The sequence below is a fragment of the Amnibacterium setariae genome (assembly GCF_003581425.1).
In the GTDB taxonomy this organism is placed as follows: Bacteria; Actinomycetota; Actinomycetes; order Actinomycetales; family Microbacteriaceae; genus Amnibacterium; species Amnibacterium setariae.
The window spans coordinates 1-55059 of sequence record NZ_QXTG01000001.1 but is presented as its reverse complement, the minus strand read 5'-3'; the positions used below and the strand labels follow the sequence as shown (position 1 = coordinate 55059).

The following is a 55059-nucleotide window of genomic DNA, read 5'->3' as shown; positions in this document are numbered from 1 at the left end:
CGCTCCGTCGACCTCATCGAGGTCGAGCTCACACCAAAGCGAGCCCCGCGCTACGCGTCGATCTTCAGTGCGTACCGGCGGCGGCTTGCCCTCGGCAGCGAGGACAGCGTCGTCTACCTGTGCACCGAAAGTGCGGCGCGAGCGGTACGGCGGGCACTGTCTGACTTTCGAGTGGGCGACGACATCGCCGACCGCGTTCGCGTGCGCGTGATGTTCGACGACCGCGGCGGCTTGCTCGCGTGATCCTCCACAGGCGCGTGCTGGAGGCATCTGACTTCGGACGTGCCGAGATGGAAGCCGGCGTTGTCAACCAGGAAAGGCTCGTGGTTCGTCACCACTGGCGGTCACGACCGGGGAGAGGGGACGGGGTTGGCTGACATCTATCGACGGTGCGGGTGCCGCCACGACGGTCAGCTCTATCCGGCTCTACCTGCGGGCGCAACGGACGCGCAGCGCGCAACAACCTGTCCGACGCTGCTGACCGACCCGAAGCACGGATCATGGGGCTTCGCCCTGTCCGCCGGGAAGGACCTCGCAACTGGACGCCGGATCCAGATACGACGGATGGGGTACCCGACCAAGCGTGCAGCGCAGGAGGAGCGGGCACGACTGCTCACGCAGGTGGCGTCGGGTCGCTTCACGCACAATCGGGCGCTGACGGTCCGCCAGTGGCTTACTGAGTGGCTCGACCGCCGGGTGCAGGACGGACTACGACCATCGACGGCCGTCATGTACCGCCGATACGTCGAGCAGGACCTCCAACCCGGCCTAGGGCATCTCCGACTGCATGAGCTCCGCCGACATCACGTGGACCGGTTCCTGCAGGCACAGCTCACAGGAGGCCGTGGGCTCGTCACAGTCCGGCGCATGCATGCCGTCCTCTCCAGCGCCCTCGCAGCGGCCCAGCGCCTCGACCTCGTCGAGGCGAATGCGGCCTCGAGCATCCGCCTGCCGCCCGAACGGCCACAACGAGCGCAGGTCTGGGAACCGGCGCAAGTCGGCCGCTTCCTCGACGAGGCAGCGGACGATCGGCTAGGGCCGCTGTTCGAGGTCGCCGTGTTCACGGGACTCCGCCGCGGCGAGCTGCTCGGCCTGCAGTGGCAGGACGTCGACCTGTCTGACGGCGAACTCATCGTGCGGCGGCAGCGCACGGACGCGGGCGGCCGCACGGTCGAAGGCGAGGCGAAGACTGCAGCGGGCCAGAACCGTCGGGTGGGACTCGGGCCGGCAGCGATCGCGGCGTTCGAGCGCTGGCGAAGGACGCAGGACGCCGACCGCGAGCTCTGGCAGAACCAGTGGGCCGGCGGCTCCTGGATCTTCACGCGCGAGGACGGCGAGCCGCTTGTACCGCAGTACGTGACGAAGCGGTTCGAGCGCGTTGTCCGGCAAGCAGGGCTGCCGGTCATGACCTTCCACGGCCTGCGCCATCAGCACGCATCGCTGCTGATCGCGCAGGGCGTCGAGCTCGCGATCGTGTCGAAACGGCTCGGCCACTCTTCGATCGCCATCACCAACGATTTGTACAGCCACCTTTTGAAGGACGCGAACCGGCAAGCCGGGGAGGCGGCGGAGGCCCTCGTGCCTCGCGCGTCGAAAGGGCTGTCGCAACGATCTGAGCACACAACGCACACACATCACGGCCGGAAGGGGAAGAAGCAGGAAGCCCCGGCCGAAGAGTTCCTCTTCTGACCGGGGCTTCTGTTCTGCGCGCCCGGAGGGACTCGAACCCCCAACCTTCTGATCCGTAGTCAGATGCTCTATCCGTTGAGCTACGGGCGCATGCCGCCGAAGCGACCGGACGATGCTACCAGGGACGAGAGGGCGGTCCTGACGGCCGCCCGTGCCGACCGATCACGACCGGCGGGCGTGCGTCCAGGTCAGCAGGTCCTCGACCGGCCACGTGGTGACGATCCGCTCGGGCGGCACGCCCGCCGCCGCGGCGCGCTCGGCGCCGAGCCCGAGGAAGTCGAGGTGCCCGGGCGCGTGCGCGTCCGTGTCGATGCTGAACAGGCAGCCGGCGGCGAGCGCCTCGGCCAGCAGGTCGTCGGGCGGGTCCTGCCGTTCGGGCCGGGAGTTGATCTCGATCGCCACCCCGGCGCCGGCCGCGGCGGCGAAGACGCGGGCCGAGTCGAACGTCGACTGCGGACGGGTGCCGCGCCGCCCCTCCACGAGCCGGCCGGTGATGTGGCCGACGACGTTCGTGTGCGGGTCCGCGATCGCGCCGAGCAGCCGGGCGGTGATCTCAGACGAGTCGGCGCGGAGGTGCGAGTGGAGGCTCGCCACCACGACGTCGAGCCGGTCGAGCAGTGCCGGGTCCTGGTCGAGCGTGCCGTCCTCCAGCACGTCCACCTCGATGCCCGGCAGCAGTCGGACGCCCGGCTCGTCGATGCCGGCCACGACCGCGAGCTGCTCCGCGAGCCGCTCCTCCGACAGGCCGTTCGCGACCTTCAGCCCGCGCGAGTGGTCCGTGAGGGCGAGGTACTCGCGGCCGAGCAGGCGCGCGGCCTCGACCATGTCGCCGATCGGCGTCGTGCCGTCCGACCACTCGCTGTGCGCGTGCAGGTCGCCGCGCAGCGCCGCCAGCAGCGCGCGGCCCTCGGGCGACGCCGGCGCGACGGCCTCGTCGCGGAGGTGCTGCAGGTACTCGGGCACGGTGCCGTCGAGGGCCTGCGCGATCACCTCGAGGCTGCGGCCGCCGATCCCCTTCGTGCGCGCCAGCCGCCCGTCGCGCAGCCGCGCGCGGAGGTCGTCCTCCGACGCGGGCGCGATCGCGGCGGCCGCGTGGCGGAACGCCTGGATCCGGAACGGCTCGGCCCGGTCGCGCTCGAGCCGGAATGCGATCTCGGCGAGCGCCTCGTGCGGAGTCATGCCCGCAGTCTGCCGCCGAACTCCTCGATGCCGAGGGCGAGCCGGCCCCGATGCGGGCGAGGGAATAGATGATGCGTCAACCGACTTAGCGAGAACGTGGGCGACGGGATTGACGAGACCGCGGCGCGATCCGCCACCGTCGTCGTGATCGGAGCGGGACAGGCCGGGCTCTCCACCGCGTACCACCTGCAGAGGAACGGCTTCGTCTCCGCGCTCGACGAGCCGACCGCCGGGCGGACCTTCGTGGTGCTCGACGCCGAGCGCGCAGCGGGCGGAGCCTGGCAGCACCGCTGGCCGTCCCTGGTGATGAGCACCGTGAACGGGATCTTCGACCTGCCGGGGATGCATCAGGACCCGCCCGACCCGCTCGAACCGAGCAGGGACGCCGTGCCCCGGTACTTCGCCCGGTACGAGCAGGTGTTCGCGCTGCCGATCCTCCGACCGGTCCGCGTCCGGACGGTGCACCGGGTCGACGACCGACCGGACGGCGCGCTCGACGTCGAGACCGACGCCGGCCGCTGGCGGGCGCGTGTCGTGCTGAACGCGACCGGCACCTGGGGCGCCCCGCGCCTCCCGCGGTACCCCGGCGCGGAGCGGTTCCGCGGACGGCAGCTGCACACCCGCGACTACCGGAGCGCGGACGAGTTCGCCGGGCTGCGCGTCGGGGTCGTCGGCGGCGGCATCTCCGCCGTGCAGCTGCTCGACGAGCTCTCGAGGGTCGCGACGACGTCCTGGTACACCCGGCGCGAGCCGGTGATCCTCGACGGGGAGTTCGATCGCGAGACGGTCGGGCGGGCGACGATCGCCCGCGTCGCCGCCGACGCCGAGGCGGGAAGGCCGATGGGCAGCGTCGTGTCGTACACCGGCCTGTTCCGCACGGAGGCCGTGCGCGCCGCCGAGGAGCGGGGCGTGCTCCGCCGGCGTCCGATGTTCACGGCGATGGAGCCGGACGGCGTGCGGGAGGCGGACGGCTCGTTCACCCCGCTCGACGCAGTGCTCTGGGCGACCGGATTCGCGGCCGACATCGACCACCTCGCGCCGCTCGGGCTGCGCGGCCCGCTCGGCGGGATCCCGACGGCGGGTACGCGCGTCGTCGCGGATCCGCGCATCCATCTGGTCGGGATCGGGCCGTCGCAGTCGACGATCGGGGCGAACCGGGCGGGTCGGGACGCCGTGCGCGACGTGCTGCGACTGCTCGACCGCACCCCGGCGAGCACGACCGCCTGACGTCTGGACGCCCGGTGGTCGGGTGCGGCGGACGGCGAGACTCGGATCCACGGGCTTCTTCGGGCCTCCTGCGTCACCATGCCACCCGCTGTTCGCGCTCGAGCGTGAGCAGGATGTGGGCACGGAGCGGTGGTTCTGACGCTGATCCGCGGTCGCAGCAGCCGGTGTCCGGCGTGCGAGCCGAGAGAGCCGGGGTGTGGACTCGATCGGCAGTGCGTCAGCACCTCTCAGAAGCCGGCGGGAGCGGGGAGGAAACCGTCCTCGATCGCACGCTTGTACAGGTCGACCTTCGTCGCGGCATGTCTTCCGACGCGGGCGTGCAGCGTTCGGCCAGGAGCGTGCGTACCGCGCTGCGACTGCCGCTTCCACGCGCAGAGCCGCTGCGGCCCATCAAGCAGCGAGCCACGCCCGTTCACCGCGATGAGCTGACGCTCCTCTGATCGAGCCCGCGCCGAGCCTGGTGGTGACGGCACCGCGGCCCGCGACCGCGTCGCGCAGCCCGTGACCGCGGGCTCAGCGGCGAGCAGCCTCCCGAACGCGTCCGCGGGGGCGACGAACGGTGATCGCTGCGATCGTGGTGGCGGCCACGGCGGCGATCGTGGCGTCGATCACCCCGCCGATGAACCAGAACTCGAGCGCTGACCAGTAGCCCGCCGCGACCGAGGAGGCCACGCCGACCAGCAGCGCGACGAGCGCGACGCCGCTTGCGGCGCCGAGGGCGATGGGCCCGAGCGCGGGCAGGGATCGCGAGTCGGCGGATCGTCTGGAGTCGAGCGCGACCGCGCCTGCAGCGCCGAGCGCGGCGACGACGGCGGTGACCACGCCGACTCCTGCGCCCAGCGCGACGGTGTAGCCGAACCAGCCGAGGGTCTGCGTGTCGGCGTCGCTGCTCGCGAAGAGCGCGAGGCCGATGATCGCTCCCAGCGTCAGACCTGCTGGGAGCGCCCACGCGAGCGGCAGACGGTAGCCGCGCAACAACGCCATGCCCGCAGTCTGGGCACCGCGTCCGGTGTTCTCAACCGCGCCGATGGGCGACGCGGCATAACGAGGCCCGGTCCGGGCTCTCGGCGCGGCCGTGCAGGCGACGCCCCCGAGACGGGATGCGCGCCGCTGCCGCCAGTGCGTCAGGTCCGGGTCAGGTCTCCTCCGTGAGGGGGAGCTCTGCGTCCTCCGGCCAGAGCCAGTGCGCGTTCGCGGCGGCTTCGAGGACCGAGGTGGTGTCGATCGTCCGTCGCGAGTCGTCGATGCCGAAGCGAGGCCATGCGCAGATCAGGTCCATGGTCGGGGCCGGCGGCAACGGGTGGAGCCAGCGCTGCGCGGTGCCGTGGATGCGTTCCGTGCTGCCGCTGCCGCCGCTGCCGCCGCTGCCGCCGGAGTTGACCAGGCGGGGGCCGGGGCCGGGCTCGCGCCAGTCGAAGCGGTCGTTGGTGCGGGCCGTCGTCCCATCGCTGAGGGCGACGCCGAGCAGGAGCGAGTCGGAGTCGTCGCGGCCTGCGGGGGCGTGGCGGAAGGCGATCTCGTGCATCTGCTGCCACTGGCTGGCGGTCTCGTCCGTTCGGCGGATCGTCCACGCGATCTCGAACAGGCACCCCGTGCTGTAGGCACGGATCGCCTGCACAGCGACCGCCGCTGCGTCCGAGCGGGCGAGGACGAACGACGTCGGGATCGGTCTGCCCACCTCGTCCGGCGACGGGCCCCAGAGCGGAGGTTGCCGACGGTAGGGCTCGCGCGCTTCCTCCGGTTCCGGGAGCTCGGGACCACCAAAGGTGAAGAAGGACACGACCGCGAGCCTGACGGGTGGTCGGATCCGAGCGCAACGAGCGGATCGCCAGAACCCAGGGCCGTGCAGGCACTCATCCCGGGACGCGCTGGGAGCCGTCGAACCCGCAGTGGCCGTCCTCAGCGGCGCGGACGTCACAGCACCCCGAACAGAGCAGTAGCCCCGGAATCACGAGGATCGCGGGGCTACGACAGGAGCGGAGACGGTGGGATTTGAACTCTCGCCGAGACCTCGCCAAGCCTCCTTCAATGCGCGAGAACCGCGGAAACACGGGCTTTTCTGCTCACCGCGATCAAGTTGAACTGGCGTAGTTCTTGCTCGAGTGTGGGCAAAATGTGGGCACGACCGACGCCAGCGTCGAACGATGCGGAGCCTTCGCACCGCTAGAGGGACCCCTGTGGCTCCGCCCCGGACGCATCTCGGACTGCGTCCCCGTGCGCACGCACCCAGTCGCTCAGAGCGAGAACGGGCTCGGTCAGTGTGACGCCGAGCGATGTGAGCGAGTAGTCGACGCGAGGTGGCGCCTCAGCGTGCCTCTGATGCTGGACAAACCCGCGGGACTCCAACTGGCGCAACGTCCGGGAAAGGACCTTGCCCGAGATGCCGCCGATCGACTCGAGTAGATCGCGTGGTCGTCTCGGACCGAGGCTGAGCGCGGATAGGACCGGGACTGTCCACTTGTCGGCCAACAGCTCGATCGCGAATCGGGCGGGGCAGTCCGCGAAGAATTCTCCTCCCCGGCCGTAGTCGCTCATGTCTGAAAGGTACCTCGCGGTCTCAATCGGCTTCCTAGCGTTGAGTCGACCCCGATAAGGCAGGAGCACCATGCGCAGCATCATTCAGACCGAGTTCGGCGACCCCAGCGTCCTGCACGTAGTCGACGTCGCCGCGCCGGAACCCCTGCCAACCGAGGTGCTCGTTCGCGTGCACGCGGTGGGTATCAACCCGCTGGAGGCCAGACTCCGCGCAGGCGAGGGGGGCGACGCTCTACCCCTTCCAGTGACGCTGGGGTGGGATCTGAGCGGAGTGGTGGAGAGGGCGGTAACCGCACGATTCAGCGCAGGTGACGAGGTGTTCGGCATGCCACTGTTTCCCCGCTCGGCGCACACCTACGCCGAGTACGTGGCTGCACCTGCACTGCACTTCGCTCTCAAGCCCTCTTCCATGACGCATGTTGAGGCCGCTGCGCTACCTACGGTCGGGCTCACCGCGTGGCAGGGGCTCGTCGACCTGGCTCAGATCCGCCGGGGTGACCGTGTGCTGATCCATGCTGGCGGGGGAGGCGTCGGGCACATCGCGATACAGATCGCCGCTGCCGCCGGCGCTCACGTCATCACGACGGTCAGCGGGGCCAAGCGTGCGTTCGTCGAGAGTCTCGGTGCGAACGAGCTGATCGATTACCAAAGCCATGACTTCGCCGAGGTGATCGGTGATGTCGACGTAGTGCTCGACACCGTCGGCGGAGCCGTCGCCGAACGTTCGCTCGCCGTTCTTCGCCGCGGCGGCCACTTCGTCACGGCCGTTGCCGATGACGATACGAAGCTGCGCGACCGTTACGAGCGAGCAGGAATGCGGTTCAGTGGTGTCGCGGTGGACCCAGATCCTGCCGGGCTTGCCGGGCTGATCGCGCTGATCGAAGCAGGCAAGCTGCACGTGCAGGTTGAGGAGACCTTCCCATTCAGTCGAGTCGCCGACGCCCATCGTCGGCTTGAGAGCGGGCACGTCCTAGGCAAGCTCGTACTCGTGCCTTGACCGGACGCGTCGGCGGAGTCGCGACTGCCCAGAACTGAGAGATCCCCAACGAGCAAGCCCCCAAGGCCGCTGAGACCTCGGGTGCACGGAGGCGCCGCACGAAGAGCGCGCTGCTCATGGGCGCCGTTCTCAAGAGGGGCGTCGGCGGGTGCGGCAGCATGGCGGCTTCTGCCGGCTCGAGAGGGCGACGCGGGCAGCTCATCGACTTCGGGCTCGCTGCAGCGGCCGGCCAAGGCCCGCTGACTGCCGCACCTGCAGCGCGTACTCAGCGATACGCCACCTTCAGCACGACCTTGCCCGCGACGCCGCGCGCGACGTGCTCGTGAGCAGTAGCGGCCAAATCGAGCGGCAGCACCTCGGCGATCATCGGAGCAATCGCTGACCCCTGAAGCAGCCGCAGGAGTTCGACAAGATCCTCTCTAAACCAGTCGGGGTGCGCTGGCACGAAGGTCGACGAGTTGTATCCGACCAGACCGCGGCCCAGTCGGAACGCGGTGAGTGCGCCCATCCGCGGTCCCAGCGCCGCCGCAGCGACCAGTTGCGGCACGTCGCGCCGCCCCTCACGCAACGCGCTCGAGGCCCCGTAGGCGACGAGCGTGCCGCCCGGCCCGAGTAGGACGAGCGACTTTCTGCCCGTCCTCCCCCCGACGCCGTCGAACACTGCGTCGAACCCGCCCGGCGTTCCCGCGCGTGCACCAGCCCACCAGTCGGCGGTGCGATCGAGGGGGACCACCCCGCGATCCGTCAGCTGCGAGCGGCGGGAGGGCGACGCGGTGCCCATGACGTGCAGTCCGCGCAGCAGCGCGAGTTCGGCTAGTGCGCTGCCGACGCCGCCGGCCGCCCCGTGCACGAGGACCGATCCGCCGTGCCCGACAGGAGCTACGCGCGTGAGCATCTGCCACGCGGTGACGTAGTTCAGCACCAGGGCGACCGCACTTACGCTGTCGACACCTTCCGGAACCGGCACCGCGAACTGCTGAGACGAGATCACATGCGTGGCGTAGCCGCCTCGCCCCGCAGTCCGCACAGCTACTCGCGCTCCAATCTCGATGCCCGATACATGCGGACCGACGGCATCCACGATCCCGACGATGTCGTAGCCCGGGGTCACTCGGCCGCCCCTGACGGACCCCGTCAGGCCCTCGCGGACTAGGAGGTCGCCGAATGCGACGCCGGCAGTCTCCACGAGGACGCGGACCTCGTCCGCGACCGGGTCTGGGAACCTTGCAGGGGCGATCCGGAGCACATCGGGTCCTCCCTGGCGATCGATCACCACCGCCTTCCCCTCGACCTCCGACATGTGGACCTCCCTCTGTGATACTTGACGCATTCAAGTATCAAGATACTTGAAAGAGTCAAGGAACGGAGCAGGCTCATGGACGTACTCGCTCTCGCAGCGCAGATCGACCGATTGGCGCAGCTCCATCGCGGCGCCGCGGAGAAGGCCCTGCAAGCCACGGGCGTCGGTGCACCCGCCGCGGGGATGTTGTGGCGGCTAGCGCAGTTGCCTGACGCTCGAGGGGGGATGTCGGAACTCGCGCATCTGCTCGGGTGCGACCCCTCGTACGTGACCCTGCTGGCGAGAGAGTTGGAGCGTGCCGGCCTCGTGTCGCGCGACGCGGACGAGCAGGATCGGCGTCGCCGAGTCCTGCGACTCTCAACCGCTGGGGAAGCAGCGGCGCGGGAGGTCGGAATCGCAGTTCGCGCGGCCTCTCCGCTCTCGTCGCTCTCAGTGGTTGACGCGGCCGATCTCGGACGCCGACTCGCGGCCCTCGTGGTGACAGCCGAGCCCTAGGCGCTGCTGGGACGAGGGGTACGAGGTCGTTCGTCTCACATCCCCATCTACTTCCACACCAGCTCGTTCTGCCGCGTCGCGACCTCACGGTGCAGTGCTTCACGCACGAGTCGGACCTCTGGCCGGTCCAAGACCTCCGGTCGAGCGACGAGGGTCAGCGGGACCCGTTGTGGAGGGAGGTCTGCGTCGATGCGGCGGAGCCCTGCTGTCGTGGTCGCCATGAACTTTGGGAGCAAGCAGATGCCGGCTCCGGCCCGCGTCGCCTCGAGCAGGGCAAAGATGTTCGGCGACGCGAATTGCACGGTGTGGCGCGGAACATAGCTCTCGAGGTCGAGCTCACGGACCCGCTGCATCGCGTCGACGAAGAAGACGAAGCGGTGTGCCTGCAACTCGTCGAGCGTCGCCGGATTGCCGTACGTGTCCAGGTACGACTCGCTGGCGTACAGCGCGGCGTCGTACTCGCTCAACCGTTCGCTGAACAGGCGCGTTCGCGGGGGAGGGCCGGGGACGAGCGTGAGGTCGAAGTTCGTGCCTCGGAGCCCGAGGTGGCTCGCGCCGGTCACGAGGTCAGCCTTCAGCCGCGGGTGGGCGGATTGCACGCGCGCGAGGGCCGGGACGACGAAGCGGGTACCGAAGCCCTCCGCTGCGGCGATTCGCACCGTCCCCGTGAGCTCGTCGTCCTGCACGCCTGCGACAGCCCGGATTGCGCGCTTCACCGCATCGCTGATCGCTCTCCCCTGTCCGACAACCGCTCGTCCAGCATCGGTCAGCTCCCAGCCGTCGTTCTCGAGACGGACGAGTTGCGCACCGAGTCGCTTCTCCAGCGCTCGGACTCGACGGGCAACCGTCGTGTGGTCGACGCCGAGAACCTCTGCGGTCGCGACGAGCCGTCCGGTGTCTGCCAGCGCTGCGAGATACCGCAGATCGTCTGCACGGATCCCGAATTCGGCAACCTCTTCAGGCACTGGACCTCCCTGTGCAGAAACGCACACTAGTGGGCTCGACTGGTTCTTCCGAACGCGGTGAGCGCGCTTCTACGGTCCTCATGTCGCCGGTGACGAGGAAGCTCACCGGAGCCGCCGTCCCGAGACGTGGCCCCCGCTTCCGACCGAGCGACGTCGATGTGGAGCACCCGCACGACGGCGCGCGACGTCTCCGCCCCTGCGACGCACCAACCGAGGGAAGAAGTCGATGAAGAAGGTTTTGATCACGGGCGCCGGCAGCGGCTTCGGTCACGAGGCGGCTCTGCGGCTTGCCGAGAAGGGCTTCGACGTGATCGCGTCGGTGCAGATCTGGGCTCAGAAGGAGCTCGTTGAGCGCGACGCGAAGGCCCGCGGCGTGAAGCTCCAGGTCGAGAAGCTCGACGTCACGGAGGAGGGTGACCGCAAGCAGGCGCTCGATTGGGGCGTGGAGATCCTCGTCAACAACGCCGGCGTCCTCGAGGGCGGGTCGGTGCTGGACATCCCCGGCGCGAACATCCGCAACGAGTTCGAGGTCAACGTGACCGGTCCGCTGCTGCTGACTCAGGGCATCGTCAAGCAGATGATCAAGCGCGGCGAGGGTCGTGTTGTGTGGGTCTCGTCGCGCGAAGGGCTCAACGTCAACCCCTTCACCGGCGTCTACTCGGCCTCCAAGCACGCGGTCGAGGCGATTGCCCAGACGATGAAGATGGAGACCCAGGAGTTCGGGATCGAGGTCGCGACCGTCAATCCCGGGCCGTTCCTCACCGGCTTCAACGACCGCGGCTTCGAGTCCTGGAAGGGCTGGGTGGACGACCCGGCCCAGCGTGTCTTCGACTACACGAACCTCGCATTCCCGCGGGCGCAGTTCGACCCGGAGCCCGTCTACGCGACCCTGACCGCGGTCGCCGCGGGCGAGATCGACTCGTTCCGCAACCTCGAGCCGAAGTCGATGATCGACGAGACCAAGCAGCTGATCGATGCGCCGTGGTCCATGAAGACGACGGATGGGCTGAAGAGCCGGCACGACAACGTGCAGAAGTCCTACGACATGGACCCCGAGACGCCGGTCTCCGAGTAGTCCGGCAGGCGTGGCCGAGTCCACCCAGGATCACCGGCGACCAGCAGAGCGAAGCGAATGTGACCGGGGTGTTCCTCACCGGGGTGACCGGAAAGCTCGGTCGACGCCTGTCTGACGTGCTCGTACGAGACGGCGTCGAGGTCGTCGGTCTGCACCGAGAGGAGGGGCAGGCCGACGACCTCGAGCAGCGAGGCGTCACACCAGTCCGCGGAGACCTCGCCGTCATGACGGAAGCGGAGCTCGCGCATGTGATGCGGGGCACAACCGCTGTCGCCTTCACGGCCGGTTCGGATGGTGACGACGAATCGATCAACGCGATCGACCGAGACGCGCCTGCACGAGTTGCGCGCGCAGCGCAACGGGCCGGGATCCATCGGTTCGTGCTGGTGTCGGTCTTCCCGGAGGCGTGGGTCAACCACGAGCTCACGTCGTCGTTCGAGCACTGGCTGCGCGCGAAGCGCGAAGCCGAGATCCAGCTCGCCGAGACAGATCTCGACTGGGTGATCGTCCGGCCCGGAGCCCTGACGTCCGAGTCCGGTTCGCACACCGTCCACGTCGGTGGAGCAATCCGCTACGACGAGGTGTCGCGCGACGACGTCGCACGTGTGCTCGCGCACCTCCTCGAGCACACGGACATCCATCGCGAGATCGTCGAACTCACCGAGGGACACGACCGGATCCCGGCCGCGCTGCAGGCCTACGCGAACTTCGTGCGATCCCGGCACGCGCTCTGAGCGCCCCTGGGCTCTCCGGCTTCATGGCTCTGCGGCCCCGTCCGCCCACCCTCGTCCGCGTGATCAACGACCGCCTGCGTTCGCAGAACGGTCTGTGACCGCCATCCGCTACCCCGCATCACAACCACAGGAAGAAGGGCTCCATGCCGATCCACGAGACGGTCCTGCAGGACCGCACCGCCAACAAAGGGACCGCGTTCACGCACGAGGAGCGCTCCGCCGCCGGAATCACCGGTCGGCTGCCCGCCGCAGTCGAGACCCTCGACCAGCAGGCGACGCGCGCGTACCGCCAGCTGCAGCAGCAGCCGAGTGCCCTTCACAAGTACATCTATCTGAACGAGGTCCACGACCGGAACCAGGTGCTCTACTTCCGACTGCTCGCCGATCACCTCGCCGAGCTGCTCCCGGTCGTCTACGACCCCACTGTCGGCGAAGCGATCCAGCAGTGGAGCACCGACTTCCGCGACTCGCGCGCCGTGTTCCTCTCCATCGACCGCCCGCAGGACGTCCGCGCCTCGTTTCAGATGCTCGGTCTGGGCGCGGACGACGTGGACCTGATCGTCGTCTCCGACGCGCAGGAGATCCTCGGCATCGGCGACTGGGGAGTGAACGGCACGGACATCTCCATCGGCAAGCTGGCGGTGTACACCGCCGCCGCTGGCATCGACCCGAACCGAGTCATCGCGGTCAACCTCGACGTCGGCACCGACAACGAGACGCTGCTGAACGACCCCGCGTACCTCGGCAACCGGCACGCCCGCATCACCGGGCAGCGATACGACGACTTCATCGACCTCTATCTGAAGACCGCCGCGGAGCTGTACCCAAAGGCGCTGCTGCACTTCGAGGACTTCGGGCCGTCCAACGCCCGCCGGATCCTCGTCGACAACGCGAAGAAGTACCGCATCTTCAACGACGACATGCAGGGCACCGGCGCGATCGTCATGGCCGCATGCTTCTCGGCCTTGAAGGTGACGGGCGAGGCGTGGCGCGACCAGCGCCTGGTCGTCTTCGGGGCCGGCACTGCCGGCACCGGTATGGCCGACCAAATCCGCGCCGCGATGGTGAGGGACGGGCTCTCTGACGGCGAGGCCACACGTCAGATCTGGCTCGTGGACCGCGACGGTCTCGTCACCGACGACATGAACGGCCTTCCCGACTACCAGCAAGTCTACGCGCGGCCCGCGAAGGACGTGGCGGAGTGGCACCGGAACGACGACGCGATCGACCTGCTGACCGTAATCCAGCAGGTGAAGCCCACCATCCTGATCGGTACATCGACGGCAGCCGGGACTTTCACCGAGGACGTCGTGAAGGCCCTGACCGACGGCGTCGAGCGGCCCATCCTGTTGCCGCTGTCCAACCCGACCAGCCGCATCGAGGTGATGCCCGCCGACGCCATCCGATGGTCGGGCGGCAAGGCGCTCGTCGCCGCCGGCATTCCAGTGGAACCAATCGACTATGACGGCGTCACCTACACGATCGGGCAGGCGAACAACGCGCTGCTCTACCCGGGCCTCGGTCTTGGGACCATCGTCTCCGGCGCCGACCACGTCACCGACGGGATGCTCCTCGCCGCGGCCGAGGCGGTCGCCAGCCAGGTCGACGTCGCTCGTCCGGGCGCATCGCTGCTTCCCGAGGTCGCGAACCTCCGCGCCTCCTCCGCCACCGTCGCGCAGTACGTCGCCCGAGCAGCCGCGGCGGACGGCGTCGCCACGAAACCGCTCGACGACCTGGTGCAGCGCGTCGAGGACGCCATGTGGCAGCCCGCCTACCCCGAACAGTCCTGACCGGACGGACACGAGGAGAACACGGTCATGAGCAAGAGCGATCACCCGCAGAAGCGAGACATCCCGATCGGGCTCGACGCGACCGGAACCCGTCGCGAGTTCGACAGCATGGGCGACGTGCGGGTTCCCGCCAACAAGTACTGGGGCGCGCAGACCCAGCGATCGCTCGAGCACTTCGACATCGGCGACGACCGGATGCCGAAGGAGGTGTACCACGCGTACGGCGTCGTCAAGAAAGCCGCAGCGCTCGTCAACGCAGCAGCCGGTCGACTTGAGCCCTGGAAGGCAGAGGTCATCGTCCAAGCCGCCGAGGAGGCGATCGACGGGAAGCTCGACCATCACTTCCCGCTGTACGTATGGCAGACCGGCTCAGGCACCCAGAGCAACATGAACGTCAACGAGGTGCTCTCCAACCGGGCGATCCAGCTGCTGGGAGGCGAGCTCGGCACCCAGCAGCCCGTCGGACCGAATGACGACGTCAACATGGGTCAGTCGTCGAACGACTCATTCCCGACCGCAATGCACATCGCCGCTCTCGAGGTGATCGACGAGCGACTGCTGCCCGAGGCGCGGCGTCTGGCAACGGCGATCCGAGCGAAGTCCGATGGGTGGATGGACGTGGTCAAGATCGGGCGGACTCATCTCGAGGACGCCGTGCCCCTGACCGTGGGGCAGGAGTGGTCGGGCTACGCGGCACAGCTCGAGGCCTGCATCGCCGATCTCGAGCACGCCCGCGAAGGCCTGCTCGAGATCGCACTCGGCGGGACGGCAGTCGGAACGGGGTTGAACGCGCCCGACGGATTCAGTCGAGACGTCGCCGCGAAGATCGCCGAACTCACGAACAAGGAGTTCGTCACCGCGCCCGATAAGTTCGCCGCACAGGGGTCGCTCGACCCGTTGGTTCGAGCCCACGCCTCCTTCCGCGGACTCGCGGTCGCACTCATGAAGATTGCGAACGACATGCGATGGTTGGCGTCCGGCCCGCGAACCGGATTCGCCGAGCTCCTGCTGCCGCAGAACGAGCCCGGATCCTCGATCATGCCGGGCAAAGTCAATCCGACTCAGTGCGAAGCCATCGTGATGATCGCCATCCAGGTGATCGGCGACGACTCCGCCGTGGCCTTCGCCGGCAGCCAAGGCAACTTCGAGCTGAACGCGATGCGGCCGATCATCATCAACAATGTCCTGCATTCCGCACGCGTGCTCGCAGACGGGATGGCGCGGTTCCGCACCTTCTCCGTCGCGGGCACGGAACTGAATCGCGACAAGATCGGCGGCTACGTGGACCAGAGCCTCATGCTCGTCACGGCCCTAAGCCCGGTCATCGGCTACCAGGCGGCCGCGAAGATCGCCGAGGACGCCCTGGCACACGGACAGACACTCAAGGAAGCCGCCGTCGCGTCCGGGAAGGTCGACGAAGAGTCCTTCGATCGGATCGTCGATCCGAGCCGCATGGTCGGCTCGGGAGTGGCCGGCGCCTAGCCTTCGGCCCGAACCGCGGCGGTGTGCGGGCACTCGAGCTCCGACTCGATCACCCGCACACCGCCAGCCTTCAGCGCGCGGCTCTGCATCCGCTCACCGCTCGTCTAAACGGCGCGGGTCATCGCCCAGACCCAGGCGCAACCCGCTCCGATCCCTCGCATGTTGATTCGATCCAAATAGGAAGTGCAGCGTCATGCCCAAGCTCTTCGTCCGCTCGACCGCGGGCACCTTCTCCCATGATGCTCGCGCGTCCGTCGCGGCCGAGCTCACCGAACTCGGCATCGCTTGCGAGGAGCTCGCCGACCGGCAGGAGGTGAGGGAGGGGGTCTGGGTCGTCTTCGACGAGTGGAGCCCCGAGACGGTCTTCAGTGCTGGACGCGCGGCGACGAGGCAGACGATCGTGCTCGAGGTCTTCGCGCTCGAAGGAGGCCTCGATGCGTATGCTCGACAGCGGCTGATCGCTGAGGCGACGAGCGTCCTCGACGAGCATGCAGAGGCTGCCGAGTACAGAACCCCCACGTTCGTCGTCATTCATGACATCCCCGGTTCCCGCTGGGGCATGTACGGCGAGCAGGTCGAACTTGCCGCGCTGCGCGAGCCTGCTTGAGCTGCTCGCGGCGTCCGCCACTGGAGGCTCGCGACCACGAGGGATCATGTCGCCGCGATTCGAGCGGGAGGCCAGCGGGGGCTCGTTTCGCCACACGGATCGGCGGAGCGAGAGCTTCCGCCTGGAACCACGAGCCGTTCCTGCCTTCGGTCAGTCGGGCGAGGCGTCGATCAGCATTGATCGAGCCATGCGGAGAGATCCTCGCCCTGCCGCACGATCACATCGGGGTCGCGGAGAACGTGCGCGAGCACGGACATGCCCTCGTAACGGGAGACCAGCGACAGAGCCGAGTCCCGCGGATGAGCGGCTCCGAGCGCTTCAAACTGCCTGCCGATCCAGGCCAGCAAGTCCACATAGAGCACACGTGCTTCCAGCGCGAGTGCGTCGTCCTCGCGCTTGCCCAGCTCGGTCGCGAGGGTCGCAGTGGGGCAACCTCGACGCGATGCCGCGTCACGGTGACTCATCCAATCGTCGACGAGCCCCTTCAAGCGTTCGCGCGGGTCGGGTCGCGCCGACAGCTCACGCAGGACCGTCTCCTGATAGGTGCGGTGCTCTGCCAGGACTGCGCTGATCAGAGCGTCCTTCGTCTTGAAGTGGTAGTAGACGTTCCCCACCGGGATCTGCGCGGCGCGGGCGATGTCAGCGAGCGTCGAACGCTCGACGCCGTGCTCATAGAGCACTTGCATTGCGGCATCCGTGAGGCGACGCGCGCTCTCTGTCGCGGGCGGGCGCGGGTCGCGGGCGGCGCTCACGACTCGATCGTAAAGCCGAGGAGTTGCACCTGCTAGCGTTCAGTCAGTCGGCTGACTGAAAGGGACAACATGATCGTCGTAATCGGAGCAACCGGCAACATCGGTCGACCGCTGGTCGACCTCTTGGCTCAGGATGAGGAGGACGTGGTCGCCGTGTCGCGAAACGAAGTCGACTACTCCCGCCTTCCCAATGTGCGGTGGGTCGGCGCGGACATGAATGTCGCCGACTCCGTGCGTCCGCTCGCAGCTGGCGCGCGGGCCGTCTTCGTCCTCCTTCCGGGCGGACTTACCAGCGAGGGCGAGGACCCGGACCGACTCATCCGGGCCGTGACCGACACTGGCCCGGAGCGCGTCGTCCTCGTGTCGTCGCAGATTGTTGGTACGCGCCCCGCAGCGAGGTCGCACGCGCGACTGGCTCAATACGAGCTGGCGCTACGGACAGCAGGACCCGGATTCACGATCCTCAGGCCGAACGGCTTCATGTCCAACGCGCTCGGGTGGGTGTCTTCGATCCGCGCTCAGAGGACGGTCTACGCCCCCTTCGGCGACGTCGCATTGCCGAGCGTGGACCCGACGGATGTCGCCGCGGTAGCGGCTGCCGTTCTCACGCAGGACGGGCATCGCGGCCGGACTTACGTCCTGACGGGTCCGGCGCCGATCACCCCGCGCGAGCAGGCGCGGACGATCGCGGACGCGCTCGGCGAGGAGGTCGAGTTCCGGGAGGTCGCGCGTGATGATGCCTACGGCGCCATGACGCGGTTTATGAGCGGCGAGATGGCGGCCGGATCCCTTGACGTGCTGGGCGCCCCTGTCCCCGAGGAGCGGTTGGTCAGTTCCGCCGTCGCCTCCGTTCTGCAGCGCCCACCTCGCACATTCCAGCACTGGGTCAGCCGCAACCTGCAGGCGTTCCAGTGAGGTGGAGCCCGTACCAAGGAGTTGCTGTGGAAGGTCGTCCTAGCCCGAGGGTGCTCGTCACCGGAGCGTCGGGGTTCGTCGCCGGGCACGTGATATCCCGGCTGCTGAGTGAGGGGTACACGGTCCGCGGCACAGTGCGCGGAGATCCGTCAACCGCAGCAGTGGCCCATCTCAGTGCGCAAGCTGCGCAGGGGCGCGGCAGTATCGAGTTCGTCGCCGCGGACCTTGATTCCGACATTGGTTGGGAGCGAGCGCTACACGGAGTTGACGTGGTGCTGCACACGGCCTCGCCGAACCCCTCAGCATTGCCCGAAGACGAGGACGCGCTGATCGGACCTGCGGTGAAGGGCACGCTGCGGGTCCTCCGTGCGGCAGCGCGGGCATCTGTCCGCCGTGTTGTGCTTACCTCCTCTACTTCGTCAGTGACCGCCGGTCACGAGACTCGCACCGGGAGGATCTTCACTGAGGCCGACTGGTCTGTTCTCCCGCAAAGTTCGCCCTACGAGAAGAGCAAGACGATGGCCGAGCAGGCGGCCTGGAACTTCGTTGACAAGCAGCCGTCGGCCGGGCGATTGGAGTTGGTGGCGCTCAATCCGGGACTTGTCTTGGGGCCGCTTCAAGTCGCTCGGCTTAACGCGTCCAGCGAGGTGGTCGCGCGTCTGCTTGACGGATCGTTGCCCGCCGTGCCGCGTCTGGCGTTCAGCGTCGTCGACGTTCGCGACCTCGCTGCAGCCCATTTGCTCGCGATGACCGCTCCGGCCGCGCCGGGGAGCCGATACATCCTTGCCGGACCAGCGATGTGGATGCAGGACATGGCTCGTGTCCTCGCAGATCAGTTCCGACCGCAAGGGTTCCGCGTGCCTACTGCTCGGCTGCCCTTCGCGGCGCTTTGGCTCGCCGCCCGGTTCGATCCTGCCGTCAAGCTGATGCTCCCAGCGGTGGGGCGCAGCGAGCACCTCTCAAGCCAGAAAGCCGCCGACGAGCTGGGATGGCGTACAAGGTCGGCGGTCGAAACACTTCTCGACACGGGCCGGAGTCTTATCGATCACGGGCTGGTCGCCCCTCGGCGTTCCTAAGCTCGTCCAGAGCGAGCGGCGCGTTCTCCGACCTCGCGGACGTCGCACGAGGGACGGATGGCGCAGGAGCTCGACGTCCTACGTGTCTCGCGCGGGGAAGCGAGATCTCGCGCCGATAGAGCCTCAGGTTCTGATCACGTGCGTAAATCCGTCGCCAGCGAGGCGCGCTTGTTTCAGAGCTGTGGTCTCGCGCCGGCGTCACGGCTTCAGGCTGCGACAGCGCGCCTGCGACCCGATCACAGTGGGCATCCTCCCTGGGTCGCCCGTCGTTGTACCCGTCGTTGGTTGCGTGGGGTCTTGCGAGGGGTTTCGGGCGTCTTGCCCTGTCCTGGCCTGCCACCTCCGCTGACGCGGCTCCCGAACCACCCCCACACAACTTGAAATGAAGCGTTGTGTAGGGGTGGTTCGGGAGTCCAGGTGGCAGGCCAGGACAGGGCAATCAGTTGTGTCTAAGGAACACAGGTGAGATGTCAAGGAGGGGTGGTCGGTGATGGCGTGATCGGAGGTGTGGCTGACATCGGAGGCGGGGTTTCGTGGTGGTGCGGGATACGGACGGTGTGGAGCGTCGGGCGTGGGTGACGGCTCGGGACGAGCGGATGTGCGAGTGGCTGCGGATCGTTCGGGTGACGGATGTGCAGGCGATCCGATGGGTACTTGGAGCGTTGAACGGCGTCGATGGTCCGGTGTCGACACGTCGGGCCCAGGCGTGGTGTGCGCGGATGGACCTCGTGGGGCTGATCGAGCGCGCGAACCTCGGCGGCCCGGGTGGCTCGATCGTCTGGGGAACCTACGAGGCGACAGGGCTATCACGGCCGAACATCTACCGGCAAACGACGCGGCATGAGGTCGCGGTCGCCTCGGTGTCGGCTCGGTACATCAACGCCAGCTTTGCGTGGCGGCGGGACGAGCGGCCTGCGCAGGTCGGGAGCCACCAGGCCGACGGAGTTGCGATCGGTCGTCGTACTCAGCAGCTCATCGAGGTCGAGCTCACTCCGAAGCGGGCACCCCGGTACCTGTCGATCTTCCAGGCTTACAGGAGACGCCTCGATGCTGGAGGAGCCGACAGCGTCACGTACCTGTGCAACGACAGCAGCGGTCGAGCAGTCCGAGCTGCTCTGAGGGCATCGCCAGCCGGCCGAGCCATCGCGGATCGAGTCTCGGTCCGAGACGTGTTCACCGACCGCGGCGCGGTTAGGGCGAATAGCGCAGGCGCCCGTCTCCCGTCCTCCACAGCCCACGAGAGCTGACCCTCGCTGCCGATCGCTAATCGCCTGGAAGGAGGCGGGCGGTCTGCGCATGAGTAGAGGGCGGTTCGAGGAGACCTTTCAAAACAGCCGGGAGGAACGCGTGGGATCGGTCGAGAGCTATCCGACGAGTGCTGGACGGCGCTACCGGGTGCGGTACCGCACGCCGGACCACCGACAGACGGACCGTCGAGGATTCGTCACGAAGCGCGACGCGGAGATGTTCCTTGCTTCCGTCGAGGTGGCCAAGGCCCGCGGAGAGTACGTCAACGCGGGCGACGCGCGCATCGCGCTCGGCGACCTCGGTGAGGTGTGGCTCACGCAGCAGACGCACCTCAAGCCGTCATCGCTTCGCCCGTTGCTCATCGCATGGCGAGTTCACGTCCAGCCGCGTTGGGGCGCCGTTCGGCTCAGCGAGGTGCGCCACAGCGATGTCCAGGCGTGGGTCTCCGAACTGAGCGCTGCTCGAGGCGCGACCACGGTGCTCCGGGCGTACGGGGTTCTGGCCGGGGTGCTGGATGTCGCGGTCAAGGACCGCCGCGTGCAGTCGAACCCCGCGCGGGGCGTGAACCTGCCACGCAAGGTGCGGAAGGAGCACCGGTACTTGACTCACGAGCAGGTCCACTCGTTGGCCGGCGTGTCGGGGGAGCATCGCACGTTGGTTCTGCTGCTCGCCTACACGGGGCTGCGCTGGGGCGAGGCGATCGGCCTCCGCGTCGGGGACGTGGACCTTCAGCGGCGAAGGATCGCCGTCTCGGTCAACGCGGTCGAAGTCGGGCCCGAGATCCGCCTCGGCACGCCCAAGTCCCACAAGCGCCGATCAGTCCCGTTTCCGCGGTTGCTAGAGACGGCACTGCGCGAGCAGACAGTAGGCCGAGGCGATGACGAGCTCGTGTTCGCAGCGGCCGACGGGCTGCACATGCGCCGCGTGCGCGTGAGCAGCGGCAGTCGGTCTTGGTTCAAGACCGCCTTGAAGGAGGCGGGGCTCGATCCGATGACGCTGCATGACCTCCGGCACACCGCAGCAAGTCTGTCTGTCAGCGCCGGCGCGAACGTCAAGGCCGTTCAGCGGATGCTCGGCCACGCGTCGGCAGCGATGACGCTCGACATCTACGCCGACCTCTTCGACGACGACTTGGACGTCGTTTCGGACCGCCTCGATGAGGCGTATATGCGCTCGAGTGTGGGCAAAGTGTGGGCAGAGCCGTCTTCGGCAGTGCCCCAAACAGGGCAGTAGCCCCGGAATCACGCGGATCTCGGGGCTACGACAGGAGCGGAGACGGTGGGATTTGAACCCACGGAGCCCTAATAGGGCTCTCCACCTTAGCAGGGTGGTGCACTCGACCGGACTATGCGACGTCTCCCGGCGCCAGCAGCATAGCCGCAGAACGCGGCGACGACCCCGCGGTGCGACCGGGGTACGTGCCGACTTCCATTCGGGGGACGTCGCGTTGCACCGGTTTCCAGGGCACGGATACATTGAGCGCGCCGACCACCCACCCACCCGGTCGGCGAGCATGTCCCCCGCATGCGCCTTCACGACTCCGGACGGTGCCGCCGCGTTCCGTCCGGCTCCGGAGTCTCATCATCCGACCGTTCGGGCCGTCGCTGGTGAGACGAGGGAGGCCGCCGGACTGCAAATGGGTATGCAGCGCTGGCGGTCTCCCGCCTTCCTCCGCGGGCTCCGCGCGCCGTCCGGCTCCTGCCCTGCCCTCGCGCGGTAGCCCTGCCGTCGCGCGGTCGGCATGCGTACCGCGGGTCGGCGCGGCTACCGCGCTACGTGGGTCAGCCACCGCGCGAGCGGGTGCGGGTCAGTCGGCGTCGCCGACCGCGAGGCCGCCGACGATCGGGTCGCGGCCCTCGACGCGGTCGAGCGTCGAGCGCTCAGGCTGCGCCACCTCGCCGCGGTCCGCCGCGGCGAGAGAGGAGCGGACGGTGCTCAGCACGACCGCCGCCACCGCGACGGTGACCGCGGCGATGAAGAACGGCAGGTGCGCCTGCGGGTCGAACGCCTCGACGATCAGGCCGGCGACGAACGGGGCGAGCCCGCCGCCGATGAACCGGACGAAGCCGTAGGTGGCGGAGGCGACGGGGCGCTCGACCGGCGCGATGCTCATGACCGCGGTCGTGACGAGCGTGTTGTTCGTGCCGATGAAGGCGCCGGCGATGATGACCCCGACGATGACGACGGCGGGCGTGGTCGAGAAGATCCCGATCACGGCGAGGTCGACGGCGAACAGCGCGAAGGCCGCGTAGAGGGTCCTGGCGGTCCCGAACCGGCGCTGCGCCCGCGGGGCGATGAGCACCGAGAACAGCGCGACGAGCACGCCCCAGCCGCAGAACACGGCGCCGAGCAGGATCGGATTCTCGATGCCCATCAGGAACGGGGAGTAGCCGAGCAGGGTGAAGAAGCTCCAGTTGTAGAGCAGGCCGACGATGCTCGTGGTCGCGAGCGAGCGGTGCTTCAGCGCCGCGAGGGGCTCCGAGAGCCGCTGCTTGCGGGCCGGCACCGGCGTCTTCGGCAGCAGGAACACGGTCGCGACGAGCGCGATGAACATGAGGCCGCTGACGCCGAAGAAGGGACCGCGCCAGCTGATGCTGCCGAGCAGGCCGCCGACCACCGGGCCGAGCGCGATGCCGACGCCGAGGGCGGCCTCGTAGAGGATGATCGCGCCGGCGAAGCCGCCGGAGGCGGAGGCGACGATGGTCGCGAGGCTCGTCGCGATGAAGAGCGCGTTGCCGAGCCCCCAGCCGGCCCGGAAGCCGACGATGCCGCCGATGGAGCCCGAGAGCCCGGCGAGCGCCGCGAAGACGACGATGATCACGAGGCCCGCGATGAGCGTGCGCTTCGCGCCGAGCCGGCTCGAGACCCAGCCGGTGACGAGCATCGCTAGCGCGGTGATCACGAGGTAGCTCGTGAAGAGCAGCTCGACCTGCGTCGGCGTCGCGTCCAGCTGGCCCGCGAGGCTCTTCAGGATCGGGTCGACGAGCCCGATGCCCATGAAGGAGACGACGCAGGCGAAGGCGACGGCCCAGACGGCTCGCGGCTGCTTGAAGGGGGATGTGGTCGGGGTGTCGTGCACGGCGGTCCTCACGCGGTCGGCCGTGCCACCGGCACGGCGGTCAGGTGCCGGAGCGCGGGCAGCGCTGCGAGCAGCGCGGCCTGGTCGTCCGCAGCGAGTCGCACGAGGAGGTCGGCGATCCGCCGGGACCGCTCCTCCCGGTGCTGGTGCAGGCGCTCGCGTCCGGCGTCGGTGATCGTGACCAGCGTCGCCCGGCCGTCGGAGGGGTCGGCGCTCCGCGCGGCCCAGCCGCGCGCCTCCAGCCGGTTGACGAGCGAGGTCGCCGCGGGCTGCGTGATCGCCTCCAGCGCAGCGAGATCGGTCACCCGGTGCTCGCCGCCCGTGTCGAGGCGGTCGAGGAGGCTGAGCGCGGTGGCGGACACGTCGGTCGAGGACCGCGACCGGCGCAGCCAGGTCACGATCTCCTCGAAGGCGCGGCCGAGCGCGGCCAGGTCGGCGGCGGGCTCGTCGGTCACGCCACCAGCATAGCAGCCTTATATAACTCGCCTATGGAGGCGAGGGGCTCAGGAGACGGCGGGCTCCGGGTGCGCGCTGAACTCGGTCCAGGCGCGCTCGTACACGATCTGCTGCGCGGGCAGCGCCGTCTCGAAGTAGCCGTCGTAGATCGCCTTGCCGCCGGACTGCGGGAAGTCGGTGAGGTGCGCGACCTCGCGGGCGAACTCGGCGACCTCGTCGCCGCGGTCCTGCTGCTCGGCGAGCCATTCCGGGAAGGTGAGCGTGGTGGCCATGCCGACAGTGTGCTGCGCCCGGTTTGCGCGACGGCTGAGCGCTGCGGATGATCGGCTCATGCCGTTGACCGGAGAGTACGCACCGAGCACGTCGCAGTGGGCCCGCGAGCAGGCCGAGCGGTACGAGGCGACCGGCGGCGCGGAGGCGAACACCCTCCGCGGCGTGCCGATCATCGTGCTGACCTCGGTCGGCGCGAAGAGCGGGAAGCTGCGCAAGACCGCGCTGATGCGCGTCGAGCACGACGGCCGCTACGCGGTCGTGGCCTCGAAGGGCGGCGCGCCGGAGCACCCGACCTGGTACTGGAACCTCGTCGCGCACCCCCACGTCGAGCTGCAGGACGGCCCGGAGCGCCGGGACTACGACGCCCGCCTGCTCGAGGGCGAGGAGCGCGCGACGTGGTGGGAGCGCGCGGTCGCCGTCTGGCCCGACTACGCGGGCTACCAGACGAAGACCGACCGCGAGATCCCGGTGTTCGTGCTCGAGCCCCGCTGACCGCACCCGGCCGGCGCCCGGCCGGCGCGGGCTACCGTTCCGGCATGCGAGCCGCACCCGGGCCCGAGCGGCCGCTGCGCGTCCTGCTCGTCTGCGGCCGGCTCGACCCGGAGCGCGACGGCGTGAGCGACTACGTGGTGCGCCTCGCGGCGGCGCTCTCGGCGCGCGGTGCCGTGGTCCGCATCCTGCACACCGGGTCGGCGACGGCGGTGCGCGGCGCCCGGTCCGCGGGCGCGACCTGGGGTCCTGTCGCGCTCCTCCGCGCCGCTCGGGCGGCCCGCGGCGCCGATGTGGTGCACGTCCAGTTCGCGCCGTCCATGTACGGCTTCCGGATCGGCGTCGGGCTGCTGCCCCTCGTGCTCGGTCGCCGGCGGCTCGTGGCGACCCTGCACGAGTACGGGTGGTGGCGCTGGGAGCGGCGGCTGCCGGAGGGGCTCTGGCGCCGGCTCGAGGCGCTCCGCCTCGCGGACCGCGAGACCGGCCTGCTGGTGCCGCGCGCCGGCGGCGTGATCACGACGAACCGCGGGCACGAGGACGCGGTGCGCCGGCGCTTCCCCGGCGCGCTGCCCACCGCGACGATCCCGATCGGCGCGAACGTCGCGGTGGCCGACGCCGCCGCGACCGACGATGCTCGGCGGGCCGTGCGGCACGAGCTCGGCGTGCCGGACGGGGCGGCGCTGCTCGCGTTCTTCGGCTTCGTGCACCCCGTGAAGGGCGTGCGCTACCTCGCGGCCGCGCTCGCCGCGCTCCGCGAGGATGGCCGCGACGTGCACGCCGTGGTGGTGGGCGGCTTCGAGTCGCTCGCCCTGCCCGCGGACGAGGCGGCCGCCTTCGAGACGGACCTGCGCGCCGACATCGCGGCCGCCGGGGTCGCGGACCGGATGCACATCACGGGCTTCCGGGCGCCGGACGCGGTGTCGCGCATCCTCGGTGCCGCGGACGCCGGGGTGCTGCCCTTCACGCACGGCGTCACCGCGAAGAGCGGGTCGCTGCTGACGCTCCTCGCGCACGGGCTCCCGACCGTCGTCACGGCCGGGGAGGAGGCGGAGCCCGAGCTCGTCGACGGCGACCGCGTCGTCGTCGTGCCAGCCGTGCGGGACGGAGCCGCGCTCGCCGCCGGCCTCCGGCGGGTGCTCGACGACGCCGATCTGGCGGAGGGCGTGGCCGACCGGGGCGCCCGGTGGGCCGAGGAGCACGACTGGGACGGCATCGCCGAGCGGCATCTCGCCGTGTACGTCGCCTGATGCGGATCGTCGTCGTCGACACGATGGGCGGGCTCGGCGACCTGCTCCTCGCGCTGCCGGTCATCGAGGCCGTGACGCGCACCTACCCGGAGGCGGAGACCACGGTCGTGACGACGGCGCCCTGGCACGTGCTGCTGGAGCGCGACCCCCGGCTGCACGCGGTGGTCCCCGTGCCCGGCCGCGACGAGGCCGCCGTGCTCGGCGCGGTCGTGCCGGTGCTCGAGGAGCTGCGCCCGGACCTCGCGATCACGACGAACCGCCAGCACGGCCTGCCGGAGCTGCTTCAGCGCACCGCCCGCCGCGCCGTCACGAACCTCTGGCGCCGCCCGCCCGCGGACGAGGCCGTCGACCTCCGGATGCTCCGCCTGCTCGTGGAGGACGGCGTCGTCGATCCCGCGTTCGGCGCCCTGCCCCCGCGGCTCGTGCTCGACGACGCGGAGCGGGAGGAGGGTCGCCGGCTTTTCACGAAGCTCGTGCCGAGCCGGCCCGCGCTGCTGTTCCCCGACTCCGGCATGCGGGTGAAGCAGTGGCCGCTCGCCGCGTGGGCGGAGACGGTCGACCGGCTGCGCGCGGAGGGGTGGTCGCCCGTCGTCGTCTCGCAGGCGGAGGACCAGCGGCAGGCGCTCGCCGGGGCCGGCGCGGTGGTCGCGCCGCCCCTGCCGCTGCGCGCCCTCGCGGGGCTCGCGGCCGCGGCGGCGGAGCGCGACGGCCGGGCGATCGGCGGCGACACGGGGCCCGTGCGGCTCGCGACCGCCGCGGGGCTCCCGGCGGTCGGGCTCTTCGGCGCGACCGTCGCGGGCCGGTACGGCTACCGCGGCCGGGCGACCGTGAACCTCCAGGGCTACCCGGAGTGCCCGGTCCGCACGCCCACCGCGATCACCGAGCAGGAGTGCTGGTGGACCGCCCGGTGCCCGCTGACGCCCGACCACGAGCCCCGCTGCATGGCGGCGATCACGCCGGAGCAGGTGCTCGCGGCGGTGCGCTGAACGTCGCCGCTCAGCGGCTCCCGTAGGCGATCGAGCAGGTCTGCTGCGCCGCGGTCTGCCCGCGGAGGCCGGCCACGACGTCCGGATCCGCGGTCTTCGTCGGCGACGGGGTGGGGGAATCCGTCGACTCCGCGTCCGCGGCCGCCTGCTTCTTCGCGGCCTTGCCGAGCTTCGTGCTGAGGCCGAGCGAGTCCTTGTCGAGCCGGATCGGCTCGTCCTTCTGCACGCGGTCCATCAGCGCCGTCGCGAGGGCGGCGTTCGGGATCACCTTGTTGCGGTTCACCGGGTCGTCGACCGCCGGGTACTGCACGAACACCATGTGGTCGAGGCCCACGGTCTTCACCGCGACCGCCATCTGGACCATGGTGTCGGGGTTCGCGAGGGACTGGGACAGGGTGATGCTGCTGGCCGCGGCGCTCGCGAGGCCGTAGAGCTTCGTCGGGTCGGACAGCGTGCCCGCCGACGTCATCTTGCGCATGAGCGACGACATGTACGCCTGCTGCGACGCGATGCGGGAGAGGTCGCTGCCGTCGCCGACGCCGTGACGGCTGCGGAGGTAGGCGAGGGCCATCCGGCCCTTCACGACGGAGACGCCCTTCTTCAGCTTGAGGCCGGAGTCGGGGTCGTCGACCGCCTTGTTCACGCAGACCGGGACGCCGCCGACGGCGTCCGCCATCTTCACCGTGCCCTGGAAGGAGAACAGGGAGGCGTAGGGGATGTTCAGCCCCGTCAGGTTCTCGACGGTCGCCACGACGCAGCCGAGGCCGCCGCGGGCGTACGCGGTGTTGAGGGGCTGCGCGGCCATCGCGGAGAACGTCTCGCCGGTCTTCGGGTCCGTGCACTGCGGGTGCGGGATCACGAGGTCGCGCGGGATGCTGACGACGGTCGCCCGGGAGTGGTCCGCGGAGACGTGGATCAGGATGTTGACGTCGTTGAGCGTGCCGTCGCGCTTCGCGCCGAAGTGCTTCTGCCCGGGCGCGTTGTCGGCGCCGACGAGCAGCACGTTGAACGCGCCGTCCATCGCGGCGATCTCGACCGGCTTCCCGTTGCCGATGTCGACGGCGTTCGTCTGGAACTTCGACGTGAGGTGCCAGGCGCCGTAGGCCGCGACGGAGACGGAGCTGATCGCCAGCACGGTGACGAGCACGAGGAGGGTGCGGCCGATGCCGCCCCAGATCGTCCGGGGGCCGCCGGCGGCGTGCCGGGCGGCGGCTCGGGTGTCGTCGTGCAACGGCGTGCGTCCCCTCGAGGATGTCGTGTCTGGCGTCGGGCACGGCGATTCGCGACCGGATCGGGGGAACTGTAGGCACCCGTTCGCGTGCCGCCGGGCAGGCGCACCGGCGCGCCACGGCGCTCACAGGCGGCGTGCACGGTAGCGCGGACGCGTCAGGACCGCATGCGCTGGTAGGCGTCGAGCGCGGCGGCGCGGGAGGCCTTGAGGTCCACGATCGGCTCCGGGTACGCCGGGTGCTCGCCCGTCGTCGGCCCGTCCGGGACGGTCCACGGCTCGTGCCGGCCCTTGGCGTCGAGGTCCCGCAGCTCGGGCACCCAGGTCGCGATGTACTCGCCCCGCGGGTCGAACTTCTGCCCCTGGAGCACGGGGTTGAAGACGCGGAAGAAGGGAGCCGCGTCCGCGCCGGAGCCGGCGACCCACTGCCACTGGGCCGCGTTGTTCGCCGGGTCGGCGTCGACGAGCGTGTCCCAGAACCACCGCTCGCCGATGCGCCAGTCGTAGCGGAGGTTCTTGATGAGGAACGACGCCGTGACCATGCGGACGCGGTTGTGCATCCAGCCGGTGTGCCAGAGCTGGCGCATCCCGGCGTCGACGAGCGGCACGCCCGTGCGCCCGCGCTGCCAGGCGCGTAGCACCCGGTCGTCGACCTCCGCCCAGGGGAACGCGTCGAACTCCCGGTGGATGTTCACGGTCTCGAGGTCGGGGTGGGCGTCGAGGAGGTCGTAGTCGTACTCGCGCCAGCCGAGCTCGGTGAGGAACTTCAGCCGGATGTCGGCGGGCACGTCCGCCTGCTGCACGCGGTGCCACACCTGGTACGGGCTGACCTCGCCGAACTTGAGGTACGGGGAGAGGCGGGAGCTCGCCTCGGCGGCGGGCTCGTCGCGCTGGTCGGCGTAGCGGGCGAGCCGCTCGTGCACGAACTCGTCGACGCGCCGGTGCGCGGCCTTCTCACCGGGCGTCCACGTCTCGCCGAGGCCCGCGGACCAGTCGGGCCCGATCGGCAGCAGCCCGAGGTCGTCGAGGTCCTCGGAGCGCAGGTCGCCGGTCCACGGCGCGACGGCGTTCGGCGCGGCGACGGGCTCGCGCGGCGCCCCGCCGCGGGTGAGGGCGCGGAAGAAGGGGGTGAAGACGCCGAAGCGCTCGCCGTCGCCGTTCAGCACGGCGCCGGGGTCGTGCAGCAGCGACGCCGTGTGCACGGACACGGCGACGCCGCGCTCCTCGGCGGCCCGCTGCACGCGGTCGTCCTGCTCGCGCTCGCCCCGCGTGTAGCGGCGGCTGGTCGTGAGCAGCCCCGCCCCGGTCTCCTCGAGGATCGACGCGATCTCGCCCGCTCCGTCGCCGTGCCGGAGCACGAGCCGGTTCCCGCGCTTCCGCAGCGACGCGTCGAGCGCCTCGAGGCTGTGGTGCAGCCACCACCGGCTCGCGCCGCCGAGCGGCCGGCCGACGTCGCCGGAGTCGTCGAGCACGTACACGACGACGACGGGCCGGCCGGAGTCGACGGCTTCGCGCAGGGCGGGGTTGTCCGACACGCGCAGGTCGTCGCGCAGCCAGACGACGGCAGGGGCGTCCTGGTCGGGCATGCCCGGACGGTATCGGCGAGGGCTGGGCGCGGTCCTGAGCGAACGGGGGCCTCCCGGTCGCGCACGCGTTTCCGTGCACGACCCCTCGACGGGGGACCACTCGGACTGGGCCTGCCGGGGGCGCCGCGCCGCTCCTACCGTCGGAGGCGCGACGTCCCCCCATCGTCGCCCGCGCGGCCGTACCCGGGCCGCCCGTCGACGGCGACGACGCGCCTCCCCAGGTCCGTCGCGCCCGCTTGCGAAGGCCCCCGAATGCCGCTCCCCGCGACCCCCGACCTGCTCGACCTCGAACGCCTGCTCGAGCCGCCCGCCCGCCGCCGCGTCGAGGACGCGCGCATCGCCGCGATCCTCCCGGCCTACAACGAGGAGGCGAGCATCGGGGCGACCATCGAGTCCCTGCTCGCCCAGACCCGCGTCCCCGACGCCGTCTTCGTGCTCGTCAACAACTCGACGGACGAGACCTACTGGGTCGCCCGCGAGTACCAGGGCGAGCACCGCCGCACCCACCGCGACGCCGTCATGACCTGCTCGGTCACGGTGATCGACATGGGCGAGGTGCCGGACAAGAAGGTCGGCGCCCTGAACTACGGCTTCGCGCTGGCGAAGGACTACGACTACATCCTCGGCGTGGACGGCGACACCGTGCTGGACCGCCGGTGCCTGCAGCACCTCGCGGAGGAGATCGTGTCGGACAGCCGCGTGGGCGGCGTCTCCGCGATCTACGGGTTCGACCAGTCCGTCGCCCGCAGCCCGCTGCAGGGCTTCCTCGTCCGGTCGCAGCGGTTCCAGTTCGCGGGCTTCAACATGGACAACCTGCTGCGGTCGCGCAACATGGCGGTGCTCGGCGGCCAGTGCTCGCTGCTGAACGTGGCGGCGATGAAGCGGACGATGATCGCGAACCGGCAGGACACGCCCTGGGTCGTCGACTCGGAGATCGAGGACTCGCTCCTGTCGCTGCAGCTGCGCTCCGCCGGCTACCGGACCAAGATCTCCGCCTCCGCGCGGGCGGCCGTCGGCGCGATGACGACCGTGCGCGCCCTCGACGCGCAGCAGGTGAAGTGGAACGCGGGCGGCGTCGAGCTGATCCTCGGCAACCCGCTGCACCCGAACCTCCGGCTTCGGTGGCGCGAGAACGTCGCGATGCTGATGAACCTCGCGTCGCGCGTGCTGTTCCTCGCGCTGGCCGCGGCCGCCCTCTCGGTGCACGCCTTCGCGTTCGCGTGGTGGTGGGCGCTGCCGCCCGTCGTCTCGGTGCTGCTCGCGCTGCGGACCGCCACGAGCATGAAGGGCTGGACGGCCCGCGACGTGCTGCACGCGATCGCCTTCGTGCCGGGCGAGATCTACATGCTGCTGCGCGGCGTGCACTTCCTGAAGGCGTGGGCGCAGGTGGTCACCAGGACCGAGCGCGACAACTGGGCCGCGCAGGCCCGGGCGGAGAACGGTCAGGGCGGCGGCGCGGGCGCGCTGGTAGCGGTGCTCGGCGCCGGGCTGGTCACGGCCGTGGTCGCGTGGGGCTGGCTGCAGCTGGACGCGGTGTGGCAGTCCGGCCTGCTCACCGTGGGCTGGACGGTGCTCGCCGTCGTGACGGTGCTGCAGACGCTCGCGATGCTGCGGAAGCTGCTGCGCCGCCACCGCGGATTCACGGTCTGATCAAGGGCGCTGGCATGGGAAAGGGCCGGCCGCAGAGGCGGCGGCCGGCCCTCATCCCTTGCACCAAGAGTGTCCTGCAAACACACGCGCCGTCCGCCACAGCAAACGTTCGACGCGGGAGCAACGTATAACGGTCCGGTAACGGTGCGCCAGTGCTCACGGCGTGTCGGAGCCAGCAGAATGCTGTGAGAAACACCAGAACACACTGATCACCCGGTGGCAGTCCCCTTTTCAACGCGGCGCAGCCGTGAGTGCCGAGTCGAGCCGCCCACGGCGAGCGAGGCAGCTGCGCCGCAGCGGCGTCGGCGCGGCCATGAACTCAGAAGCGGTCGGGGCTCGGTCCCTCGCCGTAGCGGATCACGACGTCCGCGTGGCGGTCGAAGCGGTAGCCGCCCCCGCGGACCGTGCGGACGACCTCGCCGTACTCGCCGAGCTTGGCCCGCAGTCGGCGGACGTGCACGTCGATGGTGCGCTCGTTCGGCACCTCGTGCTCGCCGTCGGTCCAGAGCGCGTCGATGATCTCCACCCGGGAGACCGTGCGGCCCTCGCGCAGCACGAGGAACTGGAGCAGCTCGAACTCGCGGTAGGTCAGGGGCGCGGTCTCGCCGTCGATGCGCAGCTTCTTGCGGCCGAGGTCGAGGGTGAGCCCGGTGCGCCGGCGCTTCGCGACGGTGGCGGCCGGCGTGCCGGCGGGGGCCCGGTCGGCGAGCGCCCGGCGCACGATGTCGACGTCGCGGCCGCCGAGCCCGGCGGGCGCGAGGGCGACGGCGGCGTAGGTCTCGGCGTCGGGGACGAGCTCCGCGGTCAGGGTGCGGAGCGCGTCGACGAGCGCGGGCAGGTCGATCCCGGCGGCGCGGGCCTTCTCCTCGTCGATGCCGACGTAGAGGGCGAAGCCGCGGGCCTCGCTGCCGTCGGGCACGACGCGGAGGCCGGTCTGCTGGGCGGTGCGGGAGGCGGAGAGGTCGGAGACGGTCGCGAGCGACATGGAGGTGGTGTCCTTGATGCGAATGGGCCCGCTCGTCGGGAGCGACGGCCGAAGACTGAGAGCTGCGGAGGAGAGCGCGCACAGCGGTGCGCGGGGCCCGGGCGGAGTGCCGGGCGGACGTCTACCGAGGGTTCAGCGACACATTCGGCGGCTGGACATGCCGCACATCATCGACTGCGGAGCCTGACGGGCCGGAACGGCGATCGTGCAGCGCAGGGCGGATGACATGACCGCGATTGTGGCGCGCACTGCGGGACGTGTCAACCACGACGCCCCGTGCGCGGATCCGCAGTTCCTGCCCGACACGCCGTCGAACGAGGTCGGAAGAGCGGCGTGTCGCCCCGGAAATGCGGATCCGCGGAGGAACTGCGGATCCGCGGAGGACGGGAGCTCAGCTCGCGACGGTGCCGTAGAGCCGGTCGCCCGCGTCGCCGAGGCCGGGCACGATGTAGCCGCGCTCGTCGAGCCGCGCGTCGAGCGAGCCGAGCACGATCGTCACGTCGCGCCCCTCCGTCGCCCGCTCCACGGCGGCGAGGCCCTCGGGTGCGGCGATCAAGCAGATCGCGGTCACATCGCGGGCGCCGCGGTCGAAGAGGTAGTCGATCGCCGCGATCAGGCTGCCGCCGGTCGCCAGCATCGGGTCGAGCACGAAGCACTGCCGCGACTCGAGGTCGTTCGGCAGGCGCTCGGCGTACACGGTCGGCTCGAGCGTCTCCTCGTTCCGGACCATGCCGAGGAAGCCGACCTCCGCGGTGGGGACGAGCTTCACCATGCCCTCGAGCATCCCGAGGCCCGCGCGCAGGATCGGGACCACGAGCGGCAGCGGGGTCGCGAGCGCGAGCCCGTCGGTGCTGGCGACGGGCGTGTCGATCCGCACCGGTTCGGTGCGCACGCTCCGCGTCGCCTCGTACGCGAGCAGCGTCACGAGCTCCTCGGCGAGCGCCCGGAACGTGGGGGAGGGGGTGCTCCTGTCCCGCAGCAGGGTCAGCTTGTGCGTGACGAGGGGGTGGTCGGCGACGTGCACGCGCATGGTGGAAGGCTATCGGCGGCGTCGGGAGGACACGTGGACGGTGATCGGGCGGCGATCGGGCTCGCGCTCGACGAGGCGCGGCTGGCCCTCGCGACGGACGACGTCCCCGTCGGCGCGGTGGTGCTCGACCCGGCCGGGGCGGTGATCGGCCGGGGGCACAACCTGCGAGAGGCGACCGGCGACCCGCTGGCGCACGCCGAGGTCGTCGCGCTCCGCGACGCGGCCGCGGCGCGGGGCGGCTGGCGGCTCGACGACTGCACGCTCGTCGTGACCCTGGAGCCCTGCACGATGTGCGCGGGCGCCCTGCTGGCGGCGCGAGTCGGGCGGCTCGTGTTCGGCGCCTGGGACGAGAAGGCGGGCGCGGTGGGGTCGGTGCTCGACGTCGTCCGCGACCGCCGGCCGCCGACCGGCGTCGAGGTCGTGGCCGGCGTCCGGGCCGAGGAGTGCTCGGCGGTGCTGCGCGGGTTCTTCGAAGGCCGTCGCGGCCCGGGGGTCACTCGAGCGCGCGGATGACGATCGCCTCGGTCGGCGTCGCCTCGTCGGCGGCCACGTCGGGCTCGACGTGCACGGCGGCACCCGGCGGGGCGAGCCGGGAGACGGTCAGCTGCACGTGCGCGATCGCGGTCACCACATCGGTGAGCGACAGTGCCGGGGGCAGGCCGACCCGCAGCACGACCACGGCGCGCTCGGTGCCGTCCTCGTGGGCGAGCCGCACCAGCGGCACGGTCCGCACGTTCCGCACCCTCAGGACCGCCTCCGCGATCTGCTCCTGCGATTCAGAACCGCTCATCGCGCACCTCCCGCGTGCCCGGGCAGTGTAGGCCGCGGACCTCGGCCGGACCGGTGCCGGTTCCATGCACCGCGCGGCATGGTGCTCGACGCTGCGAGGGCATACGCTCGCCCCGTGGCGGACCTGTTCGACGTCATCGCTGACCCGACGAGGCGTGAGCTGCTGCGAGCGCTGCTCTCGCGCACGGAGGAGCCGGACGGGACGGGGGAGGCCAGCGTCGGCCAGCTCGTCGCCGAGCTCGGCCTCAGTCAGCCGACCGTCTCGAAGCACCTGAAGACGCTGCGGGAGTTCCAGGTGGTGACCGTGCGCGAGCAGGGCCAGCACCGGTACTACCGGCTCGAGCCGACCAGCCTGGAACCCGTCGCCGAGTGGCTCGGGGCGTTCCTCAAGCCGGCCGTCGCCGCGGACCGGCCCGTGGGCGACGAGGTCGAGGAGGTGGTGCGGCTGGCGCCGGTGCACCCCCTGACGCCTCGGGCGAGGACCGCCGCCGTGCGCATCGGTTCGACCGCCGCCGCGGTCGTGGGGCGGCTGCGTCGCTGAACCCCTGCCGTCCACCCCTGGACCCCCGTTCGGGGGACACGTATCGTGGTCCGACGATCCGCTCGAGCGGTGGTCTCGGCGCAGGAGGGGGAGGCATGCCCGGTCTGAACGATGCGCGGTTCCTGACGGTCGCCGAGGTCGCGGACATCATGCGGGTCTCCCGCATGACGGTCTACCGGCTCGTGCACTCGGGCGACCTGCCGGCCGTGCGGTTCGGGCGCTCCTTCCGGGTGCCCGCGTCCGCCGTGCAGGACGCGATGTCGGCGCACGTCGTCGACGTCTCCCGCTCAGCCTGATCGGCGCCCGGTTCGAGCGGCCCGCCGCGTCGCTCTAGACTGTCGGGGCTCTTCCGCGCCGATTCGAGGGCGCGGTCGCGTCCCGCGGTGCTCTGCGCCGCGCCGGGACGCGGTGAGGAGGACGTCCGCGTCCCCTCCACCGGTACGGGCGACCTCGCAACGTCAAGGAGAACTCATGGGTTCGGTCATCAAGAAGCGCCGCAAGCGGATGGCGAAGAAGAAGCACCGCAAGCTCCTGCGCAAGACCCGCCACCAGCGCCGCAACAAGAAGTGATCGATCGCGGCGCAGCGCGCCGCGATCCGTGAACGGGCTCGGGCCCGGTCAGGCCGTGCGCCGGCGCGACGCCGCGCGGACGCGCTTCCGCTCCGCGCGGATGCTGGCCGGGTCGAGCTCGAGCACCCGCCAGCCCTCGGCCCGCGCGTGCCGGTCGAGGCCGCGGTCCGGGTTGACCGCGACGGGCGTGCCCACGGCCGTGAGCAGCGGCAGGTCGTTGCTCGAGTCGCTGTACGCGTAGCAGTCGACGGGGTCGAACCCGCGGTCGGCCATCAGCACCTGCGCCGCGCGGGCCTTCTCCGGGCCGTGCATGGTGCCGGACGTGAACCGACCCGTGAAGACGCCGTCCTCGATCTCGAGGCCGCTGCCGATGCCCGCCGTCGCGCCGAGCGACGCGGCGAGCTCCTGCGCCAGGAAGTCGGGCGTCGCCGAGATCAGGTAGACCTCGTGGCCCGCGTCGAGGTGGGCGCGCAGCAGGTCGCGCGTCTCCGGCCAGATCCGCGGCCGCATCGTCTCGACGACCTTCGCCGCGAGGGCGTGGAGGCGGTCGGCGCGCTGGCCGGCGAGCAGCTGCATCCCCCGGTCGCGCACCTCGTCGAGCACCGACAGCGTCTCGCCGTGCCGCCGGAACGACACGGCCTTCCAGCCGAAGCGCGCGAGGTCCCGCCACGTCACGATGCCGAGCGACCGCGCGGCCCGGGCGAGGAACAGCAGGCTCGCGCCGTTGACCAGGGTCTTGTCGACGTCGAAGAAGGCGGCCACGGGCAGCGTCCTGAGCGGGGTCGCGGCGTCGTCGGTCATCGCCGCGTCAGTCTAGGTCGGCCCGTTCCAGGTCTCCCTCCGCGCTGCTCGAGGTGCACGAGCGGAGCCGCCCGCGGATAGCCTCGGGAGGGTGCTGACGCCCTCTCTCACCCTCATCGGGAAGCCCGACTGCCACCTCTGCGAGGAGGCGCGCGCGGTCGTCGCCCAGGTCGTGGGCGGTCTCGCCGCGGACGGGGTGGCCGTGGAGGTCGCCGAGCGGTCGATCCTCGACGAGCCCGACCTCGACGCGCGGTGGCACGACGACATCCCGGTCGTGCTGATCGGCACGGCGCTGCACGACCGCTGGCGGATCGACCCGGAGCGGCTCCGCGCCGACCTCCTCGCGGCCACCGACGCCTGAGCCGCGGCGGACCGCCGGCTCAGGCCGGCTTCGTCGCCCGCGCTCCTCGGGCCTTCCGACGCCTCGTCCCGGGGTCGTCGTCGTCGTCCACCTCGACACCGCGCCACGCCTTGGCGGCGGTCCAGATCACGCTCGCCGTCGGTGTGGAGAGGATCGCACCGACGATGCCGCCGAGCAGCGAGCCGGCCGTCAGCGCCAGCAGGATCACGAGCGGGTGCAGCGACAGCGTCCTGCCCATGATGATGGGCTGCAGCACGTTGCCCTCGACCTGCTGCGTCACGATGACGGCGATCGCCACGGCGATGGCCGGACCGACGCCCCCGAGCGCGAGCGCGACGAGCACGGCGACGATGCCGGAGACGACCGCGCCGACCACGGGGATGAAGGCGGTCACGAAGACGAGCACGGTGATCGCGGGCCACAGCGAGACGCCCGCGACCAGCGAGGTGCCGCCGATGAAGACCGCGTCGATCGCGGCGACGAGGGCGGTGCCGCGGACGTAGCCGCCGAGCACCCGGATGCTGCTGTGCCCGATCCGCTCGGCGCGGGCCCGGCGCTCGCCCGCGAGCGGCCGGATGAGGAAGTTCCAGATCATCGGGCCGTCCTTCAGGAAGAAGAACAGCACGAAGATCAGCAGGATCAGCCCGGTGAGCAGGTTGCCGACCGCCGAGAGCCCGGACAGGGCCGTGCTGCCGAACGCGCCGCTGCTCAGGTACGACGTCGCGGCCTGCTCGGCCTTCTGGATCTGCTTCGTGTCGATCGGCAGCGAGCCGTTCGAGAGGATCGTCTGCAGCTGGCCGAAGCCCTTGCTCGCGCTGCTGACGATCGTGTCGAGCTGCGAGGCGACCGCGGCGCCGACGATGGCGAGCAGCCCGACCAGGAGCCCGACGCCGAGCAGCAGCGAGACGAGTGCGGCGATCGGCGCCGGCACGCGGCGCCGCTTGAGCGCGCCGGTCAGCGGGGCGAAGGCCGCCGCGAGGATCAGGGCGATGACGACCGGCAGCACGACGAGCTTCAGCGTGATCGCCGCGAAGACCACGCCGATCGCGAGGACGACGACGATGATCGCCTGCAGGCTGCGCAGGGCGATCCGCCCGAAGGTGTCCGCCCAGATCGGCGGCAGTCCTCCGGTCTGGGGGCCGTGGTCCAGCGGTCGGGCGCGTTCGGCCTCGGCCCGCACCTCGCCGGCCTCGTCGGGCGCGTCCGGCGCGGTGTCGCTCATGCGCGCCATCCTCCTGGACGCAGCCTGGACAGGCAGTGCCCAGAAGGGGCGTACTCGCTGGACGCGACTAGGGCAGCAGTCGGTTCGGGCCCCGGAAGAGGTAGGTCGTCTCCCGGATGCTCGCGCGCTCGAGCATGAGCATCAGCACGCGCGCGAGGCCCATGCCGAATCCGCCGTGCGGCGGCACGCCGAAGCGGAAGAACTCGAGGTACGACTGCAGCTCGTCGGCATCGAGGCCCTTGTCGCGGACCTGCTCGAGCAGGACCTCGATGCGGTGCTCGCGCTGGGCGCCCGTGGAGATTTCGGTGCCCCGGTAGACGAGGTCGTAGCTCTTCGTGATGCCCGGGTCGTCGGCGTCGCGCATGTGGTAGAAGGGCCGGATCCCGGTCGCGTAGTCCGTCACGAACACGAAGTCGTGGCCGAACTCCTCCTTCACGTACGCCGAGATGCGTCGCTCGCCCTCCGGGTCGAGGTCGCCGTCGGCGCGGGGCACGACGTAGCCGCGCTCGGCGACGATCCGCAGCGCGTCGGCGAGCGGGATGCGCGGGAACGGCACGGACGGCACCTCGACGGTGATGCCGAGCAGGCGCTCGATCTCCTCGCCGTGCTTGTCCGCGACCGCCTGGAACCCGGCGACGAGCACGGCCTCGTGCATCGCCATCACGTCCTCGTGCGAGTCGATCCAGCTGATCTCCGCGTCGATGCTCGTGAACTCGGTCGCGTGCCGGGCGGTGAAGGAGGGGTCCGCGCGGAACGCGTCGGCGATCTCGAAGATCTTGCCGAAGCCGGCCGCCTGCGCCATCTGCTTGAAGTGCTGCGGGCTCTGCGCCAGGTACGCCGTCGTCTCGAAGTAGGGCACCTGGAACAGCTCGGCCCGCGACTCCGAGGGGCTGTTCATCAGCTTCGGGGTGTGCACCTCGATGTAGCCGTGCTCGACCCACCAGGTGCGGAGGGCGTGCTCGAACGTCGTCTGCACCTTGAAGACCAGCGCGTTCACCGGGTTGCGCAGGTCGAGGAAGCGGTGGTCGAGCCGCTTGTCGATGGAGGAGTCGGCGGCGATCGGCTGCTCGGGCTCGCTCGCGGCGACGACGTCGAACGAGTCGACCTTGACCTCGATGCCGCCGAGCTTCACGCGCTCGTCGTGCTTCAGCGCGCCCTCGACGCGGACGAAGCTGCCGAGCGGGACGCCCGAGATCGCGAGCGAGACCTCGTCGTCGCCCTCCGGTCGCGGCCGCACCAGCTGCACGGCGCCGGTCTCGTCGCGGAGGACGAGGAACTGCACCTTCTTCTGATCGCGCACCGTCTCGACCCAGCCGCCGACGGTCACGGGCCCGTCCTCGCGCGCGGCGAGGTCGGCGATCAAGGAGCGCTCAGTCACGGCGCACCAGCCTACGTGCGCCCGCTCCGTGGTCCGTTTCCGGTCCGATCCGGGAGGAATCCGGTTTTTCTACGGCTTGTGGCAGACGGTCACGGCCGGGCTCCTTACACTTCGGGGGTGGTCGCGCGAGCCCTGCATCTCGTCCGCCACGGCGAGGTGCACAACCCCGCCGGGGTGGTCTACGAGCGACTCCCGGAGTTCCGGCTCTCGGAACGGGGTCGCGCGATGGCGGCGCGGACCGCGGAGTGGCTCGCCGACAAGCCCGTGACACGCCTCGTCGCGTCCCCGCTGCTGCGCACCCAGCAGTCGGCCCAGCCGATCGCCGAGACGTTCGGGCTCGAGATCGAGCCGGACGACCGCGTCATCGAGGCCGCGAACCGCTTCGCGGGCAAGCGGGTGCGGGAGAGCGTGCTCCGCCACCCGCAGGAGCTCGCGCTGTTCCGCAACCCGCTCCGCCCCTCCTGGGGCGAGCCGTTCACGGCCGTGCGGGACCGGATGCGCCTCGCCGTGCTGGACGCGCTGCGCGCCGGCGACCCCGACCACGACGTCGTGATCGTGAGCCACCAGCTGCCGATCTGGATGGTGCACCGCAGCGTGGTCGGCGCCCCGCTCGCCCACGACCCGCGGCACCGGCGCTGCTCGCTCTCCTCCGTCACCTCCTTCGCGATCCGCGACGGCCGCGTCGTCGAGACCGGCTACGAGGACCCGGCGGGCGCGCTGCTCGTCGGGGCCGTCGACCAGGGAGCCACCTGATGCGCCGCACGCGCCTCCTCGCGCCGCTGCTCGCGGCCGCCCTCCTGCTCACCGGCTGCACCGAAGCCGGCCCGCAGGCCGGGGTCGCCGACCCCGGGTACATCCCCGGCACCGACGGCGGCACGGTCTCGCAGTTCAAGGACCCGGACACCGCGCCGGTCGTCTTCTCCGGCAAGACCACCGACGGGTCCGCGTTCGCGTCGAAGCAGTACGCCGGGAAGGTCCTCGTCGTGAACTTCTGGTACGCCGGCTGTCCGCCGTGCCGCGCGGAGGCCGCGACCCTGAACTCGCTGTCGGAGCGCTACGCGAAGCAGGGGGTGCAGTTCGTCGGCGTGAACGTCAGCGACGACGCGCCCACCGCCGCGGCCTTCGAGCGCACCTACAAGACGCCCTACCCGAGCATCGTCGACCAGGAGGGCGGCGCCGCGGTGCAGCTCGCCTTCACCGCGAGCAAGCCCCCGAAGGCGGTGCCGTCGACGCTCGTGCTCGACGGCGACGGGCGCGTGGTCGCGCGCATCATCGGGCTCGCGAACAAGTCCGTGCTGAACACGCTGATCGAGGACGCGGTCGACGGGACGGCGAGATGAGCACGTCCGGCGGGCTGCTCCTGCTCGCGCCGGTCGCGCTCGCCGCCGGGGTGCTCTCCTTCGCGTCGCCCTGCGTGCTGCCGCTCGTGCCGGGCTACCTCGGCTACGTCGGCGGCGTCGACCGCTCCGGCGCCCGCGCGCGGTCGCGGATCGTGCTCGGCGCCGCGCTGTTCGTGCTCGGCTTCTCCCTCGTCTTCGTGCTCACCTCCGTCGCCTTCGGCGCGGCCGGCACCTTCCTGGTCCGGTACCAGGACCTGATCACCCGCATCGCCGGCGTCGTGGTCGTCCTGCTCGGCATCGTGTTCATCGGCGGCCTCGGCCCGCTGCAGCAGCGGTTCGCGCCGGAGTGGCGCCCGCGCGCCGGCCTCGTCGGCGCCCCGGTGCTCGGCGCGGTCTTCGCGGTCGGCTGGACGCCGTGCCTCGGGCCGATGCTCGCGACGATCCAGGGCCTCGCACTCTCCTCCGGCTCGCTCGGCACGGCGATCGCGCTCGCGGTCTGCTACTCCCTCGGGCTCGGCCTGCCGTTCGTGCTCATCGCGATCGGGTTCGGCTGGGCGACCGGCGCGGTGAACGCCCTCCGGCGGCACGTCCGCGCGATCAACCTCGCGGGCGGGGCGCTCCTCGTCGTCATCGGCGTCCTCATGATCACGGGCGTCTGGGGCGCCGCGATCGGCGCCCTCCAGTCCTCGGTGGCGAGCTATGTCCCGGCCCTCTGACGCCCAGGACCGGTTCGCCGACGACGGCGCGGTCGTGAACCCGCGGCTCGGCCCGCTGGAGTGGCTCCGCTGGGGATGGCGGACGCTCACGAGCATGCGCACGGCCCTGCTGCTGCTGCTCGCGCTCGCCGTCGCCGCGGTGCCCGGCTCGCTGATCCCGCAGAACTCGAGCGACCCGAACGGCGTCATCCAGTACCGGCAGGACAACCCCGGGCTCGCGAAGGTCGTCGACGCCATCCAGGGCTTCGACGTCTACACGTCGTTCTGGTTCTCCGCGATCTACCTGCTCCTCTTCATCTCGTTGATCGGCTGCGTCGTGCCGCGCCTGAAGCACCACTGGCGGGCGATGCGGAAGGCGCCGCCGCGCACGCCCTCCCGCTTCACGAAGCTGCCCGCGTCGTCGTCGGTCCAGCTGCCCGGCCTGACGGTGGCGGAGGCGGTGGACGCGGGGGAGCGGGTGCTGAAGGGCGCCCGCTACCGCACGGCGCGCTACGGCGACAGCGTCTCCGCCGAACGCGGGTACCTGCGCGAGACGGGCAACCTGCTGTTCCACAGCGCGCTCGTCGGCGTGCTCGTCGCGGTCTTCGTCGGCGGCGGGTTCACCTACACCGGGCAGAAGATCCTCGTCACGGGCGACACGTTCGTGAACGGGCAGACCCAGTACGACTCGTTGAACCCCGGCCGCTTCTTCGGCGACGACTCGCTCGCGCCGTACGCGCTGAAGCTCGACCGGCTCGACGTCACGTACGAGCAGCGGAACCTCGACGCGCTGGGGCAGCCGCTCGACTACACCGCCCACGTCACGACGACCGTCCCCGGCCAGGCGCCGAAGGACGCGACGATCAAGGTCAACTCGCCGCTCGACGTGCAGGGCACGAGCGTCTTCCTGCTCGGCAACGGCTACGCGCCGCACATCACCGTGCGGAACGCGGACGGGTCGGTCGCCTTCTCGCAGACCGTCCCGTTCCGGCCCACCGACTCGAAGATGACCTCGCTCGGCGTCGTGAAGGTGCCCGACACCACCGACGAGGCGAAGCAGATCGGCATGATCGGCTTCCTCTACCCGACCGCCGCGGAGCGCACCGACGGCTCCTTCGTCTCCATCTTCCCGAGCGTCGGGACGCAGAGCCTGCTGTCCATGCAGGTGTACGTGGGCGACGTCGGGCTCGACGCGGGCACGCCGAAGAACGTCTACGAGCTCGACACGGCCGGCATGAAGCAGGTCATGGGGATCAAGGACCCGCTGCAGCTGAAGGTCGGCGAGACGCGGACGCTGCCCGACGGCCTCGGCACCGTCACCCTCGACGGCATCACCCGCTACGCCGCCCTCGACATCCACCACGACCCCTCGCAGGGCGTCGTCGCGCTGTTCGTCGCGCTCGCCGTCATCGGCCTCATCGCCTCCCTCCTGATCCCGCGCCGCCGCATGTGGATCAAGGTGCGCGAGGACGGCGACGGGGTCCTCGTCGAGTACGCGGGCCTCGCCCGCGGCGACGACCCCGGCCTGGTCCGCGCGGTCGCCGAGCTCGAGCGGGACCACCGCGCCGCGCTCCCCGCGGCCGCCCGCGAACCCGCCCCCGTCTGAACGACCCCGCGGGATGCGTCCCGCCTGACCGCTCCCTCCGATCCGCGGGCCCCGCCCGCACCGACACCTAGGCTGCTGACGTGAACCCGCTCGACTCCTTCTCCGAGCTGCTGCTGATCTCCGCGATCGCGGTGTACCTGTTCGCCTTCATCGCGTTCGCGCTCGACCTCGCGCGCCGCTCCGCCGAGTCCCAGGCGCGGGTCGACCTCGTGCGCCGCGGCTCCGCGGCCACGGAGGCCGCGTCCGGCGGCACCGCGGTGCTGGTCGAGGCGCCGCCCGCGCCGCCCGCAGCGGCAGCGTCCACGCGGCGCCCCGCCGCCCGGACCGGCATCGCGCTGCTGGTGGTCGGTGTGCTGCTCCACCTCGGGGCGGCCGTGCTCCGCGGGGTGGCCGCCGGGCGGGTGCCGTGGGCGAACATGTACGAGTTCGCGATGACCGGGACGCTGATCATGGTCGTCGTCTACCTCGTCTCGCTGACCCGCATCGACCTGCGCTTCCTCGGCTCCGTCATCTCCGGCTTCGTCGTCGTGCTGCTCGGCATCTCGACGGTGAGCTTCCACGTCGCCGTCTCGCCGCTGCCGCCGGCCCTGCAGTCGTACTGGCTCGTGCTGCACGTGCTCGTCGCGATGCTCGGCACCGGGTTCTTCACGCTCGCCGCCGCGCTGTCGGCCGCCCAGCTGCTGCAGGTCCGCCGCGGCAAGCGGCTCGGTGCGGGGCGCGGCGACCGCCTGCGCCTGCTCGCGACGATCCCGGACGCGGACCGGCTCGAGAACCTCGCCTACCGGATCAGCGTCGTCGGCTTCATCCTCTGGACCTTCACCCTGATCGCCGGCGCGATCTGGGCGAACCACGCGTGGGGGCGCTACTGGGGCTGGGACACCAAGGAGGTGTGGACGTTCATCATCTGGGTCGTCTACGCCGGCTACCTCCACGCCCGCGCGACCCTCGGTTGGCGCGGCACCGGCTCGGCCTGGCTGAACCTGATCGGCTACGCCTGCATCCTGTTCAACTTCGGCGTGGTCAACGTCTTCTTCCACGGCCTGCACTCCTACAGCGGCCTGCCCACCGGCCAGTAGCCGCCGCGCTCACGGGCGCACGCCGGAGCGATCCAGCAGGACCTCCTCGATCCAGCAGGACCAGGGAGGCGCTGAGGTCCTGCTCGACCGCGGAAGTCCTGCTCGATCGCTCCTCGGGGCACGCGCGCGAGCACGACGGCCGGCCGCAGCGACGACGCCGGGGCCGGACCGCGTCTCCGGCGGCTGGAGCTCCCGGTCCCTGCGGTCGTGCTCCGGTCGGCGCGCGCCGGAGCGATCCAGCAGGACCTCCTCGCTCCAGCAGGACGAGGGAGGCGCTGAAGTCCTGCTCGACCGCGGAAGTCCTGCTCGATCGCTCCGGGCGCTCGATCGCAGGGGTCAGGCGAGCAGCGCGTGCACCCGGCGGATGCGGTCCGCCCACCAGGCGGCGCGCTCGGGCTCGGCCGCCCAGCGGTCGAGGAGGCGCGGGGAGGGGACCGAGCGGCGCACCGGGATCGCGCCGTCGACCGGCAGCAGCGGGTCCTCGACCACGTCGGCCGCGAGCAGGGCCGCCGTGCCGAGCCCGCAGTCGTAGGGGAGCTCGGGCAGCGCCGCCGCGAGGTGCGCCCCCATCGCGAGCCCGATCGACGTGTCGAGCGCGGAGGACACGACCGCGGGCCGACCGAGCCGCTCCGTCAGCGCGAGCGCGGCGCGCACGCCTCCCAGCGGCGCCGCCTTCACGATCACGACGTCGACGACGGCGGCGGCGCGCTCCGGGTCGGCAGCGCGGCGGATCGACTCGTCGGCCGCGATCGGGATGCGCAGGTCGCGGATCCGGTCTCGGAGCTCGGCGAGCTCCGAGACCGTCGCGCACGGCTGCTCGACGTACTCGAGGTCGGAGGGCGCCAGCGCGCGGAGCGCGTGCTCCGCCTCGTCCACGTTCCAGGCGGCGTTCGCGTCGATCCGCACCCGGCCCTCGGGGCCGAGCGCCTCCCGCACGGCGGCGACGCGGGCCACGTCGTCCTCGGGCGCCGAGCCGGGCTCCGCGACCTTCACCTTCGCGGTCCGGCAGCCCGGGAACCGCGCGAGCACGGCGGGCACGTCCGCGGCCGGCAGCGCGGGCACGGTCGCGTTGACCCGCACGTCGGTCCGGTGCAGGGCGGGGGAGGGCGACCAGCCGTACTCGACCGCCGCGGCGAGCCAGCGCGCGGCCTCGGCGTCGTCGTACTCGACGAACGGCGCGAACTCGGTCCAGCCCTCCGGCCCCTCGAACAGCGCCGCCTCGCGCACCGTGATGCCGCGGAAGCGGGTGTGCAGCGGGAGCGCGACCACCCGCAGCCCGCCGAGCAGGTCGTCGAGGTCGGGCAGCACCCCCTCATCCTGCCGCCGTAGCCTGACCGGCATGCCCGTGTCCGAACTGTTCGATCCCGAGGTCTGGACGCCGTCGGCGGTCGCGGACGGGTTCACCGACGTCACGGCGCACCGCAGCCTCGACGGGCGCATCGCCCGCATCGCGTTCGACCGCCCGGAGGTGCGCAACGCGTTCCGGCCGAAGACCGTCGACGAGCTGTACCGCGCGCTCGAGGACGCGCGCACCGACCCCCGGGTCGGCGTGGTCCTGCTGACCGGCAACGGCCCGAGCCCGAAGGACGGCGGCTGGGCGTTCTGCTCCGGCGGCGACCAGCGGATCCGCGGGCGCGACGGCTACCGCTACGAGGGCGACGAGCAGGCGCCGACCGGCGGCCGGCTGCACATCCTCGAGGTGCAGCGCCTGATCCGCTTCATGCCGAAGGTCGTGATCGCCCTCGTGCCCGGCTGGGCGGCGGGCGGCGGCCACTCCCTCCACGTCGTCTGCGACCTCACGATCGCGTCCGCCGAGCACGGCCGCTTCAAGCAGACCGACGCGGACGTCGGCTCGTTCGACGGCGGCTACGGCAGCGCCTACTTCGCCCGGCAGATCGGCCAGAAGGCGGCCCGGGAGGTCTTCTTCCTCGCCCGCGAGTACTCGGCGCAGCGCGCGTACGAGCTCGGGGCGGTGAACGCCGTCGTGCCGCACGCGGAGCTCGAGACCGCCGGGATCGACTGGGCGCGCACGATCCTCGGCAAGTCCCCGACCGCGATCCGGATGCTGAAGTTCGCCTTCAACGCGGTCGACGACGGGATGGTCGGCCAGCAGGTCTTCGCCGGCGAGGCGACGCGGCTCGCCTACGGCACGGACGAGGCGCGGGAGGGGCGCGACGCCTTCCTCGAGAAGCGCGACCCCGACTGGTCCGGCTCGCCGTACGCCTTCTGATGGGCGCCGCCTGATGCGGGAGCTCGCGGTCGTCCCGGACGCCCCCGAGACGCTGGTGCCCGCGATCCGGGCGGCGCTCGACGGGACCGGTGCCGCCGTGCTGCCGCTCGCGGCCGGCGCGGTGCCGCCGGAGGTGCCGGACCGGGTGCCGCTCCCCGTCGCGGTCGTCGTCGCCACCTCCGGCACGAGCGGTACGCCGAAGGCGGTCGCGGTGTCGTCCGGCGCGCTGCTCGCCTCCGCGGCGGCGACCGAGAGCGCGCTCGGCGGGCCCGGCGAGTGGGTGCTCGCGCTGCCCGGCCACTACATCGCCGGCGTCCAGGTGATCGTGCGGGCCGTCGCCGCCGGGACGGAGCCGGTGCCCATCGCGCCGGGCCCGTTCACCGCTCGCGCGCTCGCCGACGCCGTGCTCGCCCTCCCGCCCGAGCGGCGCCGGTACACGGCGCTCGTGCCGACGCAGCTGCACCGGGTGGTCGAGGCGGTGGAGGCCGGCGACGCGGACGTGCGCGCCGCGGTGCACGCGCTCGACGCCGTGCTCATCGGCGGCGGGCGCCTGCCGGCCGAGCTGGCGGACCGCGCCGCGCGGACCGGGATCGCGGTCCGGCGCACCTACGGCGCCTCCGAGACGGCGGGCGGCTGCGTCTACGACGGCGCGCCCCTCGCCGGCGTGGAGGTGCGCGTCGTCGACGGCGAGGTGCAGCTGTCCGGCCCGACGCTCGCGGAGGGGTACCTCGGGGACGCCGACCGGACCGCCGCCGCCTTCCTGCAGGAGCCCGGGCGCCGCTGGTACCGGACGGGCGACGCGGGGGAGTGGGACGGCGAGCGGCTGACCGTCACCGGTCGGCTCGACGACGTCGTGATCACCGGCGGCGAGAAGGTGTCCCTCGGCCTGGTGGAGCGCGCCGTGCAGGGCATCCCCGGCCTGGGGCAGGCGATCGTCGTGCGCGGCGCGGACCCGGAGTGGGGCGAGGTGCCGGTGGTCGTGACGACCGCGCCGGTCGACCTCGCCGCGGTGCGGGAGGTCGTCGGCGCCGGGCTGGGGCGGGCGGCGGCCCCGCGTCGCCTCGTCGTCGTGCCGGAGATCCCGCTCCTGCCCTCGGGGAAGCCCGATCGGCGCGCCCTCCAGGCCCTCGCCGCGCGGCGCTGAGCCGCCGGACCGGCGCCGGGCTCCTAGGATCGAGCGCCGTGGCGAAGGCGAGCACGACGAGACGGCCCCCGGTGCGGAGGCGCCCCGGCGCGACCGTGAAGGCGCCGTCCGCCGCACCCGCCCGGGCCGGCGTCGCCGGCTGGATCGGCGCCTCGCGGCCCCGCACCCTCCCGCTCGCCGTCGCGCCCGTCGCCCTCGGCACCGGCGCGGTCTGGGGCCAGCGGCTCGACGGCGACTACCGGCTCGCCCTCGTCGCGCTGGCCGTGGCGCTCCTGCTGCAGATCGGCGTGAACTTCGCGAACGACTACTCCGACGGCGTCCGCGGCACGGACCGCTACCGCGTCGGCCCCGCCCGGCTCACCGCCTCCGGCGCCGCCTCGCCCCGCGCGGTCCTGACCGCCGCGATCGTCTGCTTCGCGCTCGCCGCCGTCGCGGGCCTCGTCATCGTCGTGCTCACGCAGCACTGGTGGCTGCTGATCGTCGGCGCGCTCGCGCTCGCCGCCGCCTGGTTCTACACCGGCGGCAAGCGTCCCTACGGCTACGCAGGATTCGGCGAGATCGCCGTCTTCCTCTTCTTCGGCGTCGCCGCCACGGCGGGCACGAGCTACGTGATCGCCGGCACGGTCACGGCCGAGAGCTGGTTCTGCGCGCTCGCGATCGGCTGCATCGCCTCCGCCGTCCTCGTCGTCAACAACCTGCGGGACATCGAGCAGGACGAGGCGGCGGGCAAGCGCACCCTCAGCGTCCGCATCGGCGCCCGCGGCAGCCGGATCCTCTTCGGCGTGCTGATGGCGGTGCCGTTCCTCGTCGTCGGCTACCTGACGCTCTTCTACCCGCTCGCGCCGCTCGTCTTCCTCGTGCTGCTGCTCGCGGTGCCCGCGGTGCTCATCACGGCGACCGCGAAGACCCCGCGCGAGCTGATCCTCGCGCTCAGCCTCACCGGCATCGAGGCGCTGGTCTACGGCCTGGGGCTCGCGGCGGCGCTGTCGTTCTGACCCGCGGCCCCGTCGACCGCCTCGTCCTCGACGGTCTCGTCGGAGACGACCCGCCGGCTCTCCGCCCGCTGCTTCAGGAACCGGGCGACCGCGCCCCGCTGCTTGTCGAGCAGGATCATCGACAGCACGAACCCGATGAAGGCGGCCAGCACGGCCGACAGGATCGGGTTGCCGGACAGCGCGTAGATGACGACGAGCGGCACCGCGAACAGCGCGATCCGCAGCGCCGAGTACGCGACGAACGCGAGAGCGAGGGACGGGCGCTGATCGGGCATGACCTTCCGAGTGTAGGCACCGCGCCCGCTGTGGCCCGCCCTCGGCGCCCACAGGGGATTCCAATGCGATGGGCCCGGATCCCGCGCGGCCGCGGTCCGCGACGCACGTACAGTTGCCGCCATGGCGAGGGTGCTCGTGTTCGCGGCGATCGCGGCGACGGTGCTCACCGTCTTCGCGGTGGTCGACTGCGCGCTCACCGAGCGCGGTCGCGTGCGCGCCCTGCCGCGCTGGGCGTGGATCCTCGTCGCGCTGGTGCTGCCCGTCGTCGGCCCGCTCTTGTGGCTGCTCCTCGGCCGCGGCCCCGCCCGGCCGCGCCAGGCGCCCCGCTTCATCGGGCCGGACGACGACCCCGACTTCATCGGCTCGCACGGCCGTCCCACGACGACCGTCCAGGAGCCGGACGACGCGCGCTGGCGGGCGCTGGAGCAGGAGCTCGCGAACCTCGATCCGGACACCGACGACGACGGCGGCGACGCCGGTCGTCGCTGACGCCCGGCCCGCGATGACCGGGACGTCCCCCGCGGGGGCCGCCGCTGCGCGGCTGCTCGCCCGGCTGGCCGGGCTCGGGATGCGACACGTCGTGGTCTCCCCCGGCTCCCGCTCGCAGGCGCTCGCGCTCGCCGCGGCGGCGCTGGCCCGGCAGGGCGCCGTGCGCCTGCACGTGCGGATCGACGAGCGGGTCGCCGGCTTCACCGCGCTCGGCCTCGCCGCCGAGACGGGCACGCCCGTCGCCGTGATCGTCACGTCCGGCACGGCCGTCGCCGAGCTGCACCCCGCGGCGCTGGAGGCGCACCACGCCGGCGTCCCCCTCCTCCTGCTCACCGCCGACCGCCCCGAGGAGCTGCGCGGCACCGGCTCGAACCAGACGACGGTCCAGCCCGGCGCCCTCGGCGTCGCGGTCGCCGAGGTGCTCGACGTCGCCGCCCCGGAGGACGACGAGGACCTGGCGGTCGCCGCCGCCGTCGCCGAGCACGCCTGGACCGTCGCGGTGCGGGAGCGGCAGCCGGTGCAGGTGAACCTCGCGTACCGGGAGCCGCTGTCGAGCGCCGTCGGCGAGCTGCAGCCCGTGGGCGATGCGCTGCGCGCGCCGGTGCGGGACGACGCGCCGCTGCGGATCGAGCCCGGCCCGCGCACCGTGGTGATCGCGGGCGACCGCGCCGGGGAGGACGCCGAGGCGTTCGCCCGCGCGCTGGACGCTCCGCTGCTCGCGGAGGTGTCGAGCGGCGCCCGCTTCGGCCCGCAGCTCGTCGGCGCCTACCGCCCGCTGCTCGACGACCCGGACTTCGGCGGCCGGATCGAGCGCGTGGTCGTGTTCGGCCACCCCACGCTGTCGCGGCAGGTGCCGCGCCTCCTCGCCCGGCCGGAGGTCGACGCGGTGCTCGTCGGTCCGCCCGGCGGGGAGTGGTTCGACCCGACGCGCGGCCGCGCGACCCGGACGAGCGCGGTCGTCGCGGCCGCCGCCGAGCCCGACCGCGCGTGGCGGGGGTCGTGGGTCGCGGCCTCCCGGCGGCTGCTCGAGGAGACCGACGACCTGCCCTACGCCGGCGATCCGGAGCACCCGGGGTCGAAGGAGCTGCGCGCCCACCAGCGCGGCGAGCTCGCCGCCCTGCGCGCACCGATCACCCGGCGCGCCCTCGTCGACGCCGTGTGGCGGGCGACCTGGCCGCACGACCGCCTCGTCGTGGGCGCGAGCCGGCTGATCCGCGAGATGGACGCCGCGGTGCCCGGCAAGCGGATCCGCGTGCTCGCGAACCGCGGGCTCGCCGGCATCGACGGCACCGTCTCGACGGCGACCGGGGTGGCCCTCGCGCTCGCGGAGGCGGAGCGGGCGGGGACCACCCGGGTCCTGCTCGGGGACGTGACGCTGCTGCACGACGTGGGGGCGCTGCTGCGGACCCCCGGCGAGCCCGAGGTCCGCCTCCAGGTCATCGTCGGTGACGACGGCGGCGGCACGATCTTCGACTCCCTCGAGGTCGCCGCGACCGCGGACCCGACCGACTTCGACCGCGTGCTGCGGACCCCGCGGCCGGTCGACCACGCCGCGCTCGCCGCCGCCTTCGGCTGGGAGCACCGCCGGGTCGAGAACCGCGGCGACCTCGACCGGGTGCTGACCGCGCCGAGCGCCGGCCGCAGCCTGGTCGTCGTCCCCCTGGCCTGAGCGGAGGCGGTCAGCCCGCCCGGACGGGGGCGACGGCCTCGCGGATCGGCTGGAGCTTCCAGCCGGTCTCCTCGAGCTCCTGGTGCGGGTCCGATCCCGCGACGACGCCCGCGCCCGCGAACGCCCGCACGCGGTCCGGGCCCTCCACCTCGGCGGACCGGAGCGCGATCGCCCACTCGCCGTCGCCGCGGCCGTCGATCCAGCCCACCGGGCCGGCGTACCGGCGGCGGTCGAAGGGCTCGAGCGCCTCGATCGCGGCGAGGGCCGCCTCCCGGGGCGCGCCCGCGACGGCGGCCGTCGGGTGGAGCAGGGCGACGAGGTCGAGCGCGCCGACCCCGGCCCGGACCCGCGCGGTGGCGTCGGTGGCGAGGTGCCACACGTTCCGGAGGCCGAGCGCGAACGGCCGGCCGATGTCGAGGTCGTCCGTCGCCGGCCCGAGCGTCAGCAGGAGGCTGTCGACGGCGAGGGCGTGCTCGAACCGGTTCTTCGGCGACTCGAGCAGCGCGGCGCGGTTCGCGTCGTCGGCGGTCGGGTCCTGATCGCGGGGCGCGGTGCCCGCGAGCACGCGTGAGGTCGCGGCGCCGCCGCGCACGGTGGCGAGCGTCTCCGGGCTCGCGCCGAACACGCCGTCGACGGCGAACACCCAGGCGCCGCGGTAGCGGTCCTCGAGCAGGCGGAGGGCGGCGTCGAGGTCGAGGTCCGGGGTGTCGAGCACGACGTGCCTGGCGAGCACCACCTTCTCGAACGCGCCCTGCCGGATCCGGCGCACGGCCTCGTCGACGGCGCGCTCGTAGGCCTCGGGCGGGAACGGGGCGACCGGCGGGACCGTCGTCGGCGGCACGACGGGGCCGACCTCGTCGAGGTCGATGCGATGCGCGGCGCCGCCCCGCTGCACGACGACGACGCGGGGCACCAGCAGGACGCTCTGCGCCGCGGAGCGGTCCGCGAAGGCGAAGGCCCCGAACGCGACGGGCGAGGCGTCCGGCGCGTCCGAGTCGACGACGGCCCGCGCGACGAAGCGCCGCCACGCGGCGGCCGCGTCGAGCACCCGGCCCGGCCCGGCGAACACGAGACGTGCGGCCGTGCCGAAGCCCGTGAGGACGTCGTCGTCGCGGCGCCAGACGGCGACCGGCGGCCCGTGCTGAGCGCCCGCTGCGGCGAGCTCCTCGGCGGCCGAGGCGATCCTCCTGATCGTGACCGGGAATGGGGCGTCCCCGGGCTGCAGCATCCGCTCAGGCTACTTGGGCGGCTCGACTACCATCTGGACCGTGTCCGCGGCCGACCTGAGCAAGACGCCGGCCGATGTCGCAGCGATGTTCGACCAGGCCTCGCGTCGTTACGACGTCATGAACACGCTGCTGTCCGGCGGCAACGCCCAGCTGTGGCGCGCCGCGACCGTGCGCGCCGTCGCGCCGCGGGCGGGGGAGCGGATCCTCGACCTCGCCGCCGGCACGGGCACGTCGAGCGAGGCGCTGGCCCGCACCGGCGCCCGCGTCGTCGCCGCGGACTTCTCCAAGGGGATGCTCGCCGTCGGGCGGGCCCGGCACGCGGACGACCAGCGCATCGAGTTCGTCTTCGCGGACGCGCAGGCGCTCCCGTTCGGCGACGACGAGTTCGACGCCGTCACGATCTCGTTCGGGCTGCGCAACGTCGCGGAGCCGCACCGCGCGCTCGCCGAGATGTTCCGCGTCGCGAAGCCGGGCGCGCGGATCGTCGTCTGCGAGTTCTCGAAGCCGCCGGTCGCTCCCTTCCGCGCCGCGTACTTCGCCTACCTCGACCGCGTGATGCCGACCGTGTCGCGGATCGCCTCGTCGAACGCGCCGGCCTACGGCTACCTCGGCGACTCCATCAAGGCGTGGGCGGACCAGACGACGCTCGCGTCCTGGCTGCGCGAGGCCGGCTTCCGGCAGGTGCGCTACCGGAACCTGACGGGCGGCATCGTCGCGCTGCACCGCGGCGTGAAGCCGTCCGCCGGCGTCTGGGCGAGCGAGTGACGCCGGGTGAGGCGATGGCCGGGCGCACCGCGTCCCTCCACGCCCAGCTGCGGCTGACGGAGCGGCTGTTCGCGTCCCGGGAGGACCGGGCGATGGCGGACCGGATCCAGGCCGGGCTCGAGCGCGTCGAGGCCGGGATCCTCGAGCAGGTCGCCTTCCACGACGAGATCGCCGACGTGCGGTCGCGGTACCTGCTCGCCGCGGGCGGCAAGCGGGTGCGCCCGCTGCTGACGCTGCTCACGGCGCAGCTCGGCGACGGCGTGACGGACGAGGTGGTCACCGCGGCGCAGGCGGTGGAGATCCTCCACGTCGGCTCGCTGTACCACGACGACGTCATGGACGAGGCGGCCGAGCGCCGCGGGGTCCCCTCGGCGCAGCAGGTGTGGGGCAACTCGGTCGCGATCCTCACGGGCGACCTGCTCTTCGCGCGGGCGAGCAAGCTCATCGCCGGGCTGCACGGCGACGGGATCCTCGCCCAGGCGGAGGTCTTCGAGCGCCTCGTCCTCGGCCAGCTGCACGAGACGGTCGGGCCGGCGCCGGACGAGGACCCGGTCGACCACTACCTGCGCGTGCTCGAGGACAAGACCGGCGTGCTCATCGCCGCGGCCGCGGAGTGGGGCGCCGCCTACGCGAACGCGCCGGTCGAGTACCACTCGCCGCTCTCCGTCTTCGGGCGGCGCATCGGCGTCGCCTTCCAGCTCATCGACGACGTGATCGATCTGTCGCCGGACGAGGCGGAGACCGGGAAGCAGGCCGGCACCGACCTCAAGGCGGGCGTGCCGACCCTGCCGCTGCTGCTCCTCCGCCGCCGCGCGGACCGCGACCCCGCGGACCGCGCGCTGCTCGAGCGGCTCGAGGCGCTGCCCGTCGACGGGGCCGACGTCGACGGCGCGGTGGCCGAGCTGCGCGCCCACCGGGTGACCGCGGACACCCGCGCGGAGGCGATGCGCTGGGCGGACTCCGCCAAGGCCGCGCTCGACCCCCTGCCCTCCGGCACCGTCCGGCGCGCGCTGGTCCGCTTCGCGGACGTGCTCGTCGACCGCTCCCGCTGAACCGACCAACGCCGCGGCGGACCGCTCCGCCCTGACGGAAGGACACGAATGACCACGCTCCGCCTCGCCATCGTGGGCGCCGGACCGGCCGGCATCTACGCCGCGGACATCGCGAAGAAGGCCGACCGGGGGGTCGACGTCTCCATCGACCTGTTCGAGCGCCTCCCGGCCCCCTACGGCCTCGTCCGGTACGGCGTCGCCCCGGACCACCCCCGCATCAAGGGCATCATCGGCGCGCTGCGCGAGGTGCTGGACGGCGGGGCCGTGCGCCTGTTCGGGAACGTCGACTTCGGCACCGACATCACCCTCGAGGACCTGCAGCAGCACTACCACGCGGTGATCTTCGCGACCGGGTCGATCCGGGACGCCGATCTCGACATCCCGGGCATCGACCTGCCCGGGTCCTACGGCGCCGCCGACATCGTCTCCTGGTACGACGGCCACCCGGACGTGCCGCGCGAGTGGCCCCTCGAGGCGGCCGAGATCGCCGTCATCGGGAACGGCAACGTCGCGCTCGACGTCGCGCGGATGCTCGTCAAGCACCCGGACGACCTCATGCCGACCGAGATCCCCGCGAACGTCGAGGCGGGGCTGCGGTCGTCGCCGGCGACCGACGTGCACGTCTTCGGCCGTCGCGGGCCCGCGAACGTGAAGTTCACGCCCCTCGAGCTGCGCGAGCTCGGGGAGGTGCGCGACGTCGACATGGTCGTGCACGACGAGGACTTCGAGTACGACGAGCAGGCGCGCACCGCCATCGCCTCCAACAAGCAGGTGATGGTGATGGACCGGATCCTGCAGGCCTGGCGGAAGCGCGAGGTCGGCCACGCGAGCCGGCGCCTGCACTTCCACTGGTGGGCCCGCCCCGTCGAGATCCTCGGCGACGGACGGGTGGAGGCGATCCGCTGGGAGCGCACCGAGCCGGACGGCGTCGGCGGCGCCCGGGGCACGGGCGAGTTCCGCGAGCAGGCGGTGCAGGCGGTCTACCGGGCGGTGGGGTACTTCGGCTCCGCGGTGCCGGGCGTCCCGTTCGACCCGCTGCGGGGCGTGATCCCGAACCACGAGGGGCAGGTGCTCGGCGACGACGGGGCGCTGGTGCCCGGCGTGTACGCGACCGGCTGGATCAAGCGCGGGCCGGTCGGCCTGATCGGGCACACCAAGTCCGACGCGATGGAGACGGTGGAGCACGTGCTCACCGACCAGGGCATGTGGTGGACCCCGGCGCACCCGGACGAGCAGTCCGTCGTGGACCTGCTGCGCGCCCGGGGCGTGCGCTACACGACCGTCGAGGGATGGCACCTGCTGGACGCGCACGAGCTCGCGCTCGGGGAGCCGGCCGGACGCACCCGCATCAAGGTCGTGCCGCGCGACGAGATGCTCGCGGCGTCGCTCGGGGAGCCCGTCGGCTGACGGACGGGACGGTTCGAGGAGGGGGTCCGGCGCGTGCGCCGGACCCCCTCCGTCGTCCCCGAGCCCCGTCGTTCCGGGCGACACGCCCGAGGTGCGCGCCGTGTTTGCAGGAGGACCGAACCGCACGTACTGTATTCCCTTGTCAGCGCGACGCCGCGGATGAGAAAGGCTCCAAGAGCCCCACTCTCCGCCCACTGCCTGGCCGACTCCTTCGCTTCGGCGGGTCTGACGGACGTGCTCCGGCAGGGCTGAAGCGGGAGTCATCGAGGCGCCTCGAGCTGCTGGGTGGAAGCCTGGTGGGCGATGTGCGGCCGATCCTTGAGAACTCAACAGCGTGCACAATTGTCAA

At 71.8% G+C, this 55059-nt stretch carries 57 protein-coding genes and 2 tRNA genes (1 of these 59 only partly in view); 36 read left to right on the top strand and 23 right to left on the bottom strand.

Going from position 1 to position 55059, the window contains the following annotated elements; translation table 11 throughout:
• Window positions 1-243, top strand: the 3' portion of a protein-coding gene (locus D1781_RS00300) for a hypothetical protein (protein ID WP_119480322.1). Its footprint begins 363 nt before the window's first position; only the last 243 of its 606 coding nucleotides appear in the window; its start codon lies beyond the left edge, outside the window; it ends in the stop codon at window positions 241-243.
• A gap of 126 nt (window positions 244-369) precedes the next feature.
• Window positions 370-1689, top strand: a complete 1320-nt coding sequence (locus tag D1781_RS00295) for a tyrosine-type recombinase/integrase (RefSeq protein ID WP_147391993.1) — start codon at window positions 370-372, stop codon at window positions 1687-1689.
• A 17-nt stretch (window positions 1690-1706) separates the two neighbouring features.
• Here D1781_RS00295 and D1781_RS00290 read toward each other — a convergent pair.
• Window positions 1707-1779, bottom strand: a tRNA-Arg gene (locus D1781_RS00290).
• 72 nt (window positions 1780-1851) lie between these two features.
• Window positions 1852-2868, bottom strand: coding sequence for a PHP domain-containing protein (locus D1781_RS00285; protein WP_119480320.1), 1017 nt, complete (start codon window positions 2866-2868; stop codon window positions 1852-1854).
• 96 nt (window positions 2869-2964) lie between these two features.
• Here D1781_RS00285 and D1781_RS00280 point away from each other — a divergent pair, with 96 nt between their 5' ends.
• The gene (locus D1781_RS00280) at window positions 2965-4095 is read left to right on the top strand and encodes an NAD(P)-binding domain-containing protein (protein ID WP_233550851.1); all 1131 of its coding nucleotides are present in this window, start codon (window positions 2965-2967) and stop codon (window positions 4093-4095) included.
• Between the two features lie 513 nt (window positions 4096-4608).
• On the opposite strand, the gene D1781_RS00275 is transcribed toward D1781_RS00280, so the two are convergent.
• The 3 genes from D1781_RS00275 to D1781_RS00265 all read right to left on the bottom strand — a co-directional run bounded on the left by D1781_RS00275 (window position 4609) and on the right by D1781_RS00265 (window position 6630).
• Window positions 4609-5079, bottom strand: a complete 471-nt coding sequence (locus D1781_RS00275) for a hypothetical protein (RefSeq protein WP_147391992.1) — start codon at window positions 5077-5079, stop codon at window positions 4609-4611.
• Window positions 5080-5230: 151 nt separating this feature from the next.
• Window positions 5231-5875, bottom strand: a complete 645-nt coding sequence (locus D1781_RS00270; protein ID WP_147391991.1) for a hypothetical protein — start codon at window positions 5873-5875, stop codon at window positions 5231-5233.
• A gap of 383 nt (window positions 5876-6258) precedes the next feature.
• Window positions 6259-6630, bottom strand: coding sequence for a winged helix-turn-helix transcriptional regulator (locus D1781_RS00265; protein WP_119480317.1), 372 nt, complete (start codon window positions 6628-6630; stop codon window positions 6259-6261).
• Window positions 6631-6700: 70 nt separating this feature from the next.
• Here D1781_RS00265 and D1781_RS00260 point away from each other — a divergent pair, with 70 nt between their 5' ends.
• Window positions 6701-7627 (top strand): NADP-dependent oxidoreductase, encoded by a 927-nt coding sequence (locus D1781_RS00260; protein WP_119480316.1) that lies wholly within the window; start codon window positions 6701-6703, stop codon window positions 7625-7627.
• 265 nt (window positions 7628-7892) lie between these two features.
• Here D1781_RS00260 and D1781_RS00255 read toward each other — a convergent pair whose 3' ends face one another.
• Window positions 7893-8927 (bottom strand): zinc-binding dehydrogenase, encoded by a 1035-nt coding sequence (locus tag D1781_RS00255; protein ID WP_158589946.1) that lies wholly within the window; start codon window positions 8925-8927, stop codon window positions 7893-7895.
• Window positions 8928-9002: 75 nt separating this feature from the next.
• On the opposite strand from D1781_RS00255, the gene D1781_RS18150 reads away from it, so the two are divergent.
• Entirely contained in the window at window positions 9003-9422 is a 420-nt protein-coding gene (locus tag D1781_RS18150; RefSeq protein WP_119480314.1) for a MarR family winged helix-turn-helix transcriptional regulator, read from the top strand.
• A gap of 47 nt (window positions 9423-9469) precedes the next feature.
• On the opposite strand, the gene D1781_RS00245 is transcribed toward D1781_RS18150, so the two are convergent.
• A complete protein-coding gene (locus D1781_RS00245; protein WP_158589945.1) occupies window positions 9470-10387 on the bottom strand; it encodes a LysR family transcriptional regulator in 918 nt (305 codons plus the stop codon).
• 226 nt (window positions 10388-10613) lie between these two features.
• On the opposite strand from D1781_RS00245, the gene D1781_RS00240 reads away from it, so the two are divergent.
• The 5 genes from D1781_RS00240 to D1781_RS00220 all read left to right on the top strand — a co-directional run bounded on the left by D1781_RS00240 (window position 10614) and on the right by D1781_RS00220 (window position 16075).
• A complete protein-coding gene (locus D1781_RS00240) occupies window positions 10614-11462 on the top strand; it encodes an SDR family oxidoreductase (protein ID WP_119480312.1) in 849 nt (282 codons plus the stop codon).
• Between the two features lie 59 nt (window positions 11463-11521).
• Window positions 11522-12196, top strand: a complete 675-nt coding sequence (locus D1781_RS00235) for an NAD(P)-binding oxidoreductase (RefSeq protein WP_158589944.1) — start codon at window positions 11522-11524, stop codon at window positions 12194-12196.
• Window positions 12197-12339: 143 nt separating this feature from the next.
• Window positions 12340-13986, top strand: coding sequence for an NAD-dependent malic enzyme (locus tag D1781_RS00230; RefSeq protein ID WP_119480310.1), 1647 nt, complete (start codon window positions 12340-12342; stop codon window positions 13984-13986).
• Between the two features lie 27 nt (window positions 13987-14013).
• Complete coding sequence (gene fumC / locus D1781_RS00225; protein ID WP_119480309.1) at window positions 14014-15468, top strand: class II fumarate hydratase; 1455 nt, start codon at window positions 14014-14016, stop codon at window positions 15466-15468.
• A 193-nt stretch (window positions 15469-15661) separates the two neighbouring features.
• On the top strand, window positions 15662-16075 hold the full coding sequence (locus D1781_RS00220) for a tautomerase family protein (protein WP_119480308.1): 414 nt from the start codon (window positions 15662-15664) through the stop codon (window positions 16073-16075).
• A 170-nt stretch (window positions 16076-16245) separates the two neighbouring features.
• Here D1781_RS00220 and D1781_RS00215 read toward each other — a convergent pair whose 3' ends face one another.
• A complete protein-coding gene (locus D1781_RS00215) occupies window positions 16246-16827 on the bottom strand; it encodes a TetR/AcrR family transcriptional regulator (RefSeq protein WP_199706314.1) in 582 nt (193 codons plus the stop codon).
• Window positions 16828-16896: 69 nt separating this feature from the next.
• On the opposite strand from D1781_RS00215, the gene D1781_RS00210 reads away from it, so the two are divergent.
• The 4 genes from D1781_RS00210 (at window position 16897) to D1781_RS00195 (ending at window position 21299) form a co-directional block, all read left to right on the top strand.
• Complete coding sequence (locus D1781_RS00210; RefSeq protein ID WP_119480306.1) at window positions 16897-17742, top strand: SDR family oxidoreductase; 846 nt, start codon at window positions 16897-16899, stop codon at window positions 17740-17742.
• The gene (locus D1781_RS00205; protein ID WP_325048762.1) at window positions 17739-18818 is read left to right on the top strand and encodes an NAD-dependent epimerase/dehydratase family protein; all 1080 of its coding nucleotides are present in this window, start codon (window positions 17739-17741) and stop codon (window positions 18816-18818) included. The genes D1781_RS00210 and D1781_RS00205 overlap by 4 nt, the downstream gene beginning before the upstream one ends.
• A gap of 533 nt (window positions 18819-19351) precedes the next feature.
• A complete protein-coding gene (locus D1781_RS00200) occupies window positions 19352-20065 on the top strand; it encodes a hypothetical protein (RefSeq protein ID WP_119480304.1) in 714 nt (237 codons plus the stop codon).
• Window positions 20066-20165: 100 nt separating this feature from the next.
• Complete coding sequence (locus tag D1781_RS00195) at window positions 20166-21299, top strand: tyrosine-type recombinase/integrase (protein WP_119481633.1); 1134 nt, start codon at window positions 20166-20168, stop codon at window positions 21297-21299.
• Between the two features lie 37 nt (window positions 21300-21336).
• Here D1781_RS00195 and D1781_RS00190 read toward each other — a convergent pair.
• The 4 genes from D1781_RS00190 to D1781_RS00175 form a co-directional block, all read right to left on the bottom strand.
• A tRNA-Ser gene (locus D1781_RS00190) sits at window positions 21337-21426 on the bottom strand.
• Between the two features lie 447 nt (window positions 21427-21873).
• Entirely contained in the window at window positions 21874-23145 is a 1272-nt protein-coding gene (locus D1781_RS00185) for an MFS transporter (RefSeq protein WP_119480303.1), read from the bottom strand.
• Between the two features lie 8 nt (window positions 23146-23153).
• Window positions 23154-23600 carry a MarR family winged helix-turn-helix transcriptional regulator gene (locus D1781_RS00180; protein WP_119480302.1) on the bottom strand — a complete coding sequence of 149 codons (447 nt, stop codon included), beginning with the start codon at window positions 23598-23600 and terminating at the stop codon, window positions 23154-23156.
• A 48-nt stretch (window positions 23601-23648) separates the two neighbouring features.
• Window positions 23649-23873 carry a hypothetical protein gene (locus D1781_RS00175; protein ID WP_119480301.1) on the bottom strand — a complete coding sequence of 75 codons (225 nt, stop codon included), beginning with the start codon at window positions 23871-23873 and terminating at the stop codon, window positions 23649-23651.
• Between the two features lie 58 nt (window positions 23874-23931).
• On the opposite strand from D1781_RS00175, the gene D1781_RS00170 reads away from it, so the two are divergent.
• Genes D1781_RS00170 through D1781_RS00160 form a run of 3 tightly spaced genes read left to right on the top strand, consistent with a single transcriptional unit; the run spans window position 23932 to window position 26596 of the window.
• Window positions 23932-24366, top strand: coding sequence for a nitroreductase family deazaflavin-dependent oxidoreductase (locus tag D1781_RS00170; protein ID WP_119480300.1), 435 nt, complete (start codon window positions 23932-23934; stop codon window positions 24364-24366).
• Window positions 24367-24410: 44 nt separating this feature from the next.
• Window positions 24411-25610 carry a glycosyltransferase gene (locus D1781_RS00165; protein ID WP_119480299.1) on the top strand — a complete coding sequence of 400 codons (1200 nt, stop codon included), beginning with the start codon at window positions 24411-24413 and terminating at the stop codon, window positions 25608-25610.
• Window positions 25610-26596 carry a glycosyltransferase family 9 protein gene (locus D1781_RS00160; RefSeq protein WP_119480298.1) on the top strand — a complete coding sequence of 329 codons (987 nt, stop codon included), beginning with the start codon at window positions 25610-25612 and terminating at the stop codon, window positions 26594-26596. The genes D1781_RS00165 and D1781_RS00160 overlap by 1 nt, the downstream gene beginning before the upstream one ends.
• Before the next feature lie 10 nt (window positions 26597-26606).
• Here D1781_RS00160 and D1781_RS00155 read toward each other — a convergent pair whose 3' ends face one another.
• Window positions 26607-27827: an LCP family protein gene (locus tag D1781_RS00155; protein WP_119480297.1), complete on the bottom strand. Its 1221-nt coding sequence runs from the start codon at window positions 27825-27827 to the stop codon at window positions 26607-26609.
• A gap of 155 nt (window positions 27828-27982) precedes the next feature.
• Window positions 27983-29410, bottom strand: coding sequence for a cryptochrome/photolyase family protein (locus D1781_RS00150; RefSeq protein WP_119480296.1), 1428 nt, complete (start codon window positions 29408-29410; stop codon window positions 27983-27985).
• 252 nt (window positions 29411-29662) lie between these two features.
• On the opposite strand from D1781_RS00150, the gene D1781_RS00145 reads away from it, so the two are divergent.
• Window positions 29663-31060, top strand: a complete 1398-nt coding sequence (locus D1781_RS00145; RefSeq protein ID WP_119480295.1) for a glycosyltransferase family 2 protein — start codon at window positions 29663-29665, stop codon at window positions 31058-31060.
• Window positions 31061-31379: 319 nt separating this feature from the next.
• On the opposite strand, the gene D1781_RS00140 is transcribed toward D1781_RS00145, so the two are convergent.
• Window positions 31380-32045, bottom strand: coding sequence for a winged helix-turn-helix domain-containing protein (locus tag D1781_RS00140; protein WP_119480294.1), 666 nt, complete (start codon window positions 32043-32045; stop codon window positions 31380-31382).
• A 391-nt stretch (window positions 32046-32436) separates the two neighbouring features.
• The gene (gene upp, locus D1781_RS00130) at window positions 32437-33075 is read right to left on the bottom strand and encodes a uracil phosphoribosyltransferase (RefSeq protein WP_119480292.1); all 639 of its coding nucleotides are present in this window, start codon (window positions 33073-33075) and stop codon (window positions 32437-32439) included.
• Window positions 33076-33108: 33 nt separating this feature from the next.
• Between upp and D1781_RS00125 the strand changes: the two genes are divergently transcribed.
• Window positions 33109-33588 carry a nucleoside deaminase gene (locus D1781_RS00125; RefSeq protein ID WP_233550848.1) on the top strand — a complete coding sequence of 160 codons (480 nt, stop codon included), beginning with the start codon at window positions 33109-33111 and terminating at the stop codon, window positions 33586-33588.
• Here D1781_RS00125 and D1781_RS00120 read toward each other — a convergent pair.
• On the bottom strand, window positions 33569-33865 hold the full coding sequence (locus D1781_RS00120; RefSeq protein ID WP_147391990.1) for a hypothetical protein: 297 nt from the start codon (window positions 33863-33865) through the stop codon (window positions 33569-33571). The genes D1781_RS00125 and D1781_RS00120 overlap by 20 nt on opposite strands.
• Window positions 33866-33979: 114 nt before the next feature.
• On the opposite strand from D1781_RS00120, the gene D1781_RS00115 reads away from it, so the two are divergent.
• From D1781_RS00115 to D1781_RS00105, 3 genes are all read left to right on the top strand, one after another.
• The gene (locus tag D1781_RS00115; RefSeq protein ID WP_119480290.1) at window positions 33980-34405 is read left to right on the top strand and encodes an ArsR/SmtB family transcription factor; all 426 of its coding nucleotides are present in this window, start codon (window positions 33980-33982) and stop codon (window positions 34403-34405) included.
• Between the two features lie 95 nt (window positions 34406-34500).
• Entirely contained in the window at window positions 34501-34701 is a 201-nt protein-coding gene (locus D1781_RS00110) for a helix-turn-helix domain-containing protein (RefSeq protein ID WP_119480289.1), read from the top strand.
• A 175-nt stretch (window positions 34702-34876) separates the two neighbouring features.
• The gene (locus tag D1781_RS00105; protein ID WP_003792170.1) at window positions 34877-34975 is read left to right on the top strand and encodes a 30S ribosomal protein bS22; all 99 of its coding nucleotides are present in this window, start codon (window positions 34877-34879) and stop codon (window positions 34973-34975) included.
• A 48-nt stretch (window positions 34976-35023) separates the two neighbouring features.
• Here the strand turns inward: D1781_RS00105 and D1781_RS00100 are convergent, their stop codons facing one another.
• Window positions 35024-35776: an HAD family hydrolase gene (locus D1781_RS00100; RefSeq protein ID WP_119480288.1), complete on the bottom strand. Its 753-nt coding sequence runs from the start codon at window positions 35774-35776 to the stop codon at window positions 35024-35026.
• 91 nt (window positions 35777-35867) lie between these two features.
• Between D1781_RS00100 and D1781_RS00095 the strand changes: the two genes are divergently transcribed.
• Window positions 35868-36137, top strand: coding sequence for a glutaredoxin family protein (locus D1781_RS00095; RefSeq protein WP_119480287.1), 270 nt, complete (start codon window positions 35868-35870; stop codon window positions 36135-36137).
• Window positions 36138-36156: 19 nt separating this feature from the next.
• On the opposite strand, the gene D1781_RS00090 is transcribed toward D1781_RS00095, so the two are convergent.
• Both D1781_RS00090 and aspS read right to left on the bottom strand, forming a co-directional pair.
• Window positions 36157-37359, bottom strand: coding sequence for an AI-2E family transporter (locus D1781_RS00090; protein WP_158589943.1), 1203 nt, complete (start codon window positions 37357-37359; stop codon window positions 36157-36159).
• Between the two features lie 67 nt (window positions 37360-37426).
• The gene (gene aspS / locus D1781_RS00085; protein WP_119480285.1) at window positions 37427-38737 is read right to left on the bottom strand and encodes an aspartate--tRNA(Asn) ligase; all 1311 of its coding nucleotides are present in this window, start codon (window positions 38735-38737) and stop codon (window positions 37427-37429) included.
• 117 nt (window positions 38738-38854) lie between these two features.
• On the opposite strand from aspS, the gene D1781_RS00080 reads away from it, so the two are divergent.
• The 5 genes from D1781_RS00080 (at window position 38855) to ccsB (ending at window position 43454) form a co-directional block, all read left to right on the top strand.
• Complete coding sequence (locus D1781_RS00080; RefSeq protein WP_119480284.1) at window positions 38855-39490, top strand: histidine phosphatase family protein; 636 nt, start codon at window positions 38855-38857, stop codon at window positions 39488-39490.
• The gene (locus D1781_RS00075) at window positions 39490-40077 is read left to right on the top strand and encodes a TlpA family protein disulfide reductase (RefSeq protein ID WP_119480283.1); all 588 of its coding nucleotides are present in this window, start codon (window positions 39490-39492) and stop codon (window positions 40075-40077) included. The genes D1781_RS00080 and D1781_RS00075 overlap by 1 nt, the downstream gene beginning before the upstream one ends.
• Entirely contained in the window at window positions 40074-40793 is a 720-nt protein-coding gene (locus tag D1781_RS00070; RefSeq protein WP_119480282.1) for a cytochrome c biogenesis CcdA family protein, read from the top strand. Before D1781_RS00075 ends, D1781_RS00070 begins: the two co-directional genes overlap by 4 nt.
• Window positions 40777-42378: a cytochrome c biogenesis protein ResB gene (gene resB, locus D1781_RS00065; protein WP_119480281.1), complete on the top strand. Its 1602-nt coding sequence runs from the start codon at window positions 40777-40779 to the stop codon at window positions 42376-42378. Before D1781_RS00070 ends, resB begins: the two co-directional genes overlap by 17 nt.
• Window positions 42379-42458: 80 nt before the next feature.
• The gene (gene ccsB / locus D1781_RS00060) at window positions 42459-43454 is read left to right on the top strand and encodes a c-type cytochrome biogenesis protein CcsB (protein ID WP_233550846.1); all 996 of its coding nucleotides are present in this window, start codon (window positions 42459-42461) and stop codon (window positions 43452-43454) included.
• Between the two features lie 336 nt (window positions 43455-43790).
• On the opposite strand, the gene D1781_RS00055 is transcribed toward ccsB, so the two are convergent.
• Window positions 43791-44762: an o-succinylbenzoate synthase gene (locus D1781_RS00055; protein ID WP_233550844.1), complete on the bottom strand. Its 972-nt coding sequence runs from the start codon at window positions 44760-44762 to the stop codon at window positions 43791-43793.
• Between the two features lie 31 nt (window positions 44763-44793).
• On the opposite strand from D1781_RS00055, the gene D1781_RS00050 reads away from it, so the two are divergent.
• From D1781_RS00050 to D1781_RS00040, 3 genes are read left to right on the top strand one after another with little or no spacing between them, the layout of a single operon-like run.
• Window positions 44794-45684 (top strand): 1,4-dihydroxy-2-naphthoyl-CoA synthase, encoded by an 891-nt coding sequence (locus D1781_RS00050; protein WP_119480279.1) that lies wholly within the window; start codon window positions 44794-44796, stop codon window positions 45682-45684.
• A gap of 13 nt (window positions 45685-45697) precedes the next feature.
• Complete coding sequence (locus tag D1781_RS00045; protein WP_119480278.1) at window positions 45698-46828, top strand: AMP-binding protein; 1131 nt, start codon at window positions 45698-45700, stop codon at window positions 46826-46828.
• Window positions 46829-46866: 38 nt separating this feature from the next.
• Window positions 46867-47823, top strand: coding sequence for a 1,4-dihydroxy-2-naphthoate polyprenyltransferase (locus D1781_RS00040; RefSeq protein ID WP_119480277.1), 957 nt, complete (start codon window positions 46867-46869; stop codon window positions 47821-47823).
• On the opposite strand, the gene D1781_RS00035 is transcribed toward D1781_RS00040, so the two are convergent.
• Window positions 47787-48098, bottom strand: coding sequence for a DUF4229 domain-containing protein (locus D1781_RS00035; protein ID WP_158589942.1), 312 nt, complete (start codon window positions 48096-48098; stop codon window positions 47787-47789). The two genes, D1781_RS00040 and D1781_RS00035, sit on opposite strands and share 37 nt — an antisense overlap.
• A 121-nt stretch (window positions 48099-48219) precedes the next feature.
• On the opposite strand from D1781_RS00035, the gene D1781_RS00030 reads away from it, so the two are divergent.
• Both D1781_RS00030 and menD read left to right on the top strand, forming a co-directional pair.
• Window positions 48220-48588: a PLD nuclease N-terminal domain-containing protein gene (locus D1781_RS00030; protein ID WP_119480275.1), complete on the top strand. Its 369-nt coding sequence runs from the start codon at window positions 48220-48222 to the stop codon at window positions 48586-48588.
• A 13-nt stretch (window positions 48589-48601) separates the two neighbouring features.
• On the top strand, window positions 48602-50257 hold the full coding sequence (menD, locus tag D1781_RS00025; RefSeq protein WP_119480274.1) for a 2-succinyl-5-enolpyruvyl-6-hydroxy-3-cyclohexene-1-carboxylic-acid synthase: 1656 nt from the start codon (window positions 48602-48604) through the stop codon (window positions 50255-50257).
• Between the two features lie 10 nt (window positions 50258-50267).
• Here the strand turns inward: menD and D1781_RS00020 are convergent, their stop codons facing one another.
• Entirely contained in the window at window positions 50268-51485 is a 1218-nt protein-coding gene (locus tag D1781_RS00020) for an isochorismate synthase (protein ID WP_119480273.1), read from the bottom strand.
• Window positions 51486-51525: 40 nt separating this feature from the next.
• Here D1781_RS00020 and D1781_RS00015 point away from each other — a divergent pair, with 40 nt between their 5' ends.
• The 3 genes from D1781_RS00015 to D1781_RS00005 are packed head-to-tail and all read left to right on the top strand — an operon-like array spanning window position 51526 to window position 54710.
• Window positions 51526-52251 carry a class I SAM-dependent methyltransferase gene (locus tag D1781_RS00015; RefSeq protein ID WP_119480272.1) on the top strand — a complete coding sequence of 242 codons (726 nt, stop codon included), beginning with the start codon at window positions 51526-51528 and terminating at the stop codon, window positions 52249-52251.
• 14 nt (window positions 52252-52265) lie between these two features.
• The gene (locus D1781_RS00010; protein WP_119480271.1) at window positions 52266-53303 is read left to right on the top strand and encodes a polyprenyl synthetase family protein; all 1038 of its coding nucleotides are present in this window, start codon (window positions 52266-52268) and stop codon (window positions 53301-53303) included.
• Between the two features lie 48 nt (window positions 53304-53351).
• Window positions 53352-54710, top strand: a complete 1359-nt coding sequence (locus D1781_RS00005) for an FAD-dependent oxidoreductase (protein WP_119480270.1) — start codon at window positions 53352-53354, stop codon at window positions 54708-54710.
• The last annotated feature ends 349 nt before the right edge of the window (window positions 54711-55059 follow it).

Excerpts from the sequence above, each read along its gene's own strand:
- D1781_RS00285 (WP_119480320.1), bottom strand. The coding sequence starts at position 2,868 with ATGACTCCGCACGAGGCGCTCGCCGAGATCGCATTCCGGCTCGAGCGC.
- D1781_RS00275 (WP_147391992.1), bottom strand. The coding sequence starts at position 5,079 with ATGGCGTTGTTGCGCGGCTACCGTCTGCCGCTCGCGTGGGCGCTCCCA.
- D1781_RS00265 (WP_119480317.1), bottom strand. The coding sequence starts at position 6,630 with ATGAGCGACTACGGCCGGGGAGGAGAATTCTTCGCGGACTGCCCCGCC.
- D1781_RS00260 (WP_119480316.1), top strand. The coding sequence starts at position 6,701 with ATGCGCAGCATCATTCAGACCGAGTTCGGCGACCCCAGCGTCCTGCAC.
- D1781_RS00255 (WP_158589946.1), bottom strand. The coding sequence starts at position 8,927 with ATGTCGGAGGTCGAGGGGAAGGCGGTGGTGATCGATCGCCAGGGAGGA.
- D1781_RS18150 (WP_119480314.1), top strand. The coding sequence starts at position 9,003 with ATGGACGTACTCGCTCTCGCAGCGCAGATCGACCGATTGGCGCAGCTC.
- D1781_RS00240 (WP_119480312.1), top strand. The coding sequence starts at position 10,614 with ATGAAGAAGGTTTTGATCACGGGCGCCGGCAGCGGCTTCGGTCACGAG.
- D1781_RS00230 (WP_119480310.1), top strand. The coding sequence starts at position 12,340 with ATGCCGATCCACGAGACGGTCCTGCAGGACCGCACCGCCAACAAAGGG.
- fumC (WP_119480309.1), top strand. The coding sequence starts at position 14,014 with ATGAGCAAGAGCGATCACCCGCAGAAGCGAGACATCCCGATCGGGCTC.
- D1781_RS00220 (WP_119480308.1), top strand. The coding sequence starts at position 15,662 with ATGCCCAAGCTCTTCGTCCGCTCGACCGCGGGCACCTTCTCCCATGAT.
- D1781_RS00210 (WP_119480306.1), top strand. The coding sequence starts at position 16,897 with ATGATCGTCGTAATCGGAGCAACCGGCAACATCGGTCGACCGCTGGTC.
- D1781_RS00175 (WP_119480301.1), bottom strand. The coding sequence starts at position 23,873 with ATGGCCACCACGCTCACCTTCCCGGAATGGCTCGCCGAGCAGCAGGAC.
- D1781_RS00170 (WP_119480300.1), top strand. The coding sequence starts at position 23,932 with ATGCCGTTGACCGGAGAGTACGCACCGAGCACGTCGCAGTGGGCCCGC.
- D1781_RS00165 (WP_119480299.1), top strand. The coding sequence starts at position 24,411 with ATGCGAGCCGCACCCGGGCCCGAGCGGCCGCTGCGCGTCCTGCTCGTC.
- D1781_RS00160 (WP_119480298.1), top strand. The coding sequence starts at position 25,610 with ATGCGGATCGTCGTCGTCGACACGATGGGCGGGCTCGGCGACCTGCTC.
- D1781_RS00150 (WP_119480296.1), bottom strand. The coding sequence starts at position 29,410 with ATGCCCGACCAGGACGCCCCTGCCGTCGTCTGGCTGCGCGACGACCTG.
- D1781_RS00145 (WP_119480295.1), top strand. The coding sequence starts at position 29,663 with ATGCCGCTCCCCGCGACCCCCGACCTGCTCGACCTCGAACGCCTGCTC.
- D1781_RS00140 (WP_119480294.1), bottom strand. The coding sequence starts at position 32,045 with ATGTCGCTCGCGACCGTCTCCGACCTCTCCGCCTCCCGCACCGCCCAG.
- upp (WP_119480292.1), bottom strand. The coding sequence starts at position 33,075 with ATGCGCGTGCACGTCGCCGACCACCCCCTCGTCACGCACAAGCTGACC.
- D1781_RS00120 (WP_147391990.1), bottom strand. The coding sequence starts at position 33,865 with ATGAGCGGTTCTGAATCGCAGGAGCAGATCGCGGAGGCGGTCCTGAGG.
- D1781_RS00110 (WP_119480289.1), top strand. The coding sequence starts at position 34,501 with ATGCCCGGTCTGAACGATGCGCGGTTCCTGACGGTCGCCGAGGTCGCG.
- D1781_RS00105 (WP_003792170.1), top strand. The coding sequence starts at position 34,877 with ATGGGTTCGGTCATCAAGAAGCGCCGCAAGCGGATGGCGAAGAAGAAG.
- D1781_RS00100 (WP_119480288.1), bottom strand. The coding sequence starts at position 35,776 with ATGACCGACGACGCCGCGACCCCGCTCAGGACGCTGCCCGTGGCCGCC.
- D1781_RS00090 (WP_158589943.1), bottom strand. The coding sequence starts at position 37,359 with ATGAGCGACACCGCGCCGGACGCGCCCGACGAGGCCGGCGAGGTGCGG.
- D1781_RS00075 (WP_119480283.1), top strand. The coding sequence starts at position 39,490 with ATGCGCCGCACGCGCCTCCTCGCGCCGCTGCTCGCGGCCGCCCTCCTG.
- D1781_RS00070 (WP_119480282.1), top strand. The coding sequence starts at position 40,074 with ATGAGCACGTCCGGCGGGCTGCTCCTGCTCGCGCCGGTCGCGCTCGCC.
- resB (WP_119480281.1), top strand. The coding sequence starts at position 40,777 with ATGTCCCGGCCCTCTGACGCCCAGGACCGGTTCGCCGACGACGGCGCG.
- D1781_RS00050 (WP_119480279.1), top strand. The coding sequence starts at position 44,794 with ATGCCCGTGTCCGAACTGTTCGATCCCGAGGTCTGGACGCCGTCGGCG.
- D1781_RS00045 (WP_119480278.1), top strand. The coding sequence starts at position 45,698 with ATGCGGGAGCTCGCGGTCGTCCCGGACGCCCCCGAGACGCTGGTGCCC.
- D1781_RS00035 (WP_158589942.1), bottom strand. The coding sequence starts at position 48,098 with ATGCCCGATCAGCGCCCGTCCCTCGCTCTCGCGTTCGTCGCGTACTCG.
- D1781_RS00030 (WP_119480275.1), top strand. The coding sequence starts at position 48,220 with ATGGCGAGGGTGCTCGTGTTCGCGGCGATCGCGGCGACGGTGCTCACC.
- menD (WP_119480274.1), top strand. The coding sequence starts at position 48,602 with ATGACCGGGACGTCCCCCGCGGGGGCCGCCGCTGCGCGGCTGCTCGCC.
- D1781_RS00020 (WP_119480273.1), bottom strand. The coding sequence starts at position 51,485 with ATGCTGCAGCCCGGGGACGCCCCATTCCCGGTCACGATCAGGAGGATC.
- D1781_RS00010 (WP_119480271.1), top strand. The coding sequence starts at position 52,266 with ATGGCCGGGCGCACCGCGTCCCTCCACGCCCAGCTGCGGCTGACGGAG.
- D1781_RS00005 (WP_119480270.1), top strand. The coding sequence starts at position 53,352 with ATGACCACGCTCCGCCTCGCCATCGTGGGCGCCGGACCGGCCGGCATC.